Source organism: Agathobacter sp. LCP21S3_B2, assembly GCF_052118705.1.
Lineage (GTDB): Bacteria > Bacillota > Clostridia > Lachnospirales > Lachnospiraceae > Roseburia.
In genome coordinates, this window is the sequence record NZ_JBQKGQ010000009.1 from 57,672 (window position 1) to 115,342 (window position 57,671).

Annotated in this window: 54 protein-coding genes (2 of these 54 cut by a window edge); 1 reads left to right on the forward strand and 53 read right to left on the reverse strand. The window is 42.1% G+C overall.

Annotated elements, in window-relative coordinates; all coding sequences use genetic code 11:
• The 9 genes from ACTQ1L_RS08060 to mtaB form a co-directional block, all read right to left on the reverse strand.
• Window positions 1-446 carry the 5' portion of a LytR/AlgR family response regulator transcription factor gene (locus ACTQ1L_RS08060; protein WP_441366460.1) on the reverse strand. The gene continues 271 nt to the left of window position 1, outside the view, so only the first 446 of its 717 coding nucleotides appear in the window; its start codon is at window positions 444-446; its stop codon lies beyond the left edge, outside the window.
• Window positions 447-579: 133 nt separating this feature from the next.
• Complete coding sequence (locus tag ACTQ1L_RS08065; protein ID WP_441366462.1) at window positions 580-1,833, reverse strand: peptidase U32 family protein; 1,254 nt, start codon at window positions 1,831-1,833, stop codon at window positions 580-582.
• A 50-nt stretch (window positions 1,834-1,883) separates the two neighbouring features.
• Window positions 1,884-2,525, reverse strand: coding sequence for an O-methyltransferase (locus ACTQ1L_RS08070; RefSeq protein ID WP_015569366.1), 642 nt, complete (start codon window positions 2,523-2,525; stop codon window positions 1,884-1,886).
• A gap of 49 nt (window positions 2,526-2,574) precedes the next feature.
• Window positions 2,575-2,985, reverse strand: a complete 411-nt coding sequence (locus ACTQ1L_RS08075; RefSeq protein WP_012742733.1) for an endolytic transglycosylase MltG — start codon at window positions 2,983-2,985, stop codon at window positions 2,575-2,577.
• A gap of 9 nt (window positions 2,986-2,994) precedes the next feature.
• The gene (locus ACTQ1L_RS08080) at window positions 2,995-4,668 is read right to left on the reverse strand and encodes a ribonuclease J (RefSeq protein ID WP_441366465.1); all 1,674 of its coding nucleotides are present in this window, start codon (window positions 4,666-4,668) and stop codon (window positions 2,995-2,997) included.
• 39 nt (window positions 4,669-4,707) lie between these two features.
• Window positions 4,708-4,971, reverse strand: coding sequence for a DUF1292 domain-containing protein (locus ACTQ1L_RS08085; protein WP_012742735.1), 264 nt, complete (start codon window positions 4,969-4,971; stop codon window positions 4,708-4,710).
• A 5-nt stretch (window positions 4,972-4,976) separates the two neighbouring features.
• Window positions 4,977-5,408: a Holliday junction resolvase RuvX gene (ruvX, locus tag ACTQ1L_RS08090; protein WP_012742736.1), complete on the reverse strand. Its 432-nt coding sequence runs from the start codon at window positions 5,406-5,408 to the stop codon at window positions 4,977-4,979.
• Window position 5,409: 1 nt separating this feature from the next.
• Complete coding sequence (locus tag ACTQ1L_RS08095) at window positions 5,410-5,676, reverse strand: IreB family regulatory phosphoprotein (RefSeq protein WP_012742737.1); 267 nt, start codon at window positions 5,674-5,676, stop codon at window positions 5,410-5,412.
• A 60-nt stretch (window positions 5,677-5,736) separates the two neighbouring features.
• On the reverse strand, window positions 5,737-7,041 hold the full coding sequence (gene mtaB / locus ACTQ1L_RS08100) for a tRNA (N(6)-L-threonylcarbamoyladenosine(37)-C(2))-methylthiotransferase MtaB (RefSeq protein WP_441366467.1): 1,305 nt from the start codon (window positions 7,039-7,041) through the stop codon (window positions 5,737-5,739).
• 87 nt (window positions 7,042-7,128) lie between these two features.
• Here mtaB and ACTQ1L_RS08105 point away from each other — a divergent pair, with 87 nt between their 5' ends.
• Window positions 7,129-7,371, forward strand: coding sequence for an HPr family phosphocarrier protein (locus ACTQ1L_RS08105; RefSeq protein ID WP_012742740.1), 243 nt, complete (start codon window positions 7,129-7,131; stop codon window positions 7,369-7,371).
• Window positions 7,372-7,444: 73 nt separating this feature from the next.
• Here ACTQ1L_RS08105 and thiI read toward each other — a convergent pair whose 3' ends face one another.
• From thiI to ACTQ1L_RS08325, 44 genes are all read right to left on the reverse strand, one after another.
• Entirely contained in the window at window positions 7,445-8,629 is a 1,185-nt protein-coding gene (gene thiI / locus ACTQ1L_RS08110; RefSeq protein WP_321111140.1) for a tRNA uracil 4-sulfurtransferase ThiI, read from the reverse strand.
• Window positions 8,630-8,758: 129 nt separating this feature from the next.
• Entirely contained in the window at window positions 8,759-9,913 is a 1,155-nt protein-coding gene (locus ACTQ1L_RS08115) for a cysteine desulfurase family protein (RefSeq protein ID WP_441366469.1), read from the reverse strand.
• 46 nt (window positions 9,914-9,959) lie between these two features.
• A complete protein-coding gene (locus tag ACTQ1L_RS08120) occupies window positions 9,960-10,700 on the reverse strand; it encodes a 16S rRNA (uracil(1498)-N(3))-methyltransferase (RefSeq protein WP_441366470.1) in 741 nt (246 codons plus the stop codon).
• An 11-nt stretch (window positions 10,701-10,711) separates the two neighbouring features.
• Complete coding sequence (gene prmA, locus ACTQ1L_RS08125; protein ID WP_441366471.1) at window positions 10,712-11,683, reverse strand: 50S ribosomal protein L11 methyltransferase; 972 nt, start codon at window positions 11,681-11,683, stop codon at window positions 10,712-10,714.
• Window positions 11,684-11,932: 249 nt separating this feature from the next.
• Complete coding sequence (dnaJ, locus tag ACTQ1L_RS08130) at window positions 11,933-13,102, reverse strand: molecular chaperone DnaJ (RefSeq protein ID WP_055237086.1); 1,170 nt, start codon at window positions 13,100-13,102, stop codon at window positions 11,933-11,935.
• A gap of 156 nt (window positions 13,103-13,258) precedes the next feature.
• Window positions 13,259-15,157 carry a molecular chaperone DnaK gene (gene dnaK, locus ACTQ1L_RS08135; RefSeq protein WP_441366473.1) on the reverse strand — a complete coding sequence of 633 codons (1,899 nt, stop codon included), beginning with the start codon at window positions 15,155-15,157 and terminating at the stop codon, window positions 13,259-13,261.
• 141 nt (window positions 15,158-15,298) lie between these two features.
• Window positions 15,299-16,000, reverse strand: coding sequence for a nucleotide exchange factor GrpE (gene grpE, locus ACTQ1L_RS08140; RefSeq protein WP_441366475.1), 702 nt, complete (start codon window positions 15,998-16,000; stop codon window positions 15,299-15,301).
• A gap of 14 nt (window positions 16,001-16,014) precedes the next feature.
• Window positions 16,015-17,097, reverse strand: coding sequence for a heat-inducible transcriptional repressor HrcA (hrcA, locus tag ACTQ1L_RS08145; RefSeq protein ID WP_441366477.1), 1,083 nt, complete (start codon window positions 17,095-17,097; stop codon window positions 16,015-16,017).
• 408 nt (window positions 17,098-17,505) lie between these two features.
• Window positions 17,506-19,623, reverse strand: a complete 2,118-nt coding sequence (gene brxL, locus ACTQ1L_RS08150; protein WP_441366479.1) for a protease Lon-related BREX system protein BrxL — start codon at window positions 19,621-19,623, stop codon at window positions 17,506-17,508.
• Between the two features lie 20 nt (window positions 19,624-19,643).
• Window positions 19,644-22,286 carry a BREX-1 system phosphatase PglZ type A gene (gene pglZ, locus ACTQ1L_RS08155; protein ID WP_441366481.1) on the reverse strand — a complete coding sequence of 881 codons (2,643 nt, stop codon included), beginning with the start codon at window positions 22,284-22,286 and terminating at the stop codon, window positions 19,644-19,646.
• Window positions 22,287-22,292: 6 nt separating this feature from the next.
• Complete coding sequence (locus ACTQ1L_RS08160) at window positions 22,293-23,831, reverse strand: RNA-binding domain-containing protein (protein WP_441366563.1); 1,539 nt, start codon at window positions 23,829-23,831, stop codon at window positions 22,293-22,295.
• A gap of 42 nt (window positions 23,832-23,873) precedes the next feature.
• Window positions 23,874-24,824, reverse strand: coding sequence for a hypothetical protein (locus ACTQ1L_RS08165; protein WP_441366483.1), 951 nt, complete (start codon window positions 24,822-24,824; stop codon window positions 23,874-23,876).
• The gene (locus ACTQ1L_RS08170; RefSeq protein WP_148884962.1) at window positions 24,821-25,066 is read right to left on the reverse strand and encodes a DUF3791 domain-containing protein; all 246 of its coding nucleotides are present in this window, start codon (window positions 25,064-25,066) and stop codon (window positions 24,821-24,823) included. The genes ACTQ1L_RS08165 and ACTQ1L_RS08170 overlap by 4 nt, the downstream gene beginning before the upstream one ends.
• Window positions 25,063-25,533: a DUF3990 domain-containing protein gene (locus tag ACTQ1L_RS08175; protein ID WP_441366485.1), complete on the reverse strand. Its 471-nt coding sequence runs from the start codon at window positions 25,531-25,533 to the stop codon at window positions 25,063-25,065. The genes ACTQ1L_RS08170 and ACTQ1L_RS08175 overlap by 4 nt, the downstream gene beginning before the upstream one ends.
• Window positions 25,530-25,769 carry a DUF3791 domain-containing protein gene (locus ACTQ1L_RS08180; RefSeq protein ID WP_147611446.1) on the reverse strand — a complete coding sequence of 80 codons (240 nt, stop codon included), beginning with the start codon at window positions 25,767-25,769 and terminating at the stop codon, window positions 25,530-25,532. Before ACTQ1L_RS08180 ends, ACTQ1L_RS08175 begins: the two co-directional genes overlap by 4 nt.
• 13 nt (window positions 25,770-25,782) lie before the next feature.
• Entirely contained in the window at window positions 25,783-26,541 is a 759-nt protein-coding gene (locus ACTQ1L_RS08185) for a P-loop NTPase fold protein (RefSeq protein ID WP_441366487.1), read from the reverse strand.
• Window positions 26,534-27,070 carry a P-loop NTPase fold protein gene (locus tag ACTQ1L_RS08190; protein ID WP_441366488.1) on the reverse strand — a complete coding sequence of 179 codons (537 nt, stop codon included), beginning with the start codon at window positions 27,068-27,070 and terminating at the stop codon, window positions 26,534-26,536. The genes ACTQ1L_RS08185 and ACTQ1L_RS08190 overlap by 8 nt, the downstream gene beginning before the upstream one ends.
• 16 nt (window positions 27,071-27,086) lie before the next feature.
• Window positions 27,087-30,683 (reverse strand): BREX-1 system adenine-specific DNA-methyltransferase PglX, encoded by a 3,597-nt coding sequence (gene pglX, locus ACTQ1L_RS08195; RefSeq protein WP_441366490.1) that lies wholly within the window; start codon window positions 30,681-30,683, stop codon window positions 27,087-27,089.
• A gap of 10 nt (window positions 30,684-30,693) precedes the next feature.
• Window positions 30,694-34,242 carry a BREX system P-loop protein BrxC gene (gene brxC / locus ACTQ1L_RS08200; RefSeq protein ID WP_441366491.1) on the reverse strand — a complete coding sequence of 1,183 codons (3,549 nt, stop codon included), beginning with the start codon at window positions 34,240-34,242 and terminating at the stop codon, window positions 30,694-30,696.
• Between the two features lie 13 nt (window positions 34,243-34,255).
• Window positions 34,256-34,816 carry a DUF1788 domain-containing protein gene (locus ACTQ1L_RS08205; RefSeq protein WP_441366493.1) on the reverse strand — a complete coding sequence of 187 codons (561 nt, stop codon included), beginning with the start codon at window positions 34,814-34,816 and terminating at the stop codon, window positions 34,256-34,258.
• 10 nt (window positions 34,817-34,826) lie between these two features.
• Window positions 34,827-35,432, reverse strand: a complete 606-nt coding sequence (locus ACTQ1L_RS08210) for a DUF1819 family protein (RefSeq protein WP_441366495.1) — start codon at window positions 35,430-35,432, stop codon at window positions 34,827-34,829.
• Between the two features lie 14 nt (window positions 35,433-35,446).
• Window positions 35,447-35,665 carry a helix-turn-helix domain-containing protein gene (locus tag ACTQ1L_RS08215; protein ID WP_055237429.1) on the reverse strand — a complete coding sequence of 73 codons (219 nt, stop codon included), beginning with the start codon at window positions 35,663-35,665 and terminating at the stop codon, window positions 35,447-35,449.
• A 633-nt stretch (window positions 35,666-36,298) separates the two neighbouring features.
• A complete protein-coding gene (locus ACTQ1L_RS08220; RefSeq protein WP_441366497.1) occupies window positions 36,299-36,490 on the reverse strand; it encodes a hypothetical protein in 192 nt (63 codons plus the stop codon).
• A gap of 67 nt (window positions 36,491-36,557) precedes the next feature.
• Window positions 36,558-36,809: a cysteine-rich small domain-containing protein gene (locus tag ACTQ1L_RS08225; protein WP_441366498.1), complete on the reverse strand. Its 252-nt coding sequence runs from the start codon at window positions 36,807-36,809 to the stop codon at window positions 36,558-36,560.
• Entirely contained in the window at window positions 36,793-38,211 is a 1,419-nt protein-coding gene (locus tag ACTQ1L_RS08230) for a cobyrinate a,c-diamide synthase (RefSeq protein WP_441366500.1), read from the reverse strand. The genes ACTQ1L_RS08225 and ACTQ1L_RS08230 overlap by 17 nt, the downstream gene beginning before the upstream one ends.
• Before the next feature lie 98 nt (window positions 38,212-38,309).
• Window positions 38,310-40,364: a precorrin-6A reductase gene (gene cobK / locus ACTQ1L_RS08235; RefSeq protein WP_441366502.1), complete on the reverse strand. Its 2,055-nt coding sequence runs from the start codon at window positions 40,362-40,364 to the stop codon at window positions 38,310-38,312.
• Entirely contained in the window at window positions 40,357-41,088 is a 732-nt protein-coding gene (gene cobJ, locus ACTQ1L_RS08240; RefSeq protein WP_441366504.1) for a precorrin-3B C(17)-methyltransferase, read from the reverse strand. Before cobJ ends, cobK begins: the two co-directional genes overlap by 8 nt.
• 99 nt (window positions 41,089-41,187) lie before the next feature.
• Window positions 41,188-42,315 (reverse strand): cobalt-precorrin 5A hydrolase, encoded by a 1,128-nt coding sequence (locus tag ACTQ1L_RS08245; RefSeq protein WP_441366506.1) that lies wholly within the window; start codon window positions 42,313-42,315, stop codon window positions 41,188-41,190.
• A gap of 48 nt (window positions 42,316-42,363) precedes the next feature.
• Window positions 42,364-43,140 carry a precorrin-4 C(11)-methyltransferase gene (gene cobM / locus ACTQ1L_RS08250; protein WP_441366508.1) on the reverse strand — a complete coding sequence of 259 codons (777 nt, stop codon included), beginning with the start codon at window positions 43,138-43,140 and terminating at the stop codon, window positions 42,364-42,366.
• Window positions 43,098-44,246: a cobalt-precorrin-5B (C(1))-methyltransferase CbiD gene (cbiD, locus tag ACTQ1L_RS08255; RefSeq protein ID WP_441366510.1), complete on the reverse strand. Its 1,149-nt coding sequence runs from the start codon at window positions 44,244-44,246 to the stop codon at window positions 43,098-43,100. Before cbiD ends, cobM begins: the two co-directional genes overlap by 43 nt.
• Window positions 44,247-44,268: 22 nt before the next feature.
• The gene (locus ACTQ1L_RS08260) at window positions 44,269-44,883 is read right to left on the reverse strand and encodes a precorrin-8X methylmutase (protein WP_441366565.1); all 615 of its coding nucleotides are present in this window, start codon (window positions 44,881-44,883) and stop codon (window positions 44,269-44,271) included.
• A gap of 13 nt (window positions 44,884-44,896) precedes the next feature.
• Entirely contained in the window at window positions 44,897-45,958 is a 1,062-nt protein-coding gene (locus ACTQ1L_RS08265) for a pyridoxal phosphate-dependent aminotransferase (protein ID WP_441366512.1), read from the reverse strand.
• A 39-nt stretch (window positions 45,959-45,997) separates the two neighbouring features.
• Window positions 45,998-46,990, reverse strand: coding sequence for an adenosylcobinamide-phosphate synthase CbiB (gene cbiB / locus ACTQ1L_RS08270; protein ID WP_441366514.1), 993 nt, complete (start codon window positions 46,988-46,990; stop codon window positions 45,998-46,000).
• Between the two features lie 22 nt (window positions 46,991-47,012).
• Window positions 47,013-47,687 carry a histidine phosphatase family protein gene (locus tag ACTQ1L_RS08275; protein WP_441366516.1) on the reverse strand — a complete coding sequence of 225 codons (675 nt, stop codon included), beginning with the start codon at window positions 47,685-47,687 and terminating at the stop codon, window positions 47,013-47,015.
• A complete protein-coding gene (locus ACTQ1L_RS08280) occupies window positions 47,660-48,106 on the reverse strand; it encodes a bifunctional adenosylcobinamide kinase/adenosylcobinamide-phosphate guanylyltransferase (RefSeq protein WP_441366517.1) in 447 nt (148 codons plus the stop codon). The genes ACTQ1L_RS08275 and ACTQ1L_RS08280 overlap by 28 nt, the downstream gene beginning before the upstream one ends.
• 88 nt (window positions 48,107-48,194) lie before the next feature.
• Window positions 48,195-48,959: an adenosylcobinamide-GDP ribazoletransferase gene (locus ACTQ1L_RS08285; RefSeq protein ID WP_441366519.1), complete on the reverse strand. Its 765-nt coding sequence runs from the start codon at window positions 48,957-48,959 to the stop codon at window positions 48,195-48,197.
• Between the two features lie 24 nt (window positions 48,960-48,983).
• Window positions 48,984-49,610, reverse strand: a complete 627-nt coding sequence (locus ACTQ1L_RS08290) for a bifunctional adenosylcobinamide kinase/adenosylcobinamide-phosphate guanylyltransferase (protein WP_441366520.1) — start codon at window positions 49,608-49,610, stop codon at window positions 48,984-48,986.
• Window positions 49,611-50,702, reverse strand: a complete 1,092-nt coding sequence (cobT, locus tag ACTQ1L_RS08295) for a nicotinate-nucleotide--dimethylbenzimidazole phosphoribosyltransferase (RefSeq protein WP_441366521.1) — start codon at window positions 50,700-50,702, stop codon at window positions 49,611-49,613. It lies immediately after the preceding gene.
• Window positions 50,695-52,200, reverse strand: coding sequence for a cobyric acid synthase (locus tag ACTQ1L_RS08300; RefSeq protein WP_441366523.1), 1,506 nt, complete (start codon window positions 52,198-52,200; stop codon window positions 50,695-50,697). The genes cobT and ACTQ1L_RS08300 overlap by 8 nt, the downstream gene beginning before the upstream one ends.
• Window positions 52,201-52,281: 81 nt before the next feature.
• Window positions 52,282-53,409, reverse strand: coding sequence for an ABC transporter ATP-binding protein (locus ACTQ1L_RS08305; protein WP_441366525.1), 1,128 nt, complete (start codon window positions 53,407-53,409; stop codon window positions 52,282-52,284).
• Entirely contained in the window at window positions 53,409-54,425 is a 1,017-nt protein-coding gene (locus tag ACTQ1L_RS08310) for a FecCD family ABC transporter permease (protein ID WP_441366527.1), read from the reverse strand. The genes ACTQ1L_RS08305 and ACTQ1L_RS08310 overlap by 1 nt, the downstream gene beginning before the upstream one ends.
• Before the next feature lie 100 nt (window positions 54,426-54,525).
• Window positions 54,526-55,758: an ABC transporter substrate-binding protein gene (locus ACTQ1L_RS08315; protein WP_441366529.1), complete on the reverse strand. Its 1,233-nt coding sequence runs from the start codon at window positions 55,756-55,758 to the stop codon at window positions 54,526-54,528.
• A 7-nt stretch (window positions 55,759-55,765) separates the two neighbouring features.
• The gene (locus tag ACTQ1L_RS08320; protein ID WP_173843826.1) at window positions 55,766-56,677 is read right to left on the reverse strand and encodes an iron transporter; all 912 of its coding nucleotides are present in this window, start codon (window positions 56,675-56,677) and stop codon (window positions 55,766-55,768) included.
• 57 nt (window positions 56,678-56,734) lie between these two features.
• Window positions 56,735-57,671, reverse strand: the 3' portion of a protein-coding gene (locus ACTQ1L_RS08325; protein WP_441366531.1) for a sirohydrochlorin cobaltochelatase. The gene runs 275 nt beyond the window's last position; the window shows 937 of its 1,212 coding nt (coding positions 276-1,212); the start codon falls outside the window, past its right edge; it ends in the stop codon at window positions 56,735-56,737.

Here is a 57,671-nt window from a genome sequence, read left to right on the forward strand (position 1 = left end):
TTGTCTATATTAATCTCCTTTTCTCCTTCATTGAACTTAAATTTTATCTTTTTTACTACAAAATTCATCTTATGAAGAATGGCATCCATGCATTCGCTTATGGAAGCCTCCAAATTAGTATTATTTTTCAACAGATATCTTATGGCATCGACCTTGTAGCCCTCCAACGAATAATTTATATAAGCTGTCACAAATACAATATATATTTCAGAACTATATTCCCTGATTTTTTGTGCCGTAACAATTCCATCAACATCATCCATATTAATATCCAAAAAAATGATGTTGTATTGTTTAATTTCAATTCCTAAATCAATTATTTCCTTACCTGATGAAAATGTATCTATTTCATAAGAAATCTCTTTTTCATTTAAATAGGCTGCAACATATTTATTTATATTATCTCTAAATACTTTTTCATCATCACATATAGCTATTTTTAACATTTTTTCTCCATTACTATCTGTTGTATTTCAGTTATTATTTCAACAAATTTTCAAATAATCCGTTTTTTTTTACAAAAAAAATCCGCCATACCATAATTTAGTATAGCGGATTCATTCTTAAAAAACAATTATTTTAATCTAAAGCGATAGCCTCATTCTCCTGACGTCTTAAAATATCAAACTCATCAGGTGTCTCTGACAGCTTTACATAGAATACCTGCTGTGGATGCGGGCAGGATTCCATCTCATTGCCGTCCTCATCAACGAGTGCAAGCACTGTTGCAAGCACATTGTCACCGTTTGGCTTCATGATTTCAATCTGCTCGCCAACTGAGAACTTGTTTCTCTGCTCCATACGGTAGAGGCCTTTTTCATTTGGAGCACCTACGATACCAAGGTATGTGTAGCCCTTCTCATAAGTATTGTTATCGTATATCTGAGTCTCCTCCGAAGGCTTTCCGTAGAAAAAGCCAGTGGTAAACTGCCTGTAGGTACAGCTCTTTATCTGCTCTAAGTACCATGGCATATTTGCCTCGTATTTTTCAGGTGACTCAAGATAATCATCTATCGCCTTGCGGTAGGTTCTTGCTACTGTTGCCACATAGAGAGCGGTCTTCATACGTCCCTCTATCTTGTAGCTGTCTATTCCTGCATCAATCAGATCCGGGATATGCTCTATCATACACAGATCCTTTGAGTTGAAGATATATGTGCCACGCTCATTCTCGTATGCCGGCAAATACTCACCCGGGCGCTTTTCCTCCACAACAGAATACTTCCAGCGGCACGGATGTGTACATGCGCCCTTATTGGCATCACGTCCTGTGAAATAGTTGGAAAGCAGGCATCGGCCGGAATATGAGATACACATTGCTCCGTGCACGAAGGTCTCTATCTCCATCCTGTCATCTATGTGCCCTCTTATCTCCTTTATCTCCTTAAGCGAAAGCTCTCTGGCTGTCACCACGCGGCTGGCTCCGAGATTCCACCAGAACTGATATGTGCCGTAGTTCGTGTTGTTGGCCTGTGTGCTGACATGTCTTTCTATCTCCGGGCAGACCTCCTTTGCAATCATGAAAACTGCCGGATCTGCAATGATCAGTGCATCAGGTCTGTCCGGCTTCATGTTGTGAAGCTCTGTAAAGTATTCACGCACTCCGTCAAGGTCATAGTTGTGAGCCAAAATATTGGCTGTAACATACACTCTCACACCGTGAGCATGTGCAAAGGCAACGCCCTCTGCCATCTCCTCCATTGAGAAATTCTTAGCCTTGGCCCTTAGTCCAAATGCCTCTCCACCGATGTAAACTGCATCAGCTCCATATATAACTGCTATCTTAAGTACCTCCAGGCTGCTCGCCGGACAAAGTAATTCTATTTTTCTCATTTTTTCTCCCATACAGTTTTGTATTCATCCAATATATTCTACACCGGTTACTATAGCTTTGTTGACACCGTAATTCCATCGCCTATAGGCATCACTGCCGTCACCAGCTCATCGGAGTGTGTAAGCTCGTAGAGATACTCCCTCATACGCTTGTAGATGGTACGGTTTCTGCGCTCAACGATATAGTGCGATTCTATGATATCGCCATCCTGCAGCACATTGTCGGACACCAGCACCCCGCCTGTCTTTAAAAGGCGAAGCACCTGCGGCATAAAGTTGATATACTGTCCCTTTGCCGCATCCATAAATATCATGTCAAACTGTCCTTCAAGCTGTGGAAGTATCTCCGTTGCATCGCCCTCTAAGAGTGTAATCTGCTCCTGCTTCCCGGCTCTTTCAAAGTTGGCCTTTGCGATAGGTATTCTTTTTTCGTAATTTTCAATCGTCACTATCTGACAACCCTTCGGTGCATACTCTGCCATCAAAACGGCAGAAAAACCAACCGCTGTTCCCACCTCGAGAATACGCATTGGTTTTTGCATTGCAAGAAGCAGCTTTAAAAAGCTCTGCATCTCTTTTCTGATAATCGGAACGAAGTCTCTTAAGGCTTCCTTCTCTATCTCATCTAATACAGGCGTGTTGCCTCTGTCCAAGGAATTGATATATGTGACAAGTCTCTCATCAACTATCATTCTTGTATTTCCTAATCTGATTATTGACACAAATGCGCTTAACGGATAATTACTGTGTATCCGAAGGCTCCGTAGTCTGTGTCTGTTCTTCATCGCTCTTGTCGGAGGACATGATTACCATCATATCCTTTGCCGTCATTGAAGTGTTGAGTGTGTAAATGCCTGGCTTTATATGCCCTGAGTAAGCAGACAGCTTAAGCTGGAGATAAAATAAATTGTGATCCCTTACAAGGCCCTTGTCCTCTAAAAGCTGTCCAAGCTCCTCTGCGGAGATGCCCTTTTCCACCTGAACGAGTACATCCTGACCATCGCCGTTTGTCATGGCAGGCTCAGTAAAAACTCTGTAGCCAAAATCATAGCAGATGCTGCAGATTTTTATGCCCGCAAACAGTACTAAAAGAGCAATCATTATTGAAAAAGCAACCCTTATAAAACCAAATAAAGCCTTGTTAAAATCCATAAGCTGTTCCTACACTTCCATAATTATAGGTATAATCATCGGTCTTCTCTTTGTTTCCTTCCAAACAAAGTCTCCCAATGCATCCTTTACCTCTGTCTTTATCTTGCCCCAGTCCGTCACATTGTTGTTTGTCAGACGCTCCATTGTGTCATCCAGCACGCATTTCGCCTCATCCATCAGGCTCTCAGAATTGCGCACATATACAAATCCTCTCGATACTATATCAGGGCCTGCAAGCAGCTGTCCTGAGCCTGCCTCAAGTGTCATCACAACGATGATGATTCCATCCTCAGCCAGACGCTGTCTGTCACGGAGCACGATATTTCCTACATCTCCTACACCGAGACCATCGACCATGACATTGCCCACATGCACTCTGCCTGTCACCTTGGCACCGTCCTCATTGATTTCGAGCACATCTCCTGATGAAAGGATCTTGATGTGGTCTGTATCATATCCGAGCTGCTCAGCTATTTTGGCCTGTGCCACAAGATGCTTGTACTCTCCATGAACAGGGATTGCGTACTTTGGATTGACAAGAGAATAAATAAGCTTTATATCCTCCTGGCACGCATGACCGGAAACATGGACATCCTGGAATATAACGTCTGCCCCCTTCATCATGAGCTCATTGATGATACCTGTAACCGACTTCTCATTTCCCGGTATAGGGTTTGAGCTGAATACGATGGTATCGTTTGGCTTTATGGATACCTTTCTGTGGGTACCGTTTGCCATACGTGAAAGAGCTGCCATTGACTCTCCCTGGCTTCCTGTCGTGATGATGACAGTCTGCTCATCAGGATAGCTTCTAAGCTGTTCTACATCTATAAGAATATTGTCAGGCAGCGACAGATAGCCAAGCTCTGAGGCTATCGAAATGATATTTACCATGCTTCGTCCCTCGATGGCCACCTTTCTGCCATACTTCTCCGCACAGTTGATAATCTGCTGCACACGGTCTACATTTGATGCAAATGTAGCAATGATAATTCTGTTTTTCCTGTGATCCTCAAAGATGCCGTCCAATACCTTTCCGACAGACTTCTCAGACTGCGTGAAGCCCGGTCTTTCTGCATTGGTACTGTCGCACATAAGCGCGAGCACGCCCTTCTTTCCAATCTCACCAAACCTTGCAAGGTCGATTGCATCTCCAAATACAGGTGTATAATCTACCTTGAAATCGCCTGTATGCACAACTATACCTGCCGGTGAATATATAGCAAGCGCTGCCGCATCCTGGATACTGTGGTTAGTCCTTATAAACTCAACCCTGAAGCAGCCAAGATTGATATGCTGTCCGTATTTTACGACTTTTCTCTTGACAGTCTTGAGCATACCATGCTCTTCGAGCTTTCTTTCAATAATTCCGATGGTAAGCTTTGTAGCGTATATCGGTACATTTATCTCCTTAAGCACATAAGGAATAGCACCGATATGATCCTCATGTCCATGAGTGATAAAGAATCCCTTGACCTTATCGATGTTCTCCTTAAGATATGTGATATCAGGGATAACCAAATCTATTCCCAGCATATCGTCCTCAGGGAATGACAATCCGCAATCAACTACAATAATACTGTCCTCATACTCAAAGGCAGTAATATTCATTCCAATCTGCTCTAATCCTCCAAGTGGAATGATCTTAAGCTTACCTGTATTCTGTTTTTCTGTTTTCTTCAAAATATTACCTCCAAATTTATTTCACGTACAACTGCAATCCTAATATTCAAGTGCAGTGTCATCATCCGTAAGCTCAGAAAATACCTTAGCAATAGCCGAAAACTCAACATCGTCTTCAACCATCTGATAAAGCACCTCTTCATCTTTTGTGCTTACTTCTTTTAAAATATATGCTTCACAGTCTCCGCTTTCTTCTCCTTCGGAAACTAAAAGATATCGTGTTCCATTAAGTGTTGTCTCTTCTTCAACCGCAAACTCGACAACATCATTGGTCTGCGGATCAGTAAATTTAATTTTCTGCATAAAAACTAAGACCGACTATTTGACAGATAATCCAAATATCCCTGCAAAATAAAAATCGCTGCTATCTCATCAACAAACTCCTTGCGATTCTCCCTGCGTATGCCGGTTTCCATCATAGAACGGTCGGCTGCGACTGTCGTAAGACGCTCATCCCAGTATATGACCTCAAGACCTGTGCGCCTTGCAAGCATATCCCCGAACTCCTTCGTCTTCTCGCAGCGTTCTCCTTCCGTGTTATTCATGTTTTTAGGATAGCCGAGCACAATCCTGTCCACCTTGTACTCTGCAATAATCTCCTCAATACGTGCCAAGGTCTGTCTGAGCTTGGATGGCGACTTCCTGCGCACTATCTCAACACCCTGTGCTGTGATTAAGAGCTCATCGCTCACCGCTACTCCGACTGTCTTTGAACCAAAATCAAGACCTAATATCCTCATATTAATCCCATGCGCTGTTCTCAATGTATGTCTTGAGAACCTCCTCCACAAGCTCGTCTCTCTCAACCTTCATGATGAGACTTCTCGCGTTATTGTGGCTTGTGATATATGTTGGATCTCCGGACATAATATATCCAACAATCTGATTAACAGGATTGTAGCCCTTTTCCTTTAATGCCTTGTACACAATCTCAAGTACATCGCTTACCTGAAGCTCAGGCTCCTTTTGAACTGTAAAAAACTGTGTGTTGTTAATATTTTTTTCCATACGTTTCGCCCTTCTTGTAATATTATTTTATTATAAATGTAATAAAATTACAACCTTTTATTATTCGAAGAGTAATATTTCGTCTGTAAGCATACCCGATATACGGCCTGAAACTATCTGATTTTCAAGGTTTTCGGCAGTTTTCTTAGCGACCTTGACATATTCCTTAGTATATCCGACAAAGTATTCTTTATCACCGATTACGGCCTTTTCCTCAAAAAGCACCTCCTCATTCTTTCCGATATAGAATTTCCTGAACTCCTTAGACATGTCATGACCGAGTGCTATGAGCTTTTCGCTTCGTGCCGCCTTAATCTGCTCATCTATCTGATCAGGCATTACTGCTGCGCGGGTGCCTTTTCGCTTTGAGTACTTAAAGATATGCATCTCATAAAAATGTATATGCTCAAGATATGCCTTAGTCTGTTCAAACTCCTCCTCTGTCTCACCAGGAAATCCCACAATCACATCGGTTGTGATGGCCGGATGAACAAAATATTTACGCAAAAGCTCACAGCCTCTCTCGTACTCTTTAGTGGTATATTTTCTGTTCATCCTCTTAAGTGTTGCATCGCATCCGCTCTGAAGCGACAGATGGAAATGAGGACAGATTTTATCAAGCTTTGAAAGCTCGCTCGCAAAGTGCTCTGTCACAATCTTTGGCTCGAGTGACCCAAGCCTGATGCGCTCTATGCCATTTACTGCGTTCACCGCCTGTATCAGCTCAAGAAGGCCTGTAGCTTCCTCAAAATCCACACCGTATGAACTTAGATGGATACCTGTCAGCACAACCTCCTTGAAGCCGTTTGCCGCGAGCCTTCCAACCTCTGCTATTACATTTTCAAACCTACGGCTTCTGACACGTCCTCTGGCATACGGAATGATACAATAGCTGCAAAACTGATTACAGCCGTCCTGCACCTTGATGAAGGCTCTCGTGTGCTCCTTTGTCTGGTCTATAAAGAGCTCCTCAAAATCATGCTTTCCATCATTTATATCGTCCACGGTATCGCTTACACTGTCCAAAGAGTATTCCTCAAGCAGCCTTACAAGGTCATGCTTTCTGTCATTTCCGATGACTATGTCCACCGATAAGTCGTTTAATACCTCTTTTTCACTTGTCTGCACATAGCAGCCGGCTGCCACAACTATTGAATCCGGATTGTTTTTCTTTGCCTTGTGAAGCATCTGTCTGGATTTTCTGTCAGCCATGTTGGTGACTGAGCATGTATTTATAACATACACATCAGCTTTTTGTGTGAATGGAACTATCTCATAGCCCGCCTCCTCAAGCAGATGCTGCATGGCCTCTGTCTCATATGCATTTACTTTACATCCTAAATTATGTAAGGCTGCTTTTTTCATTTTATTTTTTTACTCCTATTTAATTGACTTTTCCTTAAAAAACTATTACTATCTATATGACAGTAGTTATTTAAGGAGGTTTTCAATATGAAAACAGTACAGATTTCATTAAATTCCATTGGGAAAGTAAAATCATTCGTTAACGCTATTACTCAGTTTGATTTCGATTTTGATTTAATATCGGGCAGATATGTCATTGATGCTAAATCAATTATGGGTATCTTCAGCTTAGACCTTTCTAAGCCAATAGAGCTCGCTATACATACAGAAACCGGACTTGACGAGATTATGGAAGTATTAAAGCCATATATCATCGACGAAGCCAAGTAATACAGACACAATGATTTGATTAATTAGGATCTGAAGCTCAGGTCCTTTTTATTTTGCTCAAAGGTGGCACTGATTACTCAGCATCCACCATAATCACTTCTGTAGTATCTATAGCTGTCTTCATAAGCTCATCTATCACATCGTTAAGTCTTTCCTCAGACTTCTTAATCCTGTTTATATTCGGCTTTGTAACAGGATGCTTTGCCACGAAAATAGTACAGCAGTCCTCATACGGAAGAATCGATGTCTCATAGGTATCAATTTTGTTTGATATATCAATGATATCATTCTTGTCCATGGCAATGAGAGGTCTGTATACAGGCATATGACACACCTCGTTTGTTGCAGCAAGCGACTGCATTGTCTGGCTTGCAACCTGTCCGATGCTCTCACCTGTGATAAGGCCTAAGCATTTATCCTCATCGGCAAAGTGCTCTGCTATCTTCATCATGTATCTGCGCATGATGATGGTAAGTTCATCATGAGGACATTTCTCATATATGGCAAGCTGTATATCGGTAAAATTGACAACATGCAGCTTTATCCTGCCCGAATATCTGGCAACCTTCTTTGCAAGGTCTATAACCTTCTGCTTTGCTCTCTCACTCGTATATGGCGGTGCATGGAAATACGTGGCATTGATTACCACGCCTCGCTTTGCAATCATGTATCCTGCAACCGGGCTGTCGATTCCACCCGAGAGCAGAAGCATTGCCTTTCCTGCTGTGCCAAGCGGCATACCGCCCGGTCCCGGAATCTCCTCTGAATAAATATTTATCATAGGTCTAATCTCGATATTGATCATAACCTGTGGATTATGAACATCTACCCTTGTCTCAGGAAATGCCTCTAGCACCTTTTCACCGACTGCGGCATTTATCTCCATGGAGGTCATCGGATAGTTCTTTCTGGCACGTCTCGCATTTACCTTGAAGGTAAAGCTCTTATCCTTGTATACATGGTTGATATGCTCGATAACTGCTTCACAGAGCTTGTCAAAGCCCTCATCCTCATGCAGCTCAACCGGACAGATACCCACGATACCAAAAATTCTTGACAATGTGGCAACTGTCTCGTCATAATCATAGTCTCCGTCTGTCTCCACGTACACACGTCCGCTTTCCTTTCTTACCTCAAAGCTTCCATCCACATTGCGAAGCTGATATTTGATATTCTTAACGAGCGCGTCTTCAAAAATGTATCTGTTTTTGCCCTTTATCGCAATCTCAGCATACTTGATCAAAAATGTCTTGTACATGTAACTCTCCTGTTCTGGTTTTATTTATTATTTATTATTTTTAATTACTTAATATTTCATTGTATGCGTAACTTTTTAGCCCTTCATTGTTACCGGCTATGCTAATACCTGCGATCTCTTTGCAGCTCATTAGCGCCTTGTATATCTTCGCAGCATTGGTATCACCTCTGCCATCACTGATACAGCGTAATCAATTTCCTCCTGTGTGGTATTCACGCAAAAGCTGAATCTGATTGTGGAATCCAAAAGTGACGGCTTAAGCCCTATGCTCTTTAGTGTTGAACTGATTGCCGGTTTGTTTGATGAACAGGCACTTCCTGCAGACACATATATCTGCCTGTCCTCAAGAGTATGAAGCATAACCTCCGCTCTCACACCATCTACGCTTACGCTTACCACATGAGGGGCATTTGTATGGTCCGTGCGTCCGTTTACCGATACTCCGTCAATACGCTGCACTGACTCTATAAAATGATCCCTAAGCTCATACATATGTGCTGTTTTTTTATCAAAATCCGTGTAAATTTCCTCTGCTGCCACTCCAAGACCTGCATATGCAGGAACATTTTCCGTACCTGAGCGCATGCCCTTCTGCTGGCCGCCTCCGTATATAATCGGCTTGATTCTAGTCTTGTCCTTTATATATAAAAATCCGCTGCCCTTTGGTCCGTGAATCTTGTGTCCACTGACTGAAAGCATGTCTATATTCATGCGCTTTGGTCTTATTTCAAGCTTGCCGTAGGACTGTATGGCATCCACATGAAAAAGTGCGGCAGGATTTTTCTCTTTTATAGCTGCTCCCGCCTCCTCAATCGGCATGACTGCGCCAATCTCATTGTTTACATGCATAAGCGATACAAGAATTGTATCCTCCCTTACGGCATTTTTCAGCTCTTCAACACTTATCACGCCGTCATGGTTTACAGGCAGATATGTGATTTCAAAGCCCTGTTCCTCCAGAAACTGCATCACAGACAAAACCGATGCGTGCTCTACAGAAGATGTGATGATATGCCTTCCTGCACGCTTATTAGCCATTGCAGCACCTATTATTGCAGTATTATTCGACTCTGTGCCGCCGGATGTAAATAGTATCTCCTTGTCCTGCACCCTGAGTGTCTTTGCAATCTTTTTCTTAGCATCATTAATATAATTTTCTGCCTCAACGCCCTTCATATGAAGTGATGAAGGATTGCCGTAATCCTCTGTAAGCAGCTTATAAACCAAATCTGCCGCTGCTTTTGAGCATCTGGTTGTGGCAGAATTATCCAAATATGCTTCCATTTTTGCTCCTAACTTCTACTTCTTAACTGTTAAGTATCTCTACTGTCTATACATCCAAATTGTATACAAGCATGGCAAGTGCAGCAAGTCCTGCTGTCTCCGTGCGTAAAATCCTGCGTCCCAAGCTTATTCTGTGCATTGTGGCATGCTCATCCACAAGTGCTATCTCCTCCGGTGCAAAGCCGCCCTCAGGACCCACGACAACACCGATAGTCTGACCAGCCTTAAGCTGCCCCATTATCTCTCTTGTCGCATCCATGCCACGCTCATTCTCATATGGCACCAGCGTGATGTCAAGCTCTGAAGCGATTTTCAAAACTTCCTTGTATGTAACCGGCTGTTTCACAGTGGGGATCACAGTGCGCTTTGACTGCTTTGCTGCGCTCTCAGCGATAGCCTGCCATCTCTGCAGCTTTTTTGCTGCCTTTTTTTCATCCAGCTTTACCACACAGTTTTTCATGGCAACCGGTACTATCTCAGATACACCAAGCTCCACAGCCTTTTGAATAATAAGCTCCATCTTATCGCCCTTTGGCAGCCCCTGATACAGCACGATGTGATTGTCAAGCTCTGTGCCTGTCTCATCTGCACTGTCAATAGCTGCGATGACCTCATCATCCAGAATCGATGATATGTGACAGAAATATGCCTGTCCGGATTTTGAGCTTACTCTTATTTTTTCCCCGTTTTTCATGCGCAGTACATTCTTTATGTGATTTACGTCACCTCCGGTGATTGAGATGCTGTCAGAATGAACCTGCTCTTCCTCTACAAAAAACTGATACATAATCCACCAAACTATTTAGCCTGCTTCTGCGCAGTGATATTGACCCATTCACCCTGATGATTGATTTCTATCACCTTAAGCTCCGCTGCTTCGATAGCCTCTTTAACTTCATTTTCCTTGAAATCTATGATACCCGATGTGATAAAATATCCGCCTTCCTTTAATCTGTCAGGAATAACAGGTGCCATAGGAATGATGACATCAGCAAGGATATTTGCAACAACGATATCATATTTTTCGGTACCGACCTTCTTTTGAAGCTCTGTATCATCTATGAGATTGCCGACATAAAATGTGCCAAGCTTCTCATCAAGATGATTGACCTGCATATTGTCACGCGTAGAAATCATGCAGTCAGCATCAAGGTCAGTACCTACAACCTCCTTTGCACCAAGCTTTAAAGCTACAATTGAAAGGATTCCGCTTCCACAGCCCACATCAAGCACTGTAGGTGCTTCCTTTGCGCCCTCAATATACTTGATAAGCTGCTTGATACAAAGCTGCGTTGTCTCATGCTTTCCTGTACCAAAAGAGATTCCCGGATCAATTTCTATCATAAATTTATCCGCATCCTCAGGCTTTACCTCTTCCCATGTAGGCTTAATCAATATATCACCGATTGTAAATGATGAAAAATACTTCTTCCAGTTATTAATCCAGTCGAGATCCTCTGTCTCAGATGACGAAATTACACCGCTTCCCACATCAACAGTATCTCTTAAATCCTCAAGTCCAAGCTTTACCTTTCTAAGCATATCTGACTGATCACTGCCATCATCCTCAATATAAAAGCTGACATGGCTTATACCCTCATCTGGAGGCAGCTCCGGCAGGAAATCAATAAACATATCCGCCTGGTCCTCTTTGGTCAGGGGAATATTGTCCTCAATCTCGATTCCCTCGATACCAAGCTCCATAAGCATGCTGCTCATGAAATCCTCAGCCGCGGTTGTTGTCTCAATCGTGTATTTCTTCCACTTCATATAAAAATCCTCTCTTAATAAAATATATACATAGTATAAATACAGTTTTATTTCAAAACATTTCCGTACATTTTACAAGGCAGTCATACGACTGCCTCCACAACTTATTTCATATAATACCATAAAAATGTGCTGTATAAAAGCCCCATTTTTTTATACGTAAAAATAGCCTAAAAAATGCCCCACCACACATGGCGGGACATATATTATAGGACATCTATTACAGATCATCTATTACAAATCATCTATTTACAGATCGTCCAAAGACTCCTTGAGCTTATCCATAAATCCTTTTTTCTTTTTAGAATCAGTAGAAGCTCCGCCCTCCTTGGTCAGAGAGCCACCTGAAAGCTCATCAAACTTCTTAAGAGCCTCTTTAGCTTCCTTAGACAGACCTGTAGGCGTATTGACAACAAGTGTGACATAATGGTCACCTCTTATTGCTTTATTTCTTGTTGAAGGAACACCCTTGCCCTTTAAGCGGATACGTGTACCTGTCTGTGTACCCGGTGCAACTGTGTATATAATATCTCCATCAACAGTCTTGATTCTTATATCTCCGCCTAAGGCTGCAATAGCATACGAGATGGATGCCTTCGAAAAGATGTTAACATCCTGACGCTCAAAATCCCTGCTGCCTGAAACAATAACTTCAACAAGAAGATCTCCACGCGGTCCGCCATTTATGCCCGGCTCGCCGTATTCACGTATTCTGACACACTGTCCATTATCTATACCGGCTGGAATCTCAACAGTCTTTCTGACCTTCTTGGTATTGTAGCCTGTACCGTGACATGTAGGACACTTATCCTTTACTACCTTGCCCGAACCACCGCAGGATGGACATGTTGTGACATTCTGCACTACTCCAAACAGAGACTGACTCTGTCTGACAACCTTACCTGTACCATTACACTGGGTACATGTCTCAGGAGATGTGCCCGGCTTAGCTCCGTTGCCTCCACAGGTAGAGCATGTCTCCTTATAGTTGAATTCAAGCTCCTTTGTACAGCCAAATATAGCTTCCTCAAAAGAAATTCTTACACTGAGACGGACATTTGCACCCTGTGCAGGACCATTTCTTCTGCCACTGCTTCTTCCACCTCCGAAGAAATCTCCGAAAATGTCCCCAAAAATATCCCCCATATCCATGCCTGAGAAATCAAAGCCACCTGCTCCGCCGCCTGTGCCATCAAATGCTGCATGACCGAACTGATCATACTGGCGTCTCTTATCCGGATCAGACAATACGGCATAGGCCTCCTGAGCCTCCTTAAACTTCTCCTCACACTCTTTATCACCCGGATGAATGTCAGGATGATATTTCTTCGCCTGCTGTCTGAAGGCTTTTTTAATCTCTGCATCTGTTGCGGTCTTAGATACTCCTAATACCTCATAATAATCTCTTTTTTCTGCCATAATTGAAAATTCCTTTTATTATACAACTAATTCGCAAGGTCGGCCAAGCGGCCAACCTTGCGAGTAATTTTACTTACGCAGCCATTATGATGCTTTGATTGATAACCCGAATTACAGGTCATTAATCCTCATATCATTATGGCAGCATCTGTTTAATTATACTTCCTTGAAATCTGCGTCGATGACATCATCATCTGCTCCGTTTGAAGCGCCTGCATTCATATCAGGTCCTGCCCCTGCTGCTCCTGCATTCATGTCAGGTCCTGCTCCAGCTGCTCCCTGCGCTGCCTGAGCCTGCTCATACATCTTTGCAAATACCTTCTGAGCACTCTGTGTGAGCTTCTCCTGTGCTGCCTTAAGCTCTGCAACATCAGCCTCTGTCATAGCCTCAGCCTCTTTATGTGCATCAAGGAATGACTTAACTGCTGCGATATCAGCCTCAACTGCTGACTTATCAGCGGCATCAACAGAATCTCCAACCTGCTTTAATGCATCCTCTGTCTGGAATACAAAGCTCTCAGCATCATTTCTTGCATCGATTGCTTCTTTTCTCTTCTTATCCTGTGCCTCAAACTCAGCAGCCTCTTTAACAGCCTTATCAATCTCATCATCAGACATATTAGATCCTGCTGTGATTGTGATGTGCTGCTCTTTTCCTGTTCCAAGATCCTTTGCAGACACATTTACGATACCATTTGCATCGATATCGAATGTAACCTCAATCTGTGGAACTCCACGACGTGCTGGTGGGATACCATCAAGTCTGAACTGTCCGAGTGATTTATTATCGCGGGCGAACTGTCTCTCACCCTGTACTACGTTGATATCAACGGCTGTCTGGTTATCAGCGGCTGTAGAGAATATCTGGCTCTTTCTTGTAGGAATAGTTGTATTTCTCTCGATAAGTCTTGTAGCAACACCACCCATTGTCTCGATTGAAAGAGAAAGTGGAGTAACATCAAGGAGAAGTACTTCGCCGGCACCGGCATCTCCTGCAAGCTTACCACCCTGGATAGAAGCACCGATTGCTACGCACTCATCAGGGTTAAGAGACTTGCTTGGCTCTTTTCCTGTCATCTGCTTTACCTTGTCCTGTACAGCCGGAATACGTGTAGAACCACCTACAAGTAATACCTGTCCAAGATCTGCATTTGTAATGCCTGCATCCTTCATAGCGTTCTGTACAGGGATTGCTGTTCTCTCTACGAGGTCATGTGTCAGCTCATCGAATTTAGCTCTTGTAAGAGTCATATCGAAATGCTTTGGTCCCTCTGCTGTAGCTGTGATGAATGGAAGGTTGATGTTTGTAGTAGTAGCTGAAGACAGCTCCTTCTTTGCCTTCTCAGCAGCTTCCTTTAATCTCTGGAGTGCCATCTTGTCTGTAGAAAGATCAACACCCTCTGCCTTCTTGAACTCGTCAATCATCCACTGTGTTACTTTGTTATCGAAATCATCACCACCAAGGTGTGTATCACCGTTTGTAGATAATACTTCGATGACTCCGTCACCAATCTCGATGATAGATACATCAAATGTACCACCACCAAGGTCATAAACCATAATCTTCTGCTCTTTCTCATTGTCAAGACCATAAGCAAGTGCTGCTGCTGTAGGCTCGTTGATGATACGCTTTACATCAAGACCTGCAATCTTGCCGGCATCCTTTGTAGCCTGACGCTGAGCATCGTTGAAGTAAGCCGGTACTGTGATAACTGCCTCTGTAACCTTCTCACCGAGGTATCCCTCTGCATCAGCCTTTAACTTCTGAAGTACCATAGCTGAAATCTGCTGTGGGCTGTAGCTCTTGTCATCAATCTGTACCTTGTAATCTGTACCCATATGTCTCTTGATAGAAGAAATTGTCTTCTCAGCATTTGTAACTGCCTGACGCTTTGCAGGCTCACCGATAAGTCTCTCTCCTGTCTTTGTGAAAGCAACTACTGAAGGTGTGGTTCTTGCACCCTCCTGGTTTGCTATAACTGTAGGTTTTCCACCTTCCATAACTGCTACGCAGCTGTTTGTTGTTCCTAAATCAATACCAATGATTTTGCCCATTTTATTTTCCTCCTATTAAATATAGCGTTTTTACATGTTTAATATATTTGTAACCATCCGTTGTCTCACAGGAATCCCTTAAATGCTGTCTGCATTCATATAAATCTGATTCACTGTCATGCCGGATAGATGTACACATCATTACTGTACTACCGATACCATGCTGTGGCGTACCACTGAATCCTTGTACATATAACCCTTCTGAAGCTCCTGTGCTACGGTGCCTGACTCAAGTTCATCATTTTCAACCTGCATCACCGCATTGTGGAAATCAGGATCAAACTCCTGTCCTACGCACTCTATTGGCTTTACACCTGCAGCATCAAGCTCTGTGAGCATCTGCTTGTAGACCTTATCCATACCTGTGATAAAAGGATCATCCTTCTTATCATCCGGTACTGCTGCAAGACCTCTCTCGAAATTGTCGATTACAGGAAGGATTTTCTCAACTATTGTCTTTGCTCCCATGTCAAACATCTGGGATTTTTCCTTCTCACTTCTCTTGCGGAAGTTCTCAAACTCTGCCATCTGTCTTTTCAGACGGTCGTTAAGTTCTTCTATCTGCTCATCCTTCTTGTCTTTTTTCTTTTTCTTGAAGAGACCTTTCTTTTCATCTGACTTATCATCTGCTTTATCATCTGCTTTTTCATCTGCTTTTTCATCTGCTTTTGCTTCTGCATCAGTCGAAGCATCATCATCTGATTCAGTTTCATTCATATCTGTATCTTTTGCTTCTTCGGCTGCCTGAGTGCTTTCCTCATCAGCTCCTTCAATCTCTATCTCTTCTGCTTTGTTTTCTGCAGTCTCATTGTCGATTGTTTCTTTTTTAATATCCTCTGGCATTTTTGACCACCTTCCTATGTTTCATCCTCAGACTTCTTATAAATTCCATCTAACTGGGATTTAAGAGTCTTTAGATTATCCATTACTTTTTCATAATCCATGCGCTTTGGTCCGACAATTCCTATCGTGCCCTTTACGCCCTCACCCAGATCATATGTCGCAGTGACAACACTGCAGTCCTTCATGGTCTGGATTGGAGATTCATTCCCTATATAAACCTGAATACCTGTTCCATTGTCCTTCTTCTCGGAATCGGATAGGGATTCAGTAACAAGGCTTGCTAGCTCTTCCTTTTCCTCAAATGCTGACAAAAGTGTCGCTACATTATTGGAATCCGAAAGCTCAGGATACTTCAGTATATTTGTCGCTCCGCTGGTGTAAATCTTAAGATCCTCACTCTCAGCGAAGGTCTGTGCCAATGCATCAATCACATCAGAGACAATTCCTGAATGAATACCAGCGCGTTCCTTTATGCTTGCAATGTTTCCAAGATTAATCTCGTTCATTGCGAGTCCGTTTAGTGAGGTGTTAAGCAGAATGTTGAGCTTAAGTATCGTCTCATTGTCAAGCGGCTCATATAAATCAAGCATCTTGTTTCTGACCATATTATTGTTCATAACAATTACTGCAAGCAGGTGCTGGTCGTCAACCTGTGAAAGCTGGATGAATTTCACCTTGTTGTGATTGACATCCGGTGCAGAAACAAGTGTGGCATAATTGGTATTGTTTGCAAGTACCTTTGCCGCCTGCTTTAACACATGCTCCATCTTCTCGGTATTTTCAATGACCAGCTCCTTCATATCAGAAAGCTCTTTTTCCTTCTTATCATTGGTCTCTATAAGATGGTCTACATATAATCTGTAGCCCTTATCCGAGGGAATTCTTCCTGCTGAGGTATGTGGCTGTACTATATAGCCCATCTCCTCTAAGTCACTCATCTCATTTCTGATTGTTGCCGAGCTCAGATTAAGATCTGTATATTTTGAAATTGTACGTGAGCCAACCGGCTCTCCTGTGGCGAGATAATTGCGGATGATTGCATCCAGTATGGTAAGCTGTCTCTCGCTCAACTCTAGTTCTTTGTTTTCATTTTCCATTGGTCACACGCTCCATCTGAAGTATGCTTTTAATTTATTAGCACTCTGTATTTTGGAGTGCTAATTTTTTATCTGTACATAACATACCACCACCTATTAGCAATGTCAACCCTCGAGTGCTAATTTTTTTAATAAAATTTTTGAAACCCTTGATTTTACAGGGGTTTCAGGCTTTATTAATTTTCTATTAAATTGATTTTGGCGGTATTTACACCACTTTTACACCATTTTTTCAAGTTTTTCTATTTCCACCTTTGCGTCATACCTATTATTTAGGTGATTATATACATCATGAAAAATAAAAAGCACTGTAAACCGATAATCCAACAGTTTTCAGTGCTTTTTTCATGTTTTTTCTTTTAAATTTTCCTCAGACATCTATATGAATGAAACTTATCCCTCCTTATATTACTCTACCCCCAACGCCTTAAACACTGCATCTTCCGCACTCTGATAAGGAATCAGCTGAAATGCACTCATCAGATCAGCCGGAACACTTGCAAAATCAACAAACGAGGTACTCGGAATCAGCACCTTCTTTGCGCCGCTATCCAGACACACCTGAAGTGTATTAGCAAGTTCATCCACCTTTATCATTGTGCCACTAATTGTTATATCTCCCAACACTGCCAAATTGCTGACAACAGGCTTTCCAAGGGCAATCGAACAAAGTGCAATCAATGTTGAAAGTGCCAATTTGTCTGTCATACCGATACCCTGCAAATCCTGATAATTGATGATGTAATCCTGGGTTGAGGTGCTGATAGAGCCACTGATCCGATTGCCGTTGGCTTTCAGATAATTAAATGCCGTGTTCACAGCTTCCTTGCATTTGGAATCACTGCCTAAGCCTGTCCGTTCAATCTTGCCATTGCCCGGAAGCATCTGGCTTTCCAAACGGAATACACCAATCATACCACTTTTTCCTCTGGATACGGTATAAACCTGTCCCGGATTGCACATTCCATCCGGTATCAATTTACCGCCTCCTTGCTCCGGTACAGAAACATAATGTTCTGACATATCCTCCAGGTCGATATAGGAGAAATTCACATCATAAAACTCCATACCGCCCAGCTTTTTCAGCTGTTCTTTTACACGGCGGCGCATTTCCAATGCAATCTGAATAACTTCTTCCAATTCTTCTTTGGTAAACTCACCATTTGGGTACATCAACTTCAGATAACCGTCTATCATACGACGAACCGCAATTGTATCACGCTGATTCAGATTTCTCCCCAAGCGGAAGTAGTGATCAAGCGCATCTCCATACTGCTCCTTGCGAAGCTCTCGGATGAACTCTGCCAAATAGTCACTGATAAAACCATAATCATCGGTAAAATGCTCCGGTCTGAACTTCGGTATCTCCCATCCTGGAAGATAACAGTGCATACGATCAAGAAATGCTGTATCTGTTCCCATTTCCTGCGGGAAAGGTGCAAACAGACTGGACGTTTTCAACAGCACGTCCACACTCTGATTGATATTTCCCACAAATACCATGGACGCAGTAGCAGCTTTTTCTTCTTTGCCACGGGCAAAAGAGCCGGATGCCATGTAATCCTTCATAATCTGAATGCCATCTTTATCTTTAAACTTGATACCTGCCACTTCATCAAAGGCTACACAGTCCCATAAGCCGACCAGTCCGACCGTTTTGCGTCCCATATTGTAAAACAGGTTTGCAACCGTCGTCTGTCCACCGGAAATCAAAATACTGTTGGGTGAAATCTCTTTGTAAAGATGAGATTTACCGGTGCTTCTCGGTCCAAGCTCACAAAGATTAAAGTTATTCTCAACTAATGGAATCATACGGGTCAAGAGCAACCATTTCTCACGGTATGTGAATTCATCCGGTTCCATTCCGATAGAACGAAGAAGGATATCCAACCATTCATCTTTCGTAAAAGCTTTTCGTCCCTGCTTCAGTTCATCAATATCAATGTGCGGCATCTGGATTGGTGTCAGCTTACGGATACTGATTGGTGAAATATCTTTCTGCTTTTTCTGTTTGGAACGAAGCGGATTTCCATCAATGTCCTCAATACCAAAGTTATTGTCACCTTCAACCTCATAATCCAGCTGAACAATACACCAGATACCGCCGCAGAGCAGGCGATCAAATTTTTCTGGATATTCATCGGCAATCGGTACATTACCAACGCCCAAATTAGAAAACTCTGCAAAAAAGCAATCCTTTTTCATATCCAGTCGAACAGTCACCATATCAATAATCGTGTGACTACCTTTTTTACGCAACTGAGACAGAATCTTCTGTGATTCATCCGGGCGTACAAAGTTGTCAGCAAGAATACGCTTCACGTTCTGTACACCTTTCTCTATAACAGTCTCATCATCTGAACTGCAATACTGTCCCAACAAGAACTCAAGAACATACACCGGGACATTCGCCCCTTCTTTAATTTTCTTTGTCAGGTCTTTCCGAACAATCTTACCGTCAAAGTTCTGACGGAGCTTGTTCTTTATTTCTTCGCGGGTACTTTCACCCTCTGCAAATTGCTCCATCTTTCTCTCCTCCTGCGGCATTAATTAAAAAAATCAAACTCATCCACCGCAAAGGCGATGTCAATCTGGAACGGCTCACGCTGTGGCATCTGTAATCCCTGTTCATCTGCAATTACCAGATAATAAGTAGCTGTATTGCTGTATTTTAGAGATTTTAGATTAAACTGACAACGGAAAGTTCTTTCTGCACCGTTATCGCTGGTCTTATCTGCAATAATCTTCTGAATATCACTAATCTGCTTGCCGTCCTCATCTGTAAAGTAAACCTGATAGGTTGCAGCTTCACGGTTTGTACTGACCGCATCTTTTTGATAGAAGTTCAATGAAAAAATCATATTGCTAATCTTACGGTTTGCGGACAGTAAATTAACCGTTACCGGCTTAGTATCATATTTCTGTTTATTACGCTTGTATTCCATAGAATCATTACGGAGATAATGGTACTCAATCACTGGAACAACCATTTCCTGCAAACTGATACCACCATGCACAAAATTCATACCGCCGCCATTCATTTTGATACGAATACTTTCTCTCGGTGCAAATCCATCAAATTCCGTATTTCCACCCAGGAATTTTACAGGCATCAAGTAATCTGGTTGCACCCCCTTCTGCATAATTGCATATCTTCTGCCATACTCCACACATCGCTTGATACTTTCTTTTTTTGTAATGTCAGAGTTTGTTACATTCACATCAAAAAAGCCTCTTTTATCTACTTTGTCCTCTTCCTTCAAAGGACTGTATGTATAAAGAAATCCATGATCTGCCGTAATTAGAATATTCGTTCCGCCAAATTCATTTACAATGATACGCACAAGATTCTTTAATTCTGAAATTGCCTTGTCACACGCAGCAAAAACTGCAGTATCCGAAGTGTGGCTGGCTTCATCAATGGTATCGTGGTAAATATAGACCACATCCATACCTTTTACCAAAGCACTTCTTTCCGCTCGTTTCATAGCAATGATGTCATTATACTTTAAAGCCACGCTTGCCGAATCTTCTGTTTTCAGAACCTTATCCCTATAAGTACTTGCCGTAGACTGTCCATCTGCCAAAACCGTCAAAATATCGTTCCAAACCTCTACTGTCAATTCTTTGTGCGGCAACAGAGCTGCCATACCAAACTTTGTAGTAGAAGGGAAGATACTCTGCATACTGCTGATAGAGACCTTACTTTGCGTTTCTCGCTGAAGCTGATCTGCCATCGTAGCCGCTACTTCATAACGCATGGCATCTGAGATAATTACAAATACTTTCGTATCCGAGGTTTGGATACGGGAACGGTAAAAATCCTCCTGTTGCGGTACTTCCAAAACTTTACCGTAAGTTGCCAGTTCATCCGCACATACATCCGACCAGTTGTTGCCCAACTCACCTAAGAACCAGTGCGTATAAAGTCCTTCCACCTTATCGACAACATGCTTGAACAAATCATCTAGCAGAATATTGGAAGTCTCCAAACTCTTTTGAAAACTAAGATGGAACAAACGGTAATAAGTGTCCATCTGAAAGTAACTCTCTGTATATTCTTTCCAGATACTTTTCGCTTCTGCGGTATGGAATCCGGCAGAATGTTCCTTAAAGAAACTTTGCATATTCGCCACTTGTAAGATACCGTCATAAAAATTCTCAAATGGCTCATACCATACACAAGTTCTACGTTTTTCAACGGTATTCGTAATGGTATCCACATCAATAATATGGTCACTAATCTCTGTCATTAGCTTTGTCAGAATTACTTCGTTAATACACGGAAAGCACTCTGTTCCTACCAAATCTTCTACTGTCAGCTTTTCCAAACGCTGATACAGACGAGCTTCATCCTCAACATAACGTGCCACATCATATAATTGAGTAATGTTATCACTATGAAGCCATTCAGAAATAAAATCATAGCAGTATGCCTGATGAGGTATGGAAATAAAACTGTCCAGTCCGGCAAGATATTCCTGCCTCATGGTACGGGTCGCTGCAGTTAAAAGCAGATGAATTGCCAACTGCCCAAGATCCGGTTCTTCCTCCACAAATCCACATCCCTGACGAACCATCGCCCAAAAAGCTGCGTCTGCATGATATTTTACAAAATCCTGATAAACCGTATTATTATTCAAATCCAGTCCCTCCTGGAACACACTACGGAGAATCATATTGGGCTGTGCATCTTTCAATCCACAGATTGCCGCCATGACAGCCATGTGTAACTGTGCCGGTGTTTCCGGAACTTTATTCTGCATGCTGACTTTCAAACGACGGTCTTTCGCATTGAAATAAGCACGATAATTTTTAACCTGTTTCCTCATTGCCGGATTTGATATAAGTCCCATCTCATCCATCCAGATAGAAATCAGATCCGCCCGAAACTCTTCACTGTAAAGCTCCACATCCAGAAGCCAGTTATCATCCGGGCGGTTATAGACACACGGACTGTAAACCAGATAATTTGTAGTCAAATCATCTACTGAAAGCAGTTTTTTTACTGAAAACGCATTATTTCCAGTCAGCGCAATCACCTTTGCATTTTCCAAAACCACTTCATCCAGCTTATCCTGAAATTCCTTATCTTCATCGTACCAGAAAATGATACGACGCTGATAAAACTCAGGCAGAGGTGCAGCAAATCTGCGATTTAAATCTTGTATTATTTTATCTGTATCCATGCTGCATTATCTCCCTTCCGTATTTTTTACATAAATAGTGCTTCGTGCCGCACCCTCTTTTCTCAAATAACCGTCCTTAACCATATTCAGCAAGACAGCTCTGGCTCTACGATGTTTTACATCTAAAATCTCTACTGTTTCAGCAGTAGTAATAGAGCCATTTTCCAATACATATTTATAGATTTGTTGTTCCCGTTCACTATCCGGTATTTTCTCAGTCGTATCTGGCACTTCGTTGCCACTATCCGGCATTTTTTTCATATTATCTGGCACTATTTCTGTTTTATCCGGCACTTTATTGCCACTATCCGGCATTTTACCAATAGTATCCGGCACTTTAATGGCGTTATTGAGGTCAACAGTGCCGTCAACCTGTCCTCGATAAATATTGATACGCAAATCAACTTCGCCACCAATAAACTCCGGCTCCCGCAGCCCGGCAGCTTTTACTTTATCAATAATTCTCGGAATACCGCTTCCCCAATGCTCGATCAGGTTCATGTAAGCAAACGCATGGGCAAGAGCTTCATTTCTGATTTTAGAATAGCCTTCTTTCATACGCTCCATCGTTTGTCCCATTGGCAGCTTTCCTGGAGAAGTAATTTCCAATCGGTTGTCATATACCGCTACCTGTATCGTACCATGATCCAGATAACTACGATGTACCATAGCATTTATAATCAACTCACGAATGGCATCCGGTGGAATCTCATAAACATCCTGGCGATAAATTCCCACAATAGCAGCGCCCAGATGAATATTTCTCAAGACAAACTGAAATGCTTCGTCTATCTGTTCCCAAAGCGGTCCGGTATATTCTCTACGATCAACAAATACCGCTTTCGTTGTCCCTTTGAACACGCCACATTGCGTTGCAACATGAAGTCCACCATTACCTGTCAAAATAGCAAACGCATTGGACGGATAATCTTTTCCATCACGCTCAATCAAAATACCCCAGGAACGCAGCTGCTGTCTACAGACATCTTTAATCGCTGCTTTCTGTTCCTCTGTACGGGCATTTTTAACAGCCTGTTCTTTCATAGCTTTACAAAGTACATCAATATCTTCATCTGTAACATTTAACCCAGTACATAAAGCCTGATCGTAGTAGCGGTTACTGCCCTCAAACAGCAGCTCCTTTACCATATACTCGTCGGCAAGGCGGGTAGTTCCGGCAACACGGACATATACACCGCCATCTCTGCCAAGAGCCTTGATATAATACGGTCGCTGTCTGCCCTCTGAAACCTCTACCACAATAACAGTCTTGCCATCAACCGTTTGTAAAGTAATATCCGGGATGATTGCCGGTTCACAGCTGTCTGATACAGCATTTGCAATGGCATCCATTTTCTTGAACACATCTTCTTTGTCAAAGCCGACAACCTCTCTGGTTTTATCGGCAATTCCGAAAATGATTTTTCCTCCGGTTCCATTTGCAAAGGCAACCACAGATTTCATATATTTGATGCTTTTCTCCGGCAGGTTCTCTTTAAACTCTACATTCTTCGATTCGCCTGCAAGAATTTCTTCTATGGTCATCATAACACCTCGCTCTCTTTGGCAGCCTTTACTGCCATATTTTTACTTAATTGATGAAGAAATTGAGCTCAGTGCTTTGCTTAAAGCATCTTCATCAGCCTGCTTTCTTCTCTCACTTTCCCACATACCGAGTATCTGATAAATGCATTCTTTCACAACAGGAAAATACTTTCGACATTCTTCTTCGCTTAACTCATGAATACCCTTGCTCAAGATTCCATAAATAGTTGTATTTTTGACCAGTATATCTGGAAGATAGCCTTCCAACATCTTAATTTTTTCAGCAACTTTCGCCTGTTCAAACATCTCGTTATCAATGACATCAGCCGCAGCTTCTTTTGCTTTGTAAACAAGTCTTTCAAGAATTCGTCTCAAATAAACATATGAACCAGCACCAACACCATTTGCAAAAAGTCCTATTGCAGTTCCAAGTTCCTTACGATCTTCCTTCGAAATTACATGTTTATACGCATCTAATTCTGGAAATGTCATATCTGCAATAGATGGATACTGCCCAATTTTCATCATTGAATTGTCCGTTGTCAGAACAATATAATCAAGATGATGCTTCTCATCCATTGAACAAATATATTCCAATTTCATTAATCTCGTAGTATCAGCTATTTGCCAATTTATCCATTTCCATTCTTCGGCAGGACTCTTTTCTTGTCTGGATTTGGTACTAAATATCATATTTTGAAGTGACTCTATTTCCTCACCAAGAGATGCACAACTAATTTCTTCATCCCCCTCTGGACCCATTTCAAAATAATACTCAATAGGTTTCATGCTAAAAACACGCTCTTGTTTGCATTCTTTACAATAAGCACTAATTTTAACGTTTCCTTTAAGCAACTCAATTAAGTCAGCAATATTATCTTCATCCATTTTCATGGAATCATAAAGTCCAGCCGTTTGCAAAAAATTTGCAAATACATTATCTTTACTGGAAACTATATCGGATGGTATTGAATCAAAAATATTATGTCTCACTTTATTCTCTCCTTTACTACCGCTTTTTCAGGCACTTTCTCCTCATATTCCTGTTTCAATTCCTCTGCCAAATACGCATCGCTCATGCAGTGCATATCGGAAACACCATCACGGAGCAGCTGATAAACCTGGGAATGATAAAAGAAATCCAATGCCGCATCCAGTGAAAGTCCCTGCTGTTTGGCAAAGCACTCAATAACACGGCTATATTTTTTCTGAAGCAAAATCGGATTTGCTGTCATAATGTTTCACTCCCTTCAAAATGCAACAGAGACAGTGCTTTCTCTGTGCGGAAACATATTTGCAGGTTCGGCTTTTCATAACGCAGGCGGTTGATAGCTTCCGTTTTATCAATCAGTCCGTCAAAGAACAGCTCCACGGTATTGAACACTTTATCATTGGCAACACCGCCTACAACAAGGTCGTAATCTGTCGAATCTTTTCCACTGCGGCAGTTCAGAATGAAATCCAGCCATTCTCCGGAATAAGAATCGAATTTCAGCGTTTTCAGTTCAGATTTCCGGCTTTCATCGTATTCATACCGAGAGATAATGCCATCTTCCCCACGGCGTTTGAACTTACCGCACCACTTCGCTGCCTGTTCATACAGCGGCGTGACATAGAAGCCACGCCCGAAGTCTACATTGGGGCGGGAATGAACCAAATCCGGCTTTGCAATCTCTAAAAAAGAACCATGATAAAGAATCATACTTCCACACCCCTTTCTTTCATCACATCAAGGAGATCATCAACGATATATTCCCGGCTCTGGGTATGCAGCACTTCATATTCCGGCACGATATAACCGTTCAGAATATCGCTTTGTTCGGTAAATGCCTGATAGACACGCTCTGCATCCACCCCCAGCTTTGCTGCTACATTTTCAATGCAAAATACAGCAAACTCCAGCTCACTGGAATTTTTGATTTTTTCATCCGTCATCATATGTCAACCTTTCCTATATTTTTAATAATTCATAGACTTTTGTTGAAAAATTCAACTTTTGTTGTATTTCCTTATCTGCACAATAAAACGAATCGCATTCGTTGTTTTTATATTCATTATACAATCCAGAAATTATAAAAATCATTTTGTCAACAAAATCATTTTCCTTACATACAAATTTGTAGTTTACTTTTTTAGGATATTGTCTAATATGTTTTGCATAATCCCTTATCGAATCAAAATAATCTTTTCCAATTCTAGTTTCGACATCTGGATAACCTGATGTATCAACTATCCACTTCATACTAACTGTTGACATTTTTTCTTTTATACATAAAACAAGCACCTCAAACGCTAATATAGCACTATCCATTTTTTCTTGCTCTGCCATCAGTCTATGTATACTTTCTGCATTTTCAAAAATTTTTTCCTGTGCGCGAATTTCTATTCCAAAAGTAATTTCCTTTAAAAATTTTTCCAACTCATCCCTTTCTTGATCTTGGATGATAAACATATTCATAAAACTCTCATATTTCTTAATAAAATTATTAGCCGATCCATTATCCAGTTTAAAACTTAATGAGATTATTTTTTTCAAATATCGATCAACATCCATTTCATCACCATAAATTTGATGCAATGAATTCGACATTTGTTTTTTCTCCATTGCAATTATAACCACTACATTTTCCAACTCATTGAATACATGATGAATACGTTCCAACACTTTAATCGCATACGAGGGCAAGCATCTATCTAATTCATCAACCATGATTAACTACTGTTTGTTCTTCTGATATCTTCTTAATTTGCTCTTGTACTTCTTTAAATATATTCTGGAAGCCAAAATATTTATCATATATTTTTCCATCATCTTCAGATGTTCCAACAACACCATCCAAATCTAATCCCGTCTTTGATTTGATTGCTTCGACAGCAATCTTTGTTATTGTATTTTTAACAATGGCTAACATTTCTTTCTTAGTCTCATTTGATAATAAACTCACATACTGTTCAATCTGATCTTTTAATACAGAAATAATAGCAACTATCGGTTCTTCATAGTAATCGTACCGCCAACAATCATATCGAACAACAAAAAAACGATCCGTGTTTGTTGTTTCCGATTGTTCCACTTGAAGACATTCTTGAATCTTTTCCAGTGCAAAACTCTTACCACTTCCCCATTCTCCTTCAATAGCAAAACAACAATTTTTACGTTTTTCTGAAAGGATCTTAGTCAAATCAACTATCTGTTTGACAAATGGTTCTCTATTTAAAACATCCTCTTTTGACTGCACTTTCTCATCCTCTTTCCTACTTTATTTTAGCCAAAACATCCTGAAAAATTGCATAATTCTTCTTCACGCCATCGTCCAGATCAATAGAAATCATCTGGTCGGCAAGGTGATGAATCTTTTCCTCGTAGGTTCTGATTTCAGTATCCTGTGCCTGCAAAGTGGTCAGCTTTTTGTTCAGCTTCACACGCTCGCCGGTAGAAGCATTCGCAATACGCTGTTCCAAATCGGCAATAGCAGTACGATAACGAGCCTGCTGTTCATGTACATAATCGGTACGAATACGAGCAATGGTGTCCGGCTGATAGCGGTGCATATAAATCAGAGCCTTAAAGCCATTCTTCTTGCCGCTGTCAAACAGCCAGTAAATCGGACGTTTCTGATAAATCTTGCAATGGTCAGAATAAAAGTCATTCAGAAAATAATTCCGAATTACATCCTTCGGTTGACCCTTACCGCCAAGTGCATTGGCAATAAATTCTAAGTTCTCATCCAGCGTGTCTGCACCATAAACGGTTTTCACAAATTCCACGAACAAACCGACAATATCATCCTCAAAGTATTCATCATCGCATACCGGAATGATGTTATCTGCATTAGGATAAAACTCATTTTCCGGGAAACGTGATTTTCCCTGCTCACGAAGATAATCCTGTATTTTTTCTACAAGACTTCCAAAGTCCCCACCCGAACCACCTGCATACAAAAGTCCTTCATTATATAATGAATAACGGCCAAACATACAGCCGACAGCATAAGAAATAAAGGAACGAATATCTCTGCCTAGATCAGCCTTACGGACAGTGACATCCTTATCCTCAACTTCCGGTGTCAACTCTTCCTGCAAACCGTAAATGCTGATGAAAATACGGTTCAGTTCTTCCTCGTTAGCTTTCAGCTGATTGAAGCGGTCATCACATTCCACTTGCCACTGTTCAAAGGCCTCGTCAATAGTTGAAACTTCGCGAAGCAGCGGATGGTGCTGGAAATCCCATGATGTTTCAAAGATGTCCCAGTCAGTTTTTGACTGTTCAATACACTCATCAACTATAGTATTCACATATTGGATCTTATCATCCTGAATACGAATTGGTAATTTTCCAATAGTTCCCGATCCCGTATTTATTGTCGGATTTTTGCACTTTACAAAATCCACCACTAATTTTGTATTCAAAAATCCAAGTGTGTATTTCAAAATTCTTGTTTCGTCTGCAAATAATCCATTTGCACCAGAATCAAAGATTGCTCCTTGAGATGAAAAACGAAATCCTGTTTGGCTTGATGTTACACCACTCCATGTTATTGACTCATAAAAATACCTATCTTCGCTTCTAATCTCTTTACTATAACTACCATACCTTTCAGACACATATTTTTTTAATTTTTCTCCATCGTTCTCCCAATTCACAACATAATCATTATTTCCATACCATCTACGAAATTCTCCCCCCTTATTATATCTGAACCACTTTTTTGAACTTTCTTTAGCTGAGGTCGCTGTAAAACTTCCAAAGCCACATTTTTCTATACACGGTTCAAACCACATTTTCAAAAATAAATTATTATTAGTAGTAGACATTCCATTTCGAGTTTCAAGAACATCCTCAATAAGTGGATTATTAGCAAATGCGTTACGGACTTGTGCACTAACCCAATACGCCACCGGACTTCCCGGAATTTCTGAAAAGTTATTCGTACTCCGCTCATAGTAAAATCCGCAATCGTGATTTTCAATCGCTTCCAGCGTTTTCTGTCGCTGAACTTCCATTCCACCACGGAAATCTACCAATCGTAAATAACACCCTTTTTTCTCTATATGGCGATTCTGGAATGCAAAAGTACATACCGGAACCGTTGCTTCTTCAAATGCAGAATATTCAAATTGAATCAATGTTTCAACTGTAGTCTGATTATATAAGTAATTACGCATTTTCTCATAACTCTGAATGAACATCCAAACATACGGTGTAAAGAATCCGCAATAACCACTCTGTTTTGTCATTTGAGAAGCATGAATGACAAACGCAGAAAAGAAATCGCTCTTATAATCTGCATAATTCTTTTTAATAAAATCATTCAGCTTCGGATTCATATTAGATGCACCCATATACGGCGGATTCGTCACGACCACATCATACTTCTGTGCCATTGCTTCTGCCACCTGTACCAACGGCAAAAGTTCTCTCAATGCCGTATCACGGGACATATTTATATCTTCTGTAATCTCAGCAAAACGGTCATACAGAGCAGACCAATCCTGCGGTGTCACCGTCAGAATCGAGCCATATTCCTTTGCATCATGCAGTTCACCGATAATGGTATCCATAGCGGCTGTGAGCTTCACATCGCCATTACAGAAATAGTCCACGGCAAATTTATCTACATGGTTGCTCTCCACAATAGCATACACATGTGGCTGAATGCCACGGCTAAAGAATCGGCGGTCATACTGACGTGCTTTCATCATTACCGCAAAATAAGCCAGCTGTGCTGCACGGTCATCAATATCCAGACCATAAAGATTGTTCTCTACAATACTTGCCACCGCTTCACGGGTGGTATATCCGTAGGATTCATAAATCTTCATCAGCACATCAAACATATACGCAAGAATATGACCGGAACCGGAGCAAGGGTCAATGACTTTCAGCTGATCCGGTGTCAGTGCAGCGTATTCCTTGCGGATCTCGGCAAGCTGCGCCTGCACTTCTGGTTCCTGCTCGGCTTCTTCCAGATAGTAATGCCATTTGGTATCTTCCGGGTCACGTTTTCCGGCAGCATAGGCAGACTGTTCTTCCTCGGTAGGAAGAAGTTGCTCTTTCACATCCGGATGTCCCTCCAGCCATAAATGACCAAGACTGTTCTCTACCATGTAGCGAACAATCCAGTCTGGTGTGAAAAGCTGGGTTGCTGCAGGGATGTTTTCTTTTGTGATTTTCACATTCTTTTTCAGTGCTGCAAAAACATCGTCCTTTTTCTCGCTGTTATAATACTGATACAACCAACCGATAATCTGAACAGCATCCTTCCAATCATCCTCCGGTATCAGCTCAATCATCTGCTGAATGACACTGCCTTCACGGAGCAGATTGTCTGGCAGAAGAAGCTCCGTGTAATCCGCAATCTTCTGGAACATTCCTGGCAAAATCTTATTCAAAGCGTTGCACTGCACAATCAGCAGATATTTATACAGTTCTTCGATCTTTTCTGCATCTTTCAGCTCATAGACCTTTTCCATATCCAATCCATCCAAATCCAGATGAATGGCTTCTGTTATAATCTGCGGCTTAAAGTTGTTTTCCTCGTCCGTGAACACACGCACATGAGAAGGAAGATAGCCATTGACTTCCATGAATCGCAGAGCAGAGAAACGGTTGAACCAAGTATATGCAACCTCCTCCATGACCTGCTTATATCCTTTATCATTAATCTCGGCAATCAGAGCCTGACGCTGCTTCTTTTCATCGGCAGTAAGGACTTTGCCGCCAACACTGTCCGCATTGGCATCCTCAATGTTGTCCTCTGTGATACCGTATTCCACACCTTTCAGGGAAACACGGGCGATCAGCTCTGTTCTTGCCCAGACAGCAAATTTTTTAATCGCATTCTTATCCATACTCGTCTCCTTAATTCAGCTTGATTTCGTCGCAATTCTTCAGCAACTGTTTCAGCTGAGAACGAATCTTTTCTACATAATCATCAATATCCGCATCCGTCTGTAAGGTCTTTGCCTGGAAAACAACCTGACGGTTATAGGCACGGATAACCTTTTTCTTTGCCGGAGCAGCTTCTTTCCCCGGCTGTGTTGGCCGTACTGGCGGCTTCGGTGCAGGCGGAGCCAGAACAGACTCGATATTGCTGACGGTATCATCCTTATACTGGCACATTGGCAGAAACATGGCATCCAAAAGGGCAAGGCTCTTTAATTCTGCGATTTTCTCCTTGCACTGGCTGAAATATCTGTCCGACTTTTCAATCAGATGGGATGCCTTGGAATCGCCGTTTGCGGCAGTGTGAGTTGCTTCCATACACTGACGAACCGTTTCCAGAACCTCGGCACGTTTTTCTTCCAGCATCTTGTCATGGGCGGTACGAACCGTATCCATCAACGGATTCAGTTCACGAATCCGGTTATAATTGAACTTGCTTCCGGTCTGAACCATCGTAATCAAACGAATGGTATTCAGCGCCTTGTGTGCTTCCTCATTTTCCGCAATTCGGTCAAGGTCATCATGCAGAGAGTTTTCAAACTGTACTGCCTGGTCGAATACTGTTACCTGGGTCTTGAAGAAGTTTTCAATGCCGTTGCTCATGGCTTCTTTATTATCAAAGAGAGCATCCTCTTTTTTCAGCACACGCTCAATCAGGGCAATATTGTCTTTCTTCTGAGAAAGTACATCATCCATCAAATGAATGGCTTCCTGAACTAATGCACGGTCTGGGTATTTATGTCCGTCATAACGGGCATCCAGAGAAACATAGTAATCACGCTGCTCGGTAAACTTCTCCGTCACAAAGCGAATCAGACCATCTTCATCGTCCGGTACATCCATGATGTCGAAATACTCACGTAGCATTTCTTTAACATCACGTAGCATCGTAGCAGAAATATTTTTACGTTTGCTGATAGACGTCTTACCGATCTCACTCTTTTTGCGGAGCATATCTGGCAATTTCGGGTCATCTGGCTGAATGGTATTGCCTGCATACTTGATGGTCACTTTCTGGGAATAAATCAGCTGTGCCGCAACCGCAGCAATGTCGATTTCTTTCCAGCCATACGGAATCGCACTGTATTTGCTTTGCACATCTGCCATGGAAGTCGGCAGCTTTTTCGCATCCTGCATTTCCAGATATTCTTCCATAGCAGAAGCTGCATCACGGTTCGGTTCCATGCCTGGAAGTGCTGTTACCGCACCTGTCAGAATCGCAATAATATCTGCATCACTGCCTGCATTATCTGTAATCAGATCGAGCTTGCTATATACATGAGCAACCAGATATTCAAGAGATTGGTCAATCTTGCTCTTGGCATTTCCGGCTTTGATTTCCAAATGCTCACCATCTACATAGAACTGCGCCCCTTCAATAGCATTTTGCAATTCGCTCATGGCACTCAGCTCATATTTTCCGGCTTCGTCCTGCTGATCGCTGATGATTTTCTGCACACTCTTAGGAAGCTGGCTTACATTTCTCTGCTTTACATACTTACGAATCTTCATGGCAGATTCCAGAGATTCATAATAAGGCGTATCAGCCAGAACCACGATTGCTTCATTACCTTTGGATTCTGCCATCAGACGATAATCCGTTTTTTCAATAGCATCGGTAGCAACGGTCAGGAAACGCAGACGCATACCGCCTGTTGCCACACCAACGGTAATGCCGTCAACCATCTGATCGAAAGCAAAGTCATATTTTCCATAACGGAATTTCTTGGTTGTGAAAATATCGCCATAAATCATCTGGGCGATACGCTCTACGATAGAAGCGGTATCCACATTTGTATCTCTTATTTCACGCTGAATATCCTGTTCTTCGTCAGTCAGGAAGTTATAAGTGTCACCAGTTCTGCCAATATAGTTCTGGCTCATCAAACGGTCAAGGCATCCTCGGACAGCTTCACGCATGATAATCTTATCCACACGAATATCGTCTGCCATAAGGATCACGATATTGTCCAGATTGGAAGGAATATCATCAATATATCGAATCAAGTACAGAAGTTTCAGTACATCCACATCCTGTTGTTCGATACCATCACCATTGTCAGCAGCTTTCTGGCAACGCTCAATCACTCGGCGGATAGAGCCGTCCAGGAAAGTATGTACGGTATCATAAAAACGGAAGAACGGAACAAGTGCATACTCATCCTTCTCCTGAATTTTCTGTGCAGCTTCCTGGAAACCGGAGAGCATGGAACGCTCACCGCCGGACAGGTGCTTACCAGAATTTCCGTGTTTACGGATTTCAGCAAATACTTTCTGCATGATAATAAACTGATACGGCACGAATGGGAAGTTCTCTGTAAATTCTCTCGGACCAGAGTAGCCTTTAATGTCCAGAATCGAGCCACTGAAGCTGAATAGGTTACGAAGGACAGAATCATTCTGCTCATAAACGGTTTCCAAATCCGTTGTTGCTTCCGATTTCTTTTTCAAGATACGCTTCTGGATAACTTCGTCCACGGAGGAAGAAGATAAGCTCAGTCTTGTCTTGAAACGAGCCTGAATACGGGAGAACTCATCGGCACGAACTTTGATGATTTCATCAATCGCTTCCTGTCCGGTACAGATCACCCAGATCTTACCTTCGCACTCGCTTCCGATTTTTTCGGTCAGAGACTGGAGGTTCAAAAGCATATCGGTATCTGTTCCCACATACTGACCAACCTCGTCAATCATAAACAGCAGACGGAAGTTTGCAGGTTTAGTATCTACATAGGCTTTCATATCTTCCACAAGCTGTGCAATAGAAATTTCTGTTGCAGTTTTATCATTGAACCACGTCTTAGCATCATCCTCACTCATATCCAGAACTTCCATCAGTGTCGGGATGATGAACTTACCATTGAAAGCAAAGGCACGGCGCATTTCAAGCCAAGGCTTGCCTTTCTTTTCTTCAAAAACTCTGCGGAACTCCTCTGTCTTACCCTGCTGGTCAATATAACGCTCCATCATGGCAACTTTCAGATTTTCACCGTAAAATCCCAGATGGTTGTAGAACATCTTTGCAAAAACACGAAGTACAGCAGTCTTGTCTTTATTGCTGAAGCCTTCAATATCAATGTTGAAAAGAATGGTTTCCGTCTGCCCCTTCGTGGCACGGTCGATCAGCATAAAAGTTGCCGGGTCATCCTCAAACTTTTTACGAAAACGCTCCACACTGCGAATGCCTTTTACCTCTTTATTTTCCAAAAGGTAGGAAAGCATTTTCAAAAAGTGAGATTTACCACTTCCAAAGAAACCGGAAATCCAAACACCCATATCGGCTGTCGGCTGGTCGAAAGCATCACCGTAATAATTGAAGAACGTAATGAAATGTTTCTTCAATTCTCTGGTAATGACATATTCATTTAATTCCTGCTCGATTACATCATCAGCAGCCTGATCTACTTTAATTACACCATTGATTTTGCGGTTAATGTCATCCGCAAACATATCTCGAATCATCATGGCTTTATCCCCCTTAATCTATGACATTGAATGCCCGGTAATAATCATTTGGTGTCAATCGATTGAACAGTTTTACATGACGACCATCAAACTCACCCGGATACATAACCAAAATCGGAACATCTGAAAAATACGGTTGCAAAGCTTCCAGTAACGTATGGATTCTCATAAACGGGAACACCTCGCCCACACCTGTCAGCATCAGCACATCACCCGGTTCGTGTGGCTCATACTGGATTTTATCAATAAACTCTCCATTGCCGATTGCGGAGTTAAGCTGCTCCAGAAGATAAGCACTTCCGTCAGCTTCTTCCATATCCGGAATCGCATCTGTGATGTCCATATCATCGCAGATAGAAAGAAATTTTTTATATAAATTACAAACAATCAAATGGCAATCTAAGGACTGATCGGTTTCCAACTGATTCACAAAATGGCGGACAACCATTTCATTCTCCGGTTCATAACAGAAGATTCTGATATTCACCTCATTGCTGAGTCCCTTTCCTTCCAGGAACTCCGGTTCCTGAATCAATGCCCGAACTTTGTCCAGGCGTTCTTTTATGTCACTCATTGGATACCTCCTACACAAAGCAATTAAACGCCGGCAGTATCGCCGTGTCGCCATTGCTTCTGATGGCATTCTCCAAAACAGGATGCAGCCATACTGGATTCAAATGATCTGCCTTAAGGTTGTCGAGATATTCTGTTTCAACAAGCACTCTGGCAATTATCTGTTTTAACTTTGTTATTGTAGTATCGCTCCAGGAAGCCACGGTATCATTCTGCTCCTGCAAGCGCATAAAAAATGTATTCAAATCTATCTTACCAAAAGACGTGTCCCTTAATCTGTACTTCTCGCCAATGACGGTCAACATAAATTCCCCGACCAGTCGACTCTGCTTCATCAATGCATACAGACAAATCTGTTTTGCCACATCCGTCGGCTGTGAAGCAATCGCAGAAACCAGAGAATCATCTTCCAGTGCATGAAGCCGTTTGATGCAGGCTTTCGCCATGCGTGTGATAGATTTTTCCGTTGGGTACTGAAAAAGATTCTGCTCTACAATTTCTTTGACAATCGCATCATCAGAAAATCCTTCTGACATAAGCTTTGCAGTGGAACGCATTTCGTAAAAAAGAAACGGCTCTCTAGTCAAAGAAGCAATATAAGGATAAGAATGATCCATGTTCCCACACCTCCTTACTGCTCCTCTTTTTTATCAGGAACAAATTCCATGATATCTCCCACATCACAATTCAAAGCAGAACATATCTTTGACAGAATCTCTGTACTTACATTTTCATCTTTTGATAATCGAGACATCGTTGTTGTACTAACTCCTGTCATCGCACGCAAATCTTTCTTCATCATTTCTTTATCAATTAACAATTTCCACAATTTCTTGTAACTAACTGTCATTTTTTCACCTCAATCTTATTTGCTTGAAATATCTGTTCACATGGTATTTATCACCTGTTATTTATCATCATATCATAAAAATGCGTTTCAAACAATCTAATCTATCAAAAATCGTAATTCAATTCCGAAATATCGCATTTATAATCACGGTAAATAGTAACCCGAGGAATCCCATTTGTAACCCAAGAATCTGCACTGAAATAATATCCGTCATCTTCCTGCACCAGACAAAACGACTGATGCCACAGAAAGCCTGTAAAATAGCCACTTTCGGGATACACAAGACAGGACAAAAATCGACTTTCATTTTAAGAGATGAGTGCTAATTATTTTAAAGTAATTTTTAAAGCCCTTGATTTTACAGGGTTTTCAAGTTTTATTAAATTTCTATTAAATTGATTTTGGCGTTTACTGTGCCATTTTTTATTTCACGCTTAGCATCAAATGATACAAAAAAGCAGTCGATCCTAAATGTGAAAGACTGCTTTATATCATATTTCTTATTGCTTTGTGTGTATATTTAGCTGATTGTCTATATCCCGTCCTGCATACATTACTCTAAGTATTGTTACAAACATTCAAAAATTCCTCTCAAATCACTGTCAGCCTGTTCTGATACTTCTATTTCATATATCATAAGCCATAATCTTTGCGAATATCAGAAAAGACTTTCCTGGCATTTTTTGTCCGTCCAGCCTGCATATCCGCATATCCCTTCTCTAATTCTTCATTGAACTCTACCTCTGATAATGCGCTGATATCAACAGGTCTGGCAGATGGTATTTTTACTTCAAACGGAAGACCTCTCTGTAAGATAATCTGCATATAAAACATCTCCTTCCTGCCATATTTTTATGTTATGCAAAACCTCCGAACGGCTTTAGGCCATAATTCATTTATTATTATTCCTAATCAAAATCTGTATGATTTTATCATAATTTTCCGGTCTGTGTGGAAACGTACAGTCTGTGCATACCTTGATTTTTTTGCCATTCTTCTCTATGTAGGTCTTACTTCCGGGACAGTTTGGCATACTATACATAGGACAATAACAAAACAGACAATTAAAGTCATCCGAAAGTCCCTTGTGACACGGAAAATATTTGCAATCTGTGTTTTTAAAGTATTTATAAGAGTTTTCCATTTTTATTCCTTTCATACTCCTGCGCTTTCTTTACGAAATTCTCAGCGAAATGCGGATTTGACGGATAATAAATATGAGGAAATCCAAGCCAGTAATTATCCCTACTTATCACACAGTCATACTTCCTTCCTGTAGCAGGTTTGGTCGCAATGCAATCCGTTCCGTTATCGGTGCTGTCATAATAATGAAATTCATGTGCTCTTATCTTTTCATCCGACGGCAGGAAATTGCTATGCTTTTCTTCCAGTTCAATATACCCGAATCTGACCAGTTTTCCCTTAAAATGGCACCACCCATCAAGTACTCCAGCCATATCAAAAACACAATTTTGATTATGGATATATGTGTGAAGATACATAAACCCTCCACACTCGGCAACCGTGGGCAGACCTGCTTCAAATGCGGTTTTTATTGACTTTCTCATAGATATATTTTCACTCAGTTCCTTTGCATACAGCTCCGGATAACCGCCTCCAAGCAGCATTGCATCACAATCCTCTGGAAGGCTGGTATCGTGAAGCGGTGAAAAATACTGTAATTTTGCACCGCATTTTTCGAGCATTCTTAGGTTATCTTCATAGTAAAAACAAAATGCTTCGTCCATGGCAACAGCTATGTTTACGGTATTATTTTGGTCTTGAAGCCTCATAGTCTCTGCATTTTTTAAGGTTTGACGCTTATCTTTATCTGCACTTCCACTGTCACCAATTTCATCTGCCGCTTCTGCTATATCTATAAACAAATCCATATCTATTGTCTTTTTTAGTCTGTCGGCAGTTTCATTGAGCCGCTTTTTAATATCTGAAATCTCATCCGGCATGACAAGCCCCAGATGTCTGCTTGAAAGCACGATATCCTTCTGTTCCGGGAAATATCCGACTACTTTTACTGAAAGCTCCTTCTCTATCAGAGGCTTTATGATGTCATAATAGCCCTTCGACATCCGATTGAGCAGAACCCCCTTAATCAAGTGGTGCGTGTCATACTGCAAAAAACCGGCTATAAGAGCAAGCACTGACTTTCCCATACCCTTTGCGTCCACCACGAGTATTATCGGAGTCTGCGTCACCTTTGCCAGATGATATGACGAACCCTGCTCATATATTCCGCCAAGCCCGTCATATAATCCCATCACGCCCTCAAGCACTGCAAAATCACCATCGGCTCTTTCATCTAAGAAAAGCTGCACTGTTGTCTTTTCGTCCGTAAAAAACGTATCGAGATTTTTGGATGATACGCCAAGCACCTTTTTGTGAAACATTGGGTCAATATAATCAGGTCCGCACTTATATGACAATACGTTTTTTCCGCTATCCTTTAATAGCTGCAGTAAAGCGCAGGTTATCATTGTTTTTCCACTGCCGCTTTTGGGTGCGGCTATCATAAAACGATTTATTTTCATGTTTTCTTCCTTTATTTCATCATATACCTTAAAAATATCAGCCTTTGATGCTTTATTTTCGATGTTTTAATATAGAGGTGCAACATAAAAAGCTCCTGTTAAAATTCAAACGAACATATCCACACCGGATTTTCTGCCTGCATCAGATGGTAATGTCCTATCTGCTTTGAGCGGCTGACCTGCAGCTGCACGATATCCTCATTTTTCACATCATATGCCGACAATATTTCCTTCATCTCACAAATTGTTTCCATGGAAATTGCATTTATCACTATACGGATATGTGGATTTTTTACTTTAAGAGCCTCTATTATTTCCTTTAGATTGCCACTGCTGCCTCCGATAAATGCGTGTGTCGGCACCGGAAGATTTTCCATTCCGTCAGGAGCCTTTGCTTTTATCACATGGATATTTTCAAGTCCATGCTTTTCTTTATTTTGTGTGATAAGCTGCACGGCATTTTCCTTCTGCTCGATGGCATAGACCTCCATATCATCGGAAAGTGATGCGGCCTCTACCGCTATGGAGCCGGTTCCGCTTCCCACATCATATAGCACTGAATCCGATTTCAAATGAAGCTTGCAGATGCTTACATGCCTTATTTCCTCTTTGGTCATCGGAACCTTTTCACGGATAAATGCTGCATCACTTAGCTGCGGTGTAACATTTTTTGCAACCGGATTGGGATTTTTTATCATGCAGATATACAGTCCCTCCCTTTTAAGCTTTGTGCACTCCTGCGGCGAAAGAACTGATATATTTTCATCCGGATAGGATAGCTGGTATCCTACAGTTACCGAGCTTTTTTGTAAACCATACCTTTCGTCACTGCTTAATAGGTGTCCAAGCATATTCACATCCTTTACACCTGACATCAGCATAAATGTTTTTGCATGGTAGCTAATCCGTGATGTGATATTAGAAAGCTTTACTCCGTGGATGCTGCAAATATATGCATCGCTGTAGGTTTCACCGACCGCTGCCGCCATATATGACACAGATGAAATTCCAGGAAAGATTGACACGTCCGCATTTAATTTTCCTTCCGCAATTTCATTTTTTATCGCCAGATACAGCTTTTTGCTTCCACTGTAAAAGCCTGTATCTCCCGAGAATAATATAAGAACATTACTGATTTTTGCAGTATCTGCACAAATTTCGTATAGATAAGGAATAATCTGTTCTGCAAGATAATACGGCTTTTTGTCTATCTTTGCACTGTATTTTTCTATCATGCGGCTTGCGCCAAGTATAATATCAGCGCTTTCTATTGCATCTGAAACAGCTTTTGTCATGCAAGCATCATTTCCCATTCCAATGCCGGCAAGCATGATATGAAGCCTGTTATATTTCCTGTCAATATATTCACAAACAGCTTCAAATGACATTCCATCATCCTGCACGCTTTGCCCCACAATATAGACCGGAATATTTTTATTTTTTGCGGCAGCTATTTTCTCAATAAAGCCCCCGGCCGCACCGCTTTTTTTGGTGACCAGGCATCTGATATCATACTGGTCAATAAGTGCCTCATTAAGCTGTGTGCTAAACGGTCCCTGCAATGCCAGAATGTGCTTTCCTGTAATATCATTTTGCATGCATAAGCTTATGCTCTCAAGCCCCGGAAGCACGCGCACATACAATCTTTCCCTAACATCTGAGGTTTTACAATACACTGACAGCTTCTTGCTTCCTGTTGTGAGCAGTATATTTCCGTCTGTATTGTTAAGTGCCTTTGCACATGCTTCATTATCCTCAAAATAGCGGATATTATCATAATCTGCTGATATATCCGTATCTCTTTTAAGACGCACATATTCGATATTTTCTGATATGCTGCTATCCGCCTGATTGTCTGTAACAGCATGTGCCTCGTTAAACGCATAAACTGCCTGCTTTATATTTTCGGTAACTATGGCTGCATACGGATGGGTTGCATCCACTATGAGCTTACATTTTTGTTCCGCAAAGAAGCTTCTCATGCCTTCGCTGTCCATACGCCCCATATGAACATGCGCGAACGGATTTTCATGCAGCACGATTTCACCGTACTCGGTTGCCACACAAACCGTATGCTCTATGCCTCTTTCACACAGATGCTCTGATAGCTTACGTCCCTCTGTTGTTCCTGCAAAAATCAGTATTTTACTCAATCTGATATCCTCTCCTTGTGACAAGCTTTCCGTCAATTATTTGTGTACCCTCATTGCCGATAAATACTGTCGTAAACATGTTGACCTGTGCACTGCGGAGCTCACCAAGGGTACAGACCGTATAGCTTGTTCCCTCACGTCCGATATTTTCGACATAGCCGCAGGCTCTATCCGGCTCTATCGCACGAAGCAGAATATCACAGGCTCTCATCAGATAATCCTTTCTCTTGTGACTTGACGGATTGTACAGTGCTATGACAAAATCACCCTCTGCAGCAGCCACAAGACGCTTTTCAATCTTATCCCACGGCGTGAGCAGGTCACTTAAGCTGATGGTACAAAAATCATGGTTTAATGGTGCTCCAAGCACTGCCGCACCACTGTTTGCCGCTGTAATGCCGGGTATTACCGAAAGCTCTACGTTATCGTATTCCTGCCCAATCTCATACATAAGAGAGGCCAGTCCGTATATTCCGGCATCGCCACTACATACAAGAGAGACTGTTTTGCCCTCAAGTGCCTTTTTAAAGCACAGGTGACATCTTTGTTTTTCCTGACGCATCGGAGTGGTCAAAAGCTCTTTTGTCTGGAATTTTTCTCCAAGCAGCTTTATATATAAGGTGTATCCCACTATGACATCACTCGCTTCCAGGGCGTCAATCGCCTGCTTTGTCATCATGCTTTCAAAGCCCGGTCCCATACCTACTATGTAAATTTTATTCATGTTAATCTCCATCTCTACTAATTTTATATAACCACGCAGCTATTTGCAATTATATTTAATGATATGAGGGTCAAAAGGTATTTTGCCCCTCATTTATGATTAATCAGGATACCTTGCTGCCGCAACCGTTACACTGTCATATTTATGTTTTTTATAAATAAGTTCTCCTGCTTCGTTACATTCCCTGCTGCATGCAAGCACTGCTGCACGCTCGCACACGTTGTCCACTCCAACATGCTCCCTGACAAACTGCGAGGCACTGAATTCTCCCTGCACCGCCATAAGCTCATCCGCGGTATAAGTGACAAATTCTATCCTGTTTCTTTCGCAAAATTCCTTTATTCCCGGTTCATCTTTTTTCACATCTATTGATGCGATCATGTCTATATCTGAAATATCTATTTGCAGCTTTAAAAGACTTTGTCTGATTGCCCTGTCAATATTTTCAAACGCTGTATTCCTTCTGCACCCGATACCAAGTACAAATTGTGTGGGTTTTAAGTAAATACTGCCATTTTTAGGGTCCTTTGCTTTTTCGCATGATACTACAATATCAACTCCGTAAACAGGTGGGAAATCCACTGTTTTTATTGCATCAGCACTCATATCAGCTTCATCTAAAAATGCCTTTATAAGGCTTCTGTGCTTAGCCGGGATGTGCTCCCAGTCGACCGACATCGTAACCACTTCCCCCGCCAATACCTTTGATGATACTCTGGCAATGCCATCTTTATTGACTATTGCAAGCCTGCATTTCTTTGCAAAAACATCAACTGCAAATTTATTATTGATATCAGTAGCGGTTGTTATAACAGGTGTTGCATTCATCAGTGCTGCTAATAATACCGCAAGCTCATTGGCACCTCCCACATGCCCTGAAAGAATCGGAATAACAAACTGCCCCAGCTCATCTATCACAATAACAGGACTGTCTTTAAGCTTGTTATTAACAGAAGAAGCTATAGCCCTCACTGCAATACCGCATGCCCCGATAAAAATCAGAGCCTTTTTTTCACTCATCTGTACAGCTGTCCAGTCTGATATATTTTGTGATATGTAGCCGGTATTTCTAAAATTTTCATCGGTGGAATTTTTAATATTCTCATCCGATAATCTCGAGCACTTGGTAAAAACCTCCACCTCATATTCACTTTTTTCAAGCTTATGAGCTATGTCACATGACAGCTCATAGCCCTTTTTTGTGAAACTTACAATGCAAATTTTCATATTTTCAGTTCCCATATATTTCCCATATTTATATATTCATGCCTTTTTTCAATCGTTATCCTTTGACTCTACTGAAGCCTTGCGATACTCTGTCGAAAAATCCGGTGCGTAAAGTCTTGATTTCTCGTAATGCCGGTGAGCTATGACATCCCCCACAAGCACAATCGCTGTCTTTGTGATATTGTGCTCTCTCGCAGTCTGCTCCAGTGTAGCGACAGTGCACACGTATGCCTCCTCCTGTGGCCAGGTTGCCTTGTATACAATTGCAGCAGGTGTATCTGCCGCGTATCCTCCCTCAATAAGGCTTTCAGTAAGCTTCTCTAAAAGCCCGGTGCTTAAGTAAATCGCCATGGAAGCGTGGTGTGCGGCAAAGCTTGCTATGCTCTCCTTAGGCGGCACCTTCGTGCGCCCCTCCATGCGTGTGATGATGAGCGACTGGGAAATACCGGGGAGCGTGTACTCAATGTTGAGCGATGCAGCAGCGCCAAAGCACGCGCTCACGCCCGGACAGCTCTCATATGGTATTAAAAGAGTATCAAGCTCATCCATCTGCTCGCGCACTGCGCCGTATATGCTTGGCTCTCCCGTGTGCAGGCGCACAGTCATTTTTCCGTCAGCCTCAGCAGCTTTCATGACTGCGATGACCTCATCCAGTGTCATTTTTGCACTGTTATATATTTCACAGTTCTCCCTTGCATAGTCCAAAAGCTCTGGATTAACAAGCGAGCCCGCATAAATTATCACATCTGCCTTTTGTAAAAGACGCCTTCCGCGTACTGTTATTAAATCCGCTGCGCCTGTTCCTGCGCCAACAAAGTAAACCATTTTTCTGCCTTTCTGCTTTTTGCAAGCTCACCAAATTCATTTGAATACATGATACAGTCTATCTCAAGTCTGCCCCTTGCCCTCTTATCCAGATAAAAGCATATGCGCTCCATCGCATAATCCATTACCTCATACAGCCTGCCGCTTTCATTAAGTGCCGCCAGGGCCTCCTCTGTCGTAAGGCTGTCCATAATGCGCTTTATGTATTCGGGCGCTACACCACACTTAAACGCAAATGCAGTCAAAAGCTCTATCCTGCAGTCTGCCTCCCTCGAATGAGTGTTCATGATGCCTCCTGCTACCTTTATGAGTTTTCCTATATGTCCTGTCAAAAGTATCCTCTTAAACCCCATATCTGCTGCCATATCAATTGTTTCACCGATAAAGTTGGAGCATTTGACACTCCTGTCCAGATCATAGCCATAGCTTTCCTTCATAAAGTCAAGACCGTAATTTCCCGGAGCAACCGCCACATAATCATACCCAAACGAATATCTCTGCCTAAGCTCCACCCTTATCGTATCAATAAGAGCCTGTGAGCTCATGGGCTCAACAATACCGCTTGTGCCGAGAATTGATATACCACCAACTATCCCAAGCCTTGGATTAAAGGTCCTTTCTGCAAGCTCCTTTCCCTTTGGAACCGAGATTGTGATGTCAAGTATCCCCTTAAAATCCAAAAGCTCACAGACCTCCCTTACCTCTTTTTCAATCATCTCACGCGGCACATGATTGATAGCCGCGTTTCCGACAGGCTGGTCTAATCCGGGTTTGGTGACTCTTCCCACTCCGTCACCACCGTCTATATTTATTATAACCAAATCCTGCCTTTTTTTGCATAAAGCAGATGTATCGGAATGCAAAATCCGTACAGAAGCATATATATAGGCTCCTGTGGTCACATCCGGGTCATCCCCTCCATCCTTTATCACAGCACAGCTTACCTCGTTTTCACTTCTTTTTATGTCGGTGATATCAGCCGTGTAAGCTATTCCATTAGGTGTCTGAATCGTTATTTTGTTTTTAGCCTTTCCGGTTAAAAGCATATATGCCGCCGCCTTTGATGCCGCCGCAGCACAGCTTCCTGTGGTAAATCCGTATCTCATAATCACTAAATTTCCTCATGCATCAGCCTCTATCAACCAGACTGTAAATCAACGCATTGCATATGGCAGCCGCAATATTGCTGCCACCCTTTCGTCCGACATTTACTATGTATGGCACTCCGGTCTCCATAATAAGCTCCTTGGCTGCTTCCACATTGACAAAGCCCACCGGCACACCGATTACAAATGCAGGCTCATATATTCCTTTTTCTATCATATCGTACAGCTCTATAAGCGCTGTCGGTGCATTTCCTATCGCAAAAATCACAGGCTTATCTATCCTTGATGCAAACTCCATGCTTACTGCAGCGCGCGTTGTCTTTTTCTCCTTTGCAATAAGAGCGACCTCATCATCAGCCATAAAGCAGTGCGCCTGTCCTCCGAATTTTGCCAGATATTTTTTATTTATGCCTGAAAGAGCCATATTGGTATCAGTCACTATATCAGCTCCCTCTGATATCAGCCTTTTTGCAATAGCAACGGCGTCCTTAGAGTATTTAAGCGTCTGTATATAATCAAAATCAGCACTCGTGTGTATGACTCTTTTTGTTATCATCTCCTGATCAGCAGGCAGCGTAATCTGCATTTCAGACAGCTCATGTGAAATTATCTCAAAGCTCCTCTTTTCAATCTCCATCGGCTCTAACTGTTTAATTTTTTTCAATACACTCACCTATCACTTTCAATAATCTTACATTTTCATCAAATGTCTTTACCGCCACACGAAAATACCCTTCCGAAAGCCCCACATAGTTGGAGCAGTTCCGTATCAGTATTCCCTTATTAAGCAGTATATCATATAATGGAAGCTTGCTGTAAAACAGTATGAAATCAGCATCACTTTTATATACCTTAAAGCCAAGCTTTTTTAGTCCATCTGACAGCAGCCTTCTTTGTCTGCTCACATACGATGCCGTTTCTTTAATATACTCTGATTCCATAATGCATGCCTCTCCTGCCATCTGTGCCAGGACAGACACGTTCCACTCCGGCAGATTCCTTTGAACCTTTTGTCTTATTGTATCACTTTTACTGAGCATATATCCAAGCCTTACTCCCGGAATAGCAAAAAGCTTGGTAAAGGCTCTTACAACAATCAGATTATCATAGTCACATAAAAGTGACAAAACAGAATAATTTTTTTCACAAAAGCCCATGAAGCATTCATCTGCCACTACATAAATATGCTTTTCTTTGCAATGCCCTATTATTTGCTTCATGAAAGTGCTGTCTGCAAGATACCCTGTCGGATTGTTTGGATTTGCGATAAAAAATATATCTGTATCATCTGTAAGCATATCCATTAAAGCATCCAGCCGTGCAGCAGGAGAAAAATCACTCTGCTCATCCAACAGGAAATATCCGATATCACAGCCGACTGCACGAAGCACATGCTCATAGCCGAAAAAGCCCGGGGCCAGAAGCACTGCTTTTTTTGGCTTTATGGCATGAGCTATCGCCATAAAAAGCTCTGAAGCTCCGTTTCCGGGAATTACATCCTCGCTTTGTATGCTGCAGCCTTGCTGTGTGAAATACTCTGATATCGATTTTTTAAGGCCACTGCATGCCATGTCGGGATATCTGTCTGCATACGACAGTGCATCACTCATAGACTCTTTAACAGAATGCGGTATGCCAAGAGGATTGATATTTACCGAAAAATCCATATTTACTTTATTGTTGTATATGTCACCGCCGTGGATGCTTTTCATTCAAGTCCTCCATCAATTCTTACATCAATTCTTCCATATTCAAAGCAATATCAAAACAAGACTCATAACCGCCACAGATAAAAGCTCACACAAAAACGCAGTAATATACATCAGCCTGTTTGCACGCTTTATATCATCGTACTCTATCTCACGCAGACCGTTTCCTATGTATTTTTTCTTCACAAGCTTCCCAAAATACACTGCATCACCCGCAAGCTGCACCCTTAAAGCTCCCGCACATACGGACTCTGTCTGGGCTGAGTTGGGGCTTGCGTGATTGAAACGATCTCTTTTAAAGATGCGGTATGCATTTTTTCCATCAAACTGCCTGCCACCGATAAATGCCGAAGCAATCATCAGATATGCACTGATTCTTGCCGGTATGAAATTGACCACATCATCAAGCCTTGCCGCAAATCTGCCAAAATACATATATTTATCATTTTTGTAGCCAAGCATGGAGTCCATCGTATTCACAGCCTTGTATACAAAGCCAAGCACCGGTCCTCCGATTGCCGTGTAAAGCATAGGTGCAATCACTCCGTCAGATGTATTTTCAGCTATCGTCTCAACTGCCGCCCTTGTGACGCCTGCTGCATCAAGCACAGATGTATCTCTGCCAACAATCATGGAAACAGCCCTTCTTCCTGCATCAACTCCATCTGTCCTTAGCGCATCGTACACCCTCATGCTCTCCACACGAAGACACTTTGTGGCAAGAATCTGCCACGTCATGACAGCCTCTGCTATTACCCCGGCATATAAATTTATACTGTATGCTGCCACAATAATAATTACCGACATTGCAAAAGTTGCAAAAATTACAGTAAAAGTAAGAAGCATGCCTCTTTTATATTTTATTAAATTTAATTTTTTTTCAGAGATATTATATCCGGCATCACAATTAAGCCTCTTATCGAGAAAAGAAATGAGTGAGCCGATAAGCCTGACCGGATGCGGTATAAAATGCGGATCTCCTATTAATAAATCAAGCACAAAGCCTGCTATAAATGCAAAAATATGATAACACATATGTTAGTCCTTCTTAAATAAATCATAGCGATATGGGCACTATTTCATTAAACACAATCTCATTGCCCTCAACCGCCACCTCACACGAGTAGCCACAGCCGTTTTTCACCTGGTAATCATAGTAATCCATATCACAGTAATGGCTCATTATCGCCATGATAGTCCCTCCATGCACAAAAAATACTATTTGTATCTCTTTATCAGGCATAGCCCTCTTAAGCTCTAATGCCTGTGTGAGTGCCCTCTCAAAGCCACATATACTTCTTTTGCAAAACTCTTTTCTGCTCTCTCCGTTTGGAAAGGCAAGTGTTCCACCGCTGTCAATCCACGCCTGATATGAGTCCCTGAAACGGATATCTGTGCTAAGTTCCTTATAGCTTTTTAGCTCCCATTCACCGAAATCCATCTCTGCAAACTCTTTTACGATATGAATTTTATTGTGCTGTGCGACCGGCAAAATAATCTCTGCCGTCTGTTTGCAGCGCCTCATTGGACTGGTAATAATTATCTGCTCCTTTAAGCTATTTTCCTCCAAAGCCTTGTATACACCATTATTTAGCGCATTTTTAAGCTCAAAAACCCCGACTTCATCGAGTGGCTCATCTGTCCTTCCCAGATATCTGTGCTCTCTGTTTGAGACAGTGCAGCCGTGTCTTATAAAAATACAGTTTATTTTATTTTCTGACCGATTCCACATATTACGCGAACTACCTCGTCTGCTTTTTTTGCAAGCAGTATCTCTGCTCTGCCTGTCTGCTCCCTGTACTCTCTCTCAAACGCATCAATAGGCACTATGCCGTTTCCAATCTCATCAGCAATGACTATTGTATCCTTATTTTTCTCTGCAAACTGCATAAATTTCAAAATATATTCCTGCAGTGGAAGATTTTTCTCAAGCACAGCCCTGATAAAATAATGGAATTTATCTATTATGAGTATACTCTCATCATCGACGGCAAAATCCCATGGCCAGTCCATGTTTGATGCATTATCATTGCAGGCATTATCTTTTAGAAAAAAGCAGTCGTACACATCATATTTTTCTGTTTTTTCTATCATATTTTCGATCACATAATCAAGCTTTCCCTGTGCCACTCCGCCTATCACAAGCTTCATATTTTCTCCAATTCCAAAGTTTAAAATTCATAGTACAACTTTTATCAAAATTCTTATCCGTACCATTCCTATATTCAAAACAAATATACTAAATAATAAAAGAGACACCACCCAAAGCCACTGCCATGGCGCACTCACATATACACACAAAATACCCTGCCGTATCGCCTGTGATGCCGCCAAGCTCCTTTTTTGTTTTCACATAATAATACCAAAAGCTAAGTGCTGCCGCAATAATCATAGCCACCGCATAAGGCAGTGACACAATGAGTAAAACAGCTATACACAGTGCAAGCTGGATGTATAGTGCTGCCCTCACGATCGTTCTGTGTGCAGTGTCTGCAAACATAAATAACAGTCCATCGCTTTTTGCCGATTTAAATGACACAACAGCTATCCCGCTTAAGCATCTTGCGATGAAAAAGCCTGCACAAAAAACAATAAATGCTTTATCATTCATTATCTGAGAAAAAGCTCCCATGAATAATAATCCGTAGGCTGCAAGCATTATAACGGCAAACGCTCCTATATGTGAATCCTTAAGTATTGCAAGCTTTTCCTCCCGCGATTTGTATGAATGAAACGCATCCATTGTATCCATAAAACCATCTATGTGAAAGCCTCCCGTAACCGCTATCGGAATGAGTGCGCCTATGCATACATAGCAGATATCCGCCACTCCAAAATGAAAGTATATATATCTCCAAAGCATAAGAAGCAGTCCAATCACAGCTCCTATCCACGGAAAGAATACAAGCATGTACTTCATGTCATCATCATTCCATTTGAATTGTGGCATAGGTATCTTTGAATACATGGAAAAAGATACTATGCACGACCTTATTAACTTCATAATACACTTAACCTCCACTCTGCTTCACTTAACCGTCACCGGAATGCCTGCAACCACCTCAACGACACGCTCTGCCATCGCAGCAAGCCCTCTGTTTACAATCCCCATTGCCTTTATGTAATTCATCGTCGATTCATCATAGCAGACTCCGTCTTCAAATACATTGTTTGTCACAATTACAAGCTCAGCAACATTTTCACTTAAGATACTTACCTCTTTTAACACCTTTTTACTCACACGGCTGATTTGAGCAGTATCATAATCCTTCATATTTTCAGGGGCATCCAAAGCCTCTTTCTCAGCTTCGGCAGCCTGTATACCGGAAGCATCTACAGGTGGAAACATCTCATTTGCCACAAGGTTTGACATACACTCAAGCAGTGCTGACCGCCCGGTTTTTAAACTGCTTTCTGATTGCAGCTTAGAAACCGCATTTTGGATATCCCGATGCTGTTCTATAGTAATAAAGCCTTTTCCGGCACGAAGTCTTCTGTGCCTGTCTATCTTCCGCTGTCCCTCATCATCAAATACCTGCATGGTGGCAATGTAATATTTTTCTTTGTATCCCTTTTCATTTGACACATGACAAATATACTTTTCTGCATATGCTGATTTGCCGCTGCCGCTGCCGCCTGTTATAAGTGTAATCATCTATACGTACCTCTTATACTGTGATACCGAGATATCGTCGAAGGTTGTCCGGCCTTTGTATACGCTAAGTGCCATATCCAAAAGCGCAAACATCATCACGGCACCTGTTCCCTCTCCAAGCGCAAGGGATGCTCTTATGACAGGCCTTACGGAAAGTGCCTCACACAAAAGCGCCACTGCAGGCTCCCTGCCCTCATGGGATGGAATGATAAAATCAGTAACTCCGGAAAGAAGCCTTCCTGCTGCCAACGCTGAAACCATGCTTATCACTCCGTCGAGCACAACAGGAATATGGTATAATGCACCGCCTATACACACTCCGACGAGTCCTGCAATATCGAGTCCTCCGACTGTCATAAGTATCTCAAAGGTGTCCTTATTATATAAATCATACTTTTCTATTGCGCTCTCAATTACACGGATTTTTCTCTCAAGCCCACTGTCGTTTAGGCCTGCTCCTCTTCCTGTCACTGTGGCCACATCGCACCTTAGCATGGCGGCTGCCATTGCCGCGCTTGTGGTGGTGTTTCCTATACCCATCTCGCCGGTTGCAATAATTCTGCAGCCGTCTGCCTTACACCCACGCACTATTTCTATACCTGCTGCAATCGCTTCAAGTGTCTCAGCCCTTGTCATGGCAGGCTCTTTTGCAAAGTTTCTCGTGCCCATGCGCACCTTTCTTTGAAGCAGCCCTTTAACACTCTCGTCGCTGTTTATGCCTATATCCACAGGAATTGTATCAGCCCCTACAGTCATTGCCATGCGTCCGACAGATGAAGCCTTCCCTGCCATGGATTTTGCAACTGCAAGTGTCACATCCTGTCCGGACTGGCTGATGCCCTCAGCGACCACACCATTATCCGCACACATAATTATGACCGCCTTTTTTGAAATATCTATATTTTCATCTCCCAAAACAGCGCCGATTTTGGCCGTTAAAAACTCAAAATCACCCATGCCGTCGAGCGGCTTTGCCACCGAATCCCAGTTTGAACGGATTTTTTTGTACATTTTTACATCAGGTGGCGTTATTTTTAATCTTTTTAATTCTTCAACTGTAAAATGGTCAGAAATAATATTGTTTTCAATCATATTTTGCCTCACGAAGCATGCCGTACACTGCATCCATATCCAGATACTCTCTAAGTGTATCCGCAAGCCTGTCATACTGTTTTTCTTTGAAGCCCTTATAGCTTAAAATAGCGCTGTCATTCACATCAATGCCCTTTTTATCGGCAATATAATCCACTATCACTCTGGCTGCCTCTGCAGTATCAAAAATGCCGTGGATGTACGAGCCATACACATTTCTGCCATCAGATATGACATTATTTAACTCATTTTTCCTGTCAGCACAAGCCCCCTGCTCATCTGAAGCTGTGCTATATGCGCTCTTACCCATATGTATCTCATAGCCCAGAAAGTGACAGCCTGAAAGCCTGCTCAATACACCATCTACATGTGCTATTTCACCGCTTGTCTGAAGTCGTGTCTTGCTGTCTTTTAGAACGGTATCTATAGGAAGAAGCTCCATGCCACGCATAAATCCTCCCTCCTCAACACCGTCGGGGTCGGCTATTGAAGCCCCAAGCATCTGATAGCCTCCGCATATTCCAAAAACAGGTATCTCACAGGAGAGTTTTTTGACAGCGGCCTCAAGTCCGTTTTGTCTCATCCACAAAAGATCCCCCATCGTATTCTTGCTTCCCGGCAGAAATACTATATCCGGATGACGCAGCTCATTTACTGTTGACACATACCGCACTGTTACCTCTGACATCTGCTCAAAGACATTGAAATCCGTGAAATTTGATATTCTCGGATATCTGATGACCGCTATATCAATAAGCCCATCTGTCTTTTTGTCAAAGCGCTCTGTCAGGCTATCCTCATCCTCAAGCTGTACATCCATATATGGCACCACTCCGGTAACAGGCACCCCGCCTCTCTCCTCAAGCATCTGTATCCCCGGGTCAAGGATCGTCTTGTCTCCACGAAATTTATTGATAATAAGCCCGCAGACACGATTCTTTTCCTCATCGGTTAAAAGCATAAGTGTGCCAAGCAGCTGCGCAAAAACGCCACCTCTGTCGATATCACCCACGAGCAGCACCGGTGCATCCACCATATGCGCAAGCCCCATGTTTACAATATCATTTTCCTTCAGATTTATCTCCGCCGGGCTTCCGGCGCCCTCAATCACTATGATATCAGCATACTCCTCAAGCTTTTTAAATGCCTTTTTTATATCCGGTATGAGAGTTTTCTTGTATGCAAAATACTCTCTCGCCGGCATGTTCTTAAGCACCCTTCCGTTTACAATAACCTGCGAGCCTATATTATTTGTAGGCTTTAAAAGAATAGGATTCATGCAGACCATAGGCTTAATGCCTGCTGCCTCAGCCTGCATCACCTGGGCCCGTCCCATCTCAAGTCCTTCGTCTGTTATATAAGAGTTGAGCGCCATGTTCTGTGATTTAAACGGTGCCACCCTGTATCCGTCCTGTCTGAAAATACGGCACAAGCCCGCGACAAGAAAGCTCTTGCCTGAATTGGACATTGTACCCTGTACCATAATTACCTTTGCCATATCTATACCTGCTGTCTGAATTTATGTGGTAGTCTGTTGCTTTATCATGAATATTAAACTGTAGTGTGAACAGTAACTTCCTTAAAGCTGTGCCAATTGTTCCTCAAGAAAAGGAATTTTTATAATTTTTCCTGTAGAGACTGCATACTCATAAAGTCTGCTGTTAAACTGCTCATACGTGCCAAACTCTGTTCTGTCACATACAACGCCCTCGCATGCATCAATAAGCTCCTTTGCCTTTTCAATAAGGGCATCGTCTACAGGCTCAAAGCTTCTTGCGCTGACAATCTCAGCAGAAAGCGCCTTTGCCGCAGGATAATCCAGATCATTTTCATAGATGATTCCTGTCGCAAACGGGATACCCTTTCGCTGTAAGCTCCTGAAGCTTTTTCTGCCCATGCCCCCTCCTGCTATGACAAATACCCTCGCCATTCCATCCGGTTTTTCCAGCTCTAAATCCTCTCCTGTTTCGTCAAAGCTTCCTGCCGTAATTCCAAAAAGCCCTGAAACATATTGGTCAGTAAATACCTCCCCGGGAGTTCCGTATCTGTCCACATATCTGCCATCTATACACATGATATGGTCTGACACACGCTTTGCCATATCAAGCTCATGGAGCGACATGATAACCGTAAGATTCTTCTGTCTTTTAAGCCTTTGGAGTATTGATAAAAACTCAAGCTTGTACTTTATATCAAGATATGAGGTAGGCTCGTCTAACACTATAATCTCCGGCTGCTGACATATAGCCCGTGACAGCATAACCCGCTGCCTTTGACCATCGCTTATCTTTGTAAAATCCTTATCTTTTATCTGTGATACATTGACCAGCTCCATCGCCTCATCCACAGCCTTTTTGTCCTCATCCGAAAGTACTCCGAACCGGCCTGTGTATGGATATCTGCCGGTCGCAACCACATCATAGCAGGTCATAAGCTCCGTCTTTAGCTTATCGGTGAGCACAACAGCCATTTTCTTTGCAAATTCATTGCCATTCATCGTCACTACATCACTTTTATCAAGATATATCGTACCACTCACAAGCGAAAGCTGTCTTGCAATACTTTTTAAAATAGTCGATTTACCGGCACCATTTGGCCCGATTAATGTGAGAATCTCTCCCCTTTTCAGGGAAAAATCAATATTTTCAATAAGCGGCCTGTTATCATATCCAACGGCCAGCTTTTGAGCAGTAAAATAATATTCCATCAGACATTTTTCTCCTTGCTGCGTCTTATCATGATAAACAGCACTACCGGTGCACCAAATACTGCCGTAACCGTGCTGATACTAAGCTCCGTAGGCGCAAACATCATCCTTGCAAGCAAATCACAAAACAGGCAGAACACCGCTCCCCCAAGGAAGCAGGCCGGTATCATATATATGGGCTTTGTGCTCTTTAGCATGCTTTTTACTATGTGTGGCACGGCTATTCCGACAAACGATATCGGTCCCGCAAATGCCACTATACATGCGGAAAGCAGGCTTGAAAGCAGAACCAGAAGCACCCGGATGCACTTTATGTTTACACCCAGATTTACGGCATATGACTCTCCGAGCTGATATGCCATAAGAGGCTTTGACATGAGAAAAACAAAGATAAATGTGATTCCCACCACCATGCTCATCACCCCGACGCTGTCCCAGGTCATGCCCGAAAAGCTTCCCCTTGACCAGTTATGCAGGTTTACTATATCGGAATCATCTGCAAATGTCACCACAAACTCAGTCACCGCAGAGCATATGTAGCCAATCATGACACCGCTCACCACAAGCATTGACATGCTGCTTACCTTTCTTGAAATGATAAGCACAAAGCCCATTGAAAGCATTGCTCCCAAAAACGCTGCTGCAATCATGGCCAGTGAGCTCACACGTATGGCATTTCCAAGTAAAAATACCATAACAAGTGCCACGACCATTTTGGCTCCCGATGATATGCCAAGTACAAAAGGTCCCGCGATTGGATTATGGAAAAACGTCTGCAAAAGATAGCCTGCAAGCGCTAACGCACCGCCCAGTATCATCGCTGCAATAGCTCTTGGCATGCGGATATCCCACACAATACGTCCTACCCTGTCTGAGTGATCATAAAGTGTTGCAAATGCAGCCTTAAATGATATGTGTACAGTTCCTATACACACATTCATGATAAGCAATACGATAATTAAGATTATAAGAATAATAAATGTTGTAAAACACCTTATTTTTTTTGTTTTTTCCATGTTGTAGCTCCGCTTTTTATCTTTTTGTGCTATTGATTTTACTGCATTCTGTCATATCCGGTAACAATTCAGCCCACCACATACATTCCACAAATCACAGTTACCTGAGCTTAAACAGATATTTCATGCCGCTGTCGGGTACACCTGTAATCATCGAATGCATATCATTAATCATATATCCGATGGACATAGACTGCTGATACATATCGTTCGTGGTGCAAAATACATTTCCGTCTTTGACTGCCCTAAAATCAGCAAGCACCGGGCACTTGTCCAAAAGCTCAGCTATATTCTTCACCCCGCCGTCTATCGCACTGTTATATATCAGATAGTCAGCATCTATTGCTCCATTGTAGAAATCCTCTAGCTGCATATTCATGGTTGACCTGCCTGTATCGTCGTCATTTGATGCATCAAAAATATATTTTCCGCCGGCAAGCGAAATCATCTTTGGCACATAATCTGTGCTTTTGCGCACCTGAACCTGTCCATTGGATGTGATATAGAAAAATGCAACTGTCGGTCTGCTATCATCATTTGCAGCAGTATCACTTTTTATAGAGGTATCACTTTTTGTGGCATCATCCGTATCGGTACCATCTGTCTTTGCAATGCGATTTACAATATCCACCTGCTCATTAAAGAGCTCATCGGCCTTTTCATCCCTGTCTGTGAGTGCTCCGAAAAACTTCACCCACTCTACTCTGCCGAGCGGCTCCTCTTCATAGCTTGAGTACTCGATTATTGAAGGGATATCAAAGCTTTTAAACTTTTCCGTTACCTGCGGCGAATGGGTAATCATAGTATTTTCTATGGCAAGCGAACAGTTTTCTGACACCAAAAGCTCATAATCGGGCTTTGAATATTTGCCGGCATATAGCATTCTGCCACTTTCAAGAGCCTTTCTTGCACTGTCAATGTACCAGCCATCACTGTCAAGCCCCGAAAATTTAATAGTGTCCACTGCATCAAGCTTGTCAAACATATCCATCACCCCTGATGCGACCAGATACAAATCACTTACAGGCTCCTTCAATACAATGATATCCTTGTCAATATCCTTTGGAGTCTTTCTGCCCTTTGGCACGGTAAGTATTTGGGTACCGTCCTTTGTAGTAAGTATCTTGTATCCACCCTCATAATAGTCAACAGAAAAATTCTTTGCATATAAAAGCTTCATACTGCTCTTATATATAAGACCGTTTTGTGCTTCTGCCTCAGCCTTCGATTCGGTATTCCCTGAATCGGAAGAAGGACTGTCACAGCCTGACAGCCAGAACAGTCCTATAATTGATATCAATATATATATAATTATCTTTTTTCTTCCATGCATAGCTTAATTATTCTCCATCCTCACCAAGCACCTCTGTAGCAGAATCTGAATGGAAGGTGAGTGTGTACTCAACCTCGTGCGGCTTGCTCATAGCAACTGTATCTCCGATAACCTGCATAGGTGTATCAAGCTTAACCGGAATTTCAAATACAGAATTGCCGTCTGTATTTACCGGCATGTATTTCTGTCCGTCAACTATCATATAGTCATAGTTTGGACTGCTCCACTGCACTGTTGCGGTAGCGGCTCCACCGCTTATAGTCACCTCAGCCGGTGATGCAATGCTCGCCTTACCGCTTCCGCCCTCGAAATCGAGATTGATATTGTATGTTCCGTCAGGAAGCTCTTTTCCTGCACTCTCAGATACGCTTGCATCTGCGTCCGCAGGTGTGGCATTTGAAACCTTTACCTTGTGGTCATACCATTTGCCCTTTGTACCGATAAGTGCAAGGTCAAATTCCTCATCCAAAACAGGAACCGGTATATCAAACGCATTGACCTCCTCAGTTGTGCCATCGCCACAATCGACAGTCTCAACAGTTGGCTCTAAAAGCTCAGCCTTGTCCTTTGAGGCATCCTTTGCTGTTCCCAAAAAGAGATTTACAATGTGTGTGGATGTAAGAGCAACATGTATTGTTGCCTTGCCATCCTTCACGGTGAGTGTACCTTTGTTGTCATATGCATCATTCACATGAAACATTGAGCTGTCTGTAGTAAACTCTGCTGTATATGTACCATCTGAAAGTGCTATCTTTTCTGTTTTTTCAGCCTTTTTTGTGCTCTCTGTCGCGTCCTGCACTGCTTTTTTGCTTTCTGTTTCAGCTTTTGCATTCTTATTACCGCAGGCTGCCAAGCTCATGGCACAAACCAGTGTCATTGCAACGATATAAGTAAACTTGTTTCTGAATAATTTTCTCATGTCTGATATACTGCTCCTGTTATTTTATAGCTTCCCCACTATACATTTAAGTAACTGCTACTTGCTCATGGCAGCCGCTGTATGCTCAACATAAAGCTTCTGGATACCCTCAATCTCACCAAGTCCGTTAATCTGTGTATCGATTTTATCGAACTTTCCTGATGCCTTAAACTGTGAAAGCCATGAATCATCATCACTTCCCGCCATATCATTGTTGGCATGGTCTCCTGCAACAACCATAAGCGGACGAAGAATGACATTCTTGTAACCAGCGGCTGACACCTTCTCAATGACAGACTCACATGATGTATCCTCCGGCTCACCCTCTACAGTTCCGATAAATACGTTATCATAACCCAAAGATGTCATCTGGCTCTGCATCTGGCTGTATGAAATCTTTGCTGTATGGCTTGTTCCATGTCCCATAAATACAAATGCTGTGCCCTCTTCCTTTGCAGCATCAAGGCTGTCATAGCCTGCCTTTTCTACAGCTTCCTCTGTGAGAATTTCTGCAACAGCCTTTTTATCCTCATTTACAACTGTTGCATCACTTCCAACCTCACCGAGGAGTGGCTCTGTAATCTTTACAGACTCAAATTTATCCTTATACTTTTCTACAGCCTCTGAAAGCTCATCATACTCTGCGCCATGCATCAGGTGAGTAGGCTGTACCACCAGATTCTTTACACCATTTTTGACTGCACGCTCAAGTGCCTGATCCATATTGTCAATCTTCTCGTCATCTCTTGCCTGTACATGATTGATGATAATCTGTGCTGTGAAGGCTCTTCTGACTGACCAGTCAGGATTTGCAGCCGCTATTGCATCCTCCACACCCTTGATATCAGCCACACGGCTGTCGTTGAAGGATGTACCAAAGCTTACTACAAGAATCTCGTTCTCGCCGATATCATCCTGGTTTCTCGGATCATCCTTTGAAGCATCGCCTGTATCTCTGCCGAAATAGTCAGGATCAGCATTTTCTCCCTCTACA

Excerpts from the sequence above, each read along its gene's own strand:
- ACTQ1L_RS08065 (WP_441366462.1), bottom strand. The coding sequence starts at position 1,833 with ATGAGAAAAATAGAATTACTTTGTCCGGCGAGCAGCCTGGAGGTACTT.
- ACTQ1L_RS08070 (WP_015569366.1), bottom strand. The coding sequence starts at position 2,525 with ATGATAGTTGATGAGAGACTTGTCACATATATCAATTCCTTGGACAGA.
- ACTQ1L_RS08075 (WP_012742733.1), bottom strand. The coding sequence starts at position 2,985 with ATGGATTTTAACAAGGCTTTATTTGGTTTTATAAGGGTTGCTTTTTCA.
- ACTQ1L_RS08085 (WP_012742735.1), bottom strand. The coding sequence starts at position 4,971 with ATGCAGAAAATTAAATTTACTGATCCGCAGACCAATGATGTTGTCGAG.
- ruvX (WP_012742736.1), bottom strand. The coding sequence starts at position 5,408 with ATGAGGATATTAGGTCTTGATTTTGGTTCAAAGACAGTCGGAGTAGCG.
- ACTQ1L_RS08095 (WP_012742737.1), bottom strand. The coding sequence starts at position 5,676 with ATGGAAAAAAATATTAACAACACACAGTTTTTTACAGTTCAAAAGGAG.
- mtaB (WP_441366467.1), bottom strand. The coding sequence starts at position 7,041 with ATGAAAAAAGCAGCCTTACATAATTTAGGATGTAAAGTAAATGCATAT.
- ACTQ1L_RS08105 (WP_012742740.1), top strand. The coding sequence starts at position 7,129 with ATGAAAACAGTACAGATTTCATTAAATTCCATTGGGAAAGTAAAATCA.
- thiI (WP_321111140.1), bottom strand. The coding sequence starts at position 8,629 with ATGTACAAGACATTTTTGATCAAGTATGCTGAGATTGCGATAAAGGGC.
- ACTQ1L_RS08115 (WP_441366469.1), bottom strand. The coding sequence starts at position 9,913 with ATGGAAGCATATTTGGATAATTCTGCCACAACCAGATGCTCAAAAGCA.
- ACTQ1L_RS08120 (WP_441366470.1), bottom strand. The coding sequence starts at position 10,700 with ATGTATCAGTTTTTTGTAGAGGAAGAGCAGGTTCATTCTGACAGCATC.
- prmA (WP_441366471.1), bottom strand. The coding sequence starts at position 11,683 with ATGAAGTGGAAGAAATACACGATTGAGACAACAACCGCGGCTGAGGAT.
- dnaJ (WP_055237086.1), bottom strand. The coding sequence starts at position 13,102 with ATGGCAGAAAAAAGAGATTATTATGAGGTATTAGGAGTATCTAAGACC.
- dnaK (WP_441366473.1), bottom strand. The coding sequence starts at position 15,157 with ATGGGCAAAATCATTGGTATTGATTTAGGAACAACAAACAGCTGCGTA.
- grpE (WP_441366475.1), bottom strand. The coding sequence starts at position 16,000 with ATGCCAGAGGATATTAAAAAAGAAACAATCGACAATGAGACTGCAGAA.
- hrcA (WP_441366477.1), bottom strand. The coding sequence starts at position 17,097 with ATGGAAAATGAAAACAAAGAACTAGAGTTGAGCGAGAGACAGCTTACC.
- brxL (WP_441366479.1), bottom strand. The coding sequence starts at position 19,623 with ATGGAGCAATTTGCAGAGGGTGAAAGTACCCGCGAAGAAATAAAGAAC.
- pglZ (WP_441366481.1), bottom strand. The coding sequence starts at position 22,286 with ATGGATACAGATAAAATAATACAAGATTTAAATCGCAGATTTGCTGCA.
- ACTQ1L_RS08160 (WP_441366563.1), bottom strand. The coding sequence starts at position 23,831 with ATGACCATAGAAGAAATTCTTGCAGGCGAATCGAAGAATGTAGAGTTT.
- ACTQ1L_RS08170 (WP_148884962.1), bottom strand. The coding sequence starts at position 25,066 with ATGACAGCAAATCCGATTTTGCTTCAGAAAAAATATAGCCGTGTTATT.
- ACTQ1L_RS08175 (WP_441366485.1), bottom strand. The coding sequence starts at position 25,533 with ATGATTCTTTATCATGGTTCTTTTTTAGAGATTGCAAAGCCGGATTTG.
- ACTQ1L_RS08180 (WP_147611446.1), bottom strand. The coding sequence starts at position 25,769 with ATGATGACGGATGAAAAAATCAAAAATTCCAGTGAGCTGGAGTTTGCT.
- ACTQ1L_RS08185 (WP_441366487.1), bottom strand. The coding sequence starts at position 26,541 with ATGGTTGATGAATTAGATAGATGCTTGCCCTCGTATGCGATTAAAGTG.
- pglX (WP_441366490.1), bottom strand. The coding sequence starts at position 30,683 with ATGGATAAGAATGCGATTAAAAAATTTGCTGTCTGGGCAAGAACAGAG.
- brxC (WP_441366491.1), bottom strand. The coding sequence starts at position 34,242 with ATGATGATTCGAGATATGTTTGCGGATGACATTAACCGCAAAATCAAT.
- ACTQ1L_RS08205 (WP_441366493.1), bottom strand. The coding sequence starts at position 34,816 with ATGAGTGACATAAAAGAACGCCTGGACAAAGTTCGGGCATTGATTCAG.
- ACTQ1L_RS08210 (WP_441366495.1), bottom strand. The coding sequence starts at position 35,432 with ATGGATCATTCTTATCCTTATATTGCTTCTTTGACTAGAGAGCCGTTT.
- ACTQ1L_RS08215 (WP_055237429.1), bottom strand. The coding sequence starts at position 35,665 with ATGACAGTTAGTTACAAGAAATTGTGGAAATTGTTAATTGATAAAGAA.
- ACTQ1L_RS08220 (WP_441366497.1), bottom strand. The coding sequence starts at position 36,490 with ATGCAGATTATCTTACAGAGAGGTCTTCCGTTTGAAGTAAAAATACCA.
- ACTQ1L_RS08225 (WP_441366498.1), bottom strand. The coding sequence starts at position 36,809 with ATGGAAAACTCTTATAAATACTTTAAAAACACAGATTGCAAATATTTT.
- ACTQ1L_RS08230 (WP_441366500.1), bottom strand. The coding sequence starts at position 38,211 with ATGAAAATAAATCGTTTTATGATAGCCGCACCCAAAAGCGGCAGTGGA.
- cobJ (WP_441366504.1), bottom strand. The coding sequence starts at position 41,088 with ATGAATAAAATTTACATAGTAGGTATGGGACCGGGCTTTGAAAGCATG.
- ACTQ1L_RS08245 (WP_441366506.1), bottom strand. The coding sequence starts at position 42,315 with ATGAAAATTTGCATTGTAAGTTTCACAAAAAAGGGCTATGAGCTGTCA.
- cobM (WP_441366508.1), bottom strand. The coding sequence starts at position 43,140 with ATGGTTTACTTTGTTGGCGCAGGAACAGGCGCAGCGGATTTAATAACA.
- cbiD (WP_441366510.1), bottom strand. The coding sequence starts at position 44,246 with ATGAGATACGGATTTACCACAGGAAGCTGTGCTGCGGCGGCATCAAAG.
- ACTQ1L_RS08260 (WP_441366565.1), bottom strand. The coding sequence starts at position 44,883 with ATGGAGATTGAAAAGAGGAGCTTTGAGATAATTTCACATGAGCTGTCT.
- ACTQ1L_RS08265 (WP_441366512.1), bottom strand. The coding sequence starts at position 45,958 with ATGAAAAGCATCCACGGCGGTGACATATACAACAATAAAGTAAATATG.
- cbiB (WP_441366514.1), bottom strand. The coding sequence starts at position 46,990 with ATGTGTTATCATATTTTTGCATTTATAGCAGGCTTTGTGCTTGATTTA.
- ACTQ1L_RS08275 (WP_441366516.1), bottom strand. The coding sequence starts at position 47,687 with ATGTGGAATCGGTCAGAAAATAAAATAAACTGTATTTTTATAAGACAC.
- ACTQ1L_RS08280 (WP_441366517.1), bottom strand. The coding sequence starts at position 48,106 with ATGAAGCTTGTGATAGGCGGAGTGGCACAGGGAAAGCTTGATTATGTG.
- ACTQ1L_RS08285 (WP_441366519.1), bottom strand. The coding sequence starts at position 48,959 with ATGAAGTTAATAAGGTCGTGCATAGTATCTTTTTCCATGTATTCAAAG.
- ACTQ1L_RS08290 (WP_441366520.1), bottom strand. The coding sequence starts at position 49,610 with ATGATTACACTTATAACAGGCGGCAGCGGCAGCGGCAAATCAGCATAT.
- cobT (WP_441366521.1), bottom strand. The coding sequence starts at position 50,702 with ATGATTGAAAACAATATTATTTCTGACCATTTTACAGTTGAAGAATTA.
- ACTQ1L_RS08300 (WP_441366523.1), bottom strand. The coding sequence starts at position 52,200 with ATGGCAAAGGTAATTATGGTACAGGGTACAATGTCCAATTCAGGCAAG.
- ACTQ1L_RS08305 (WP_441366525.1), bottom strand. The coding sequence starts at position 53,409 with ATGGAATATTATTTTACTGCTCAAAAGCTGGCCGTTGGATATGATAAC.
- ACTQ1L_RS08310 (WP_441366527.1), bottom strand. The coding sequence starts at position 54,425 with ATGGAAAAAACAAAAAAAATAAGGTGTTTTACAACATTTATTATTCTT.
- ACTQ1L_RS08315 (WP_441366529.1), bottom strand. The coding sequence starts at position 55,758 with ATGCATGGAAGAAAAAAGATAATTATATATATATTGATATCAATTATA.
- ACTQ1L_RS08320 (WP_173843826.1), bottom strand. The coding sequence starts at position 56,677 with ATGAGAAAATTATTCAGAAACAAGTTTACTTATATCGTTGCAATGACA.